Annotated in this window: 50 protein-coding genes and 1 tRNA gene (2 of these 51 running past the window's edge); 18 read left to right on the top strand and 33 right to left on the bottom strand. The window is 64.5% G+C overall.

All coding sequences use genetic code 11. The features are described 5' to 3' along the window. The 3 genes from DBO85_RS09460 to DBO85_RS09450 all read left to right on the top strand — a co-directional run. On the top strand, positions 1–351 hold the end of the coding sequence (locus DBO85_RS09460; RefSeq protein ID WP_108107017.1) for a thiazole synthase. 444 nt of this gene lie to the left of the window's left edge; only the last 351 of its 795 coding nucleotides appear in the window; the start codon falls outside the window, past its left edge; its stop codon occupies positions 349–351. A 62-nt stretch (positions 352–413) separates the two neighbouring features. Beyond that, entirely contained in the window at positions 414–1,127 is a 714-nt protein-coding gene (trmB, locus tag DBO85_RS09455) for a tRNA (guanosine(46)-N7)-methyltransferase TrmB (protein WP_108107016.1), read from the top strand. A 151-nt stretch (positions 1,128–1,278) separates the two neighbouring features. Beyond that, positions 1,279–2,619, top strand: a complete 1,341-nt coding sequence (locus DBO85_RS09450) for a DUF1329 domain-containing protein (RefSeq protein ID WP_108107015.1) — start codon at positions 1,279–1,281, stop codon at positions 2,617–2,619. Positions 2,620–2,734: 115 nt separating this feature from the next. Here the strand turns inward: DBO85_RS09450 and DBO85_RS09445 are convergent, their stop codons facing one another. From DBO85_RS09445 to DBO85_RS09395, 11 genes are all read right to left on the bottom strand, one after another. Then, a complete protein-coding gene (locus DBO85_RS09445; protein ID WP_108107014.1) occupies positions 2,735–3,058 on the bottom strand; it encodes a DUF3392 domain-containing protein in 324 nt (107 codons plus the stop codon). Positions 3,059–3,076: 18 nt separating this feature from the next. Beyond that, a complete protein-coding gene (hemW, locus tag DBO85_RS09440) occupies positions 3,077–4,234 on the bottom strand; it encodes a radical SAM family heme chaperone HemW (RefSeq protein WP_233356585.1) in 1,158 nt (385 codons plus the stop codon). 33 nt (positions 4,235–4,267) lie between these two features. Continuing rightward, positions 4,268–4,870: an RdgB/HAM1 family non-canonical purine NTP pyrophosphatase gene (rdgB, locus tag DBO85_RS09435; RefSeq protein WP_108107012.1), complete on the bottom strand. Its 603-nt coding sequence runs from the start codon at positions 4,868–4,870 to the stop codon at positions 4,268–4,270. Then, positions 4,867–5,286 (bottom strand): DUF4426 domain-containing protein, encoded by a 420-nt coding sequence (locus DBO85_RS09430; RefSeq protein ID WP_108107011.1) that lies wholly within the window; start codon positions 5,284–5,286, stop codon positions 4,867–4,869. The genes rdgB and DBO85_RS09430 overlap by 4 nt, the downstream gene beginning before the upstream one ends. Before the next feature lie 26 nt (positions 5,287–5,312). Further along, positions 5,313–5,915: a methionine biosynthesis protein MetW gene (gene metW, locus DBO85_RS09425; protein WP_108107010.1), complete on the bottom strand. Its 603-nt coding sequence runs from the start codon at positions 5,913–5,915 to the stop codon at positions 5,313–5,315. A 7-nt stretch (positions 5,916–5,922) separates the two neighbouring features. Further along, a complete protein-coding gene (gene metX, locus DBO85_RS09420; protein ID WP_108107009.1) occupies positions 5,923–7,062 on the bottom strand; it encodes a homoserine O-succinyltransferase MetX in 1,140 nt (379 codons plus the stop codon). 122 nt (positions 7,063–7,184) lie between these two features. Further along, on the bottom strand, positions 7,185–9,170 hold the full coding sequence (locus DBO85_RS09415; protein WP_108107008.1) for a dynamin-like GTPase family protein: 1,986 nt from the start codon (positions 9,168–9,170) through the stop codon (positions 7,185–7,187). 335 nt (positions 9,171–9,505) lie between these two features. Then, positions 9,506–9,820 carry a DUF167 family protein gene (locus tag DBO85_RS09410; RefSeq protein WP_108107007.1) on the bottom strand — a complete coding sequence of 105 codons (315 nt, stop codon included), beginning with the start codon at positions 9,818–9,820 and terminating at the stop codon, positions 9,506–9,508. Further along, complete coding sequence (locus DBO85_RS09405) at positions 9,817–10,410, bottom strand: YggT family protein (protein WP_108107006.1); 594 nt, start codon at positions 10,408–10,410, stop codon at positions 9,817–9,819. Before DBO85_RS09405 ends, DBO85_RS09410 begins: the two co-directional genes overlap by 4 nt. Before the next feature lie 9 nt (positions 10,411–10,419). Then, entirely contained in the window at positions 10,420–11,238 is an 819-nt protein-coding gene (proC, locus tag DBO85_RS09400) for a pyrroline-5-carboxylate reductase (protein ID WP_108107005.1), read from the bottom strand. 2 nt (positions 11,239–11,240) lie between these two features. After that, positions 11,241–11,948, bottom strand: coding sequence for a YggS family pyridoxal phosphate-dependent enzyme (locus DBO85_RS09395; RefSeq protein ID WP_108107004.1), 708 nt, complete (start codon positions 11,946–11,948; stop codon positions 11,241–11,243). 62 nt (positions 11,949–12,010) lie between these two features. Here DBO85_RS09395 and DBO85_RS09390 point away from each other — a divergent pair, with 62 nt between their 5' ends. Beyond that, positions 12,011–13,045: a type IV pilus twitching motility protein PilT gene (locus DBO85_RS09390; protein ID WP_108107003.1), complete on the top strand. Its 1,035-nt coding sequence runs from the start codon at positions 12,011–12,013 to the stop codon at positions 13,043–13,045. Positions 13,046–13,143: 98 nt separating this feature from the next. Continuing rightward, on the top strand, positions 13,144–14,289 hold the full coding sequence (locus DBO85_RS09385) for a PilT/PilU family type 4a pilus ATPase (RefSeq protein WP_108107002.1): 1,146 nt from the start codon (positions 13,144–13,146) through the stop codon (positions 14,287–14,289). Positions 14,290–14,362: 73 nt separating this feature from the next. Here the strand turns inward: DBO85_RS09385 and DBO85_RS09380 are convergent, their stop codons facing one another. The 8 genes from DBO85_RS09380 to gshB all read right to left on the bottom strand — a co-directional run bounded on the left by DBO85_RS09380 (position 14,363) and on the right by gshB (position 20,722). Continuing rightward, entirely contained in the window at positions 14,363–14,863 is a 501-nt protein-coding gene (locus DBO85_RS09380; RefSeq protein WP_108107001.1) for a DUF4190 domain-containing protein, read from the bottom strand. Positions 14,864–14,904: 41 nt separating this feature from the next. Next, on the bottom strand, positions 14,905–16,176 hold the full coding sequence (locus tag DBO85_RS09375) for a dihydroorotase (protein WP_108107000.1): 1,272 nt from the start codon (positions 16,174–16,176) through the stop codon (positions 14,905–14,907). Next, positions 16,176–17,180, bottom strand: coding sequence for an aspartate carbamoyltransferase catalytic subunit (locus DBO85_RS09370; RefSeq protein WP_407681459.1), 1,005 nt, complete (start codon positions 17,178–17,180; stop codon positions 16,176–16,178). Before DBO85_RS09370 ends, DBO85_RS09375 begins: the two co-directional genes overlap by 1 nt. A 10-nt stretch (positions 17,181–17,190) precedes the next feature. Next, complete coding sequence (pyrR, locus tag DBO85_RS09365; protein WP_108106998.1) at positions 17,191–17,700, bottom strand: bifunctional pyr operon transcriptional regulator/uracil phosphoribosyltransferase PyrR; 510 nt, start codon at positions 17,698–17,700, stop codon at positions 17,191–17,193. A 2-nt stretch (positions 17,701–17,702) separates the two neighbouring features. After that, a complete protein-coding gene (gene ruvX / locus DBO85_RS09360; protein ID WP_177429757.1) occupies positions 17,703–18,131 on the bottom strand; it encodes a Holliday junction resolvase RuvX in 429 nt (142 codons plus the stop codon). Then, on the bottom strand, positions 18,131–18,697 hold the full coding sequence (locus tag DBO85_RS09355) for a YqgE/AlgH family protein (protein WP_108106996.1): 567 nt from the start codon (positions 18,695–18,697) through the stop codon (positions 18,131–18,133). Before DBO85_RS09355 ends, ruvX begins: the two co-directional genes overlap by 1 nt. Before the next feature lie 72 nt (positions 18,698–18,769). Further along, a complete protein-coding gene (locus DBO85_RS09350; RefSeq protein ID WP_108106995.1) occupies positions 18,770–19,663 on the bottom strand; it encodes an energy transducer TonB in 894 nt (297 codons plus the stop codon). An 87-nt stretch (positions 19,664–19,750) separates the two neighbouring features. After that, positions 19,751–20,722: a glutathione synthase gene (gshB, locus tag DBO85_RS09345; protein WP_108106994.1), complete on the bottom strand. Its 972-nt coding sequence runs from the start codon at positions 20,720–20,722 to the stop codon at positions 19,751–19,753. A 242-nt stretch (positions 20,723–20,964) separates the two neighbouring features. On the opposite strand from gshB, the gene pilG reads away from it, so the two are divergent. The 8 genes from pilG (at position 20,965) to DBO85_RS09305 (ending at position 34,332) form a co-directional block, all read left to right on the top strand. Further along, positions 20,965–21,372 (top strand): twitching motility response regulator PilG, encoded by a 408-nt coding sequence (gene pilG / locus DBO85_RS09340; RefSeq protein ID WP_084335792.1) that lies wholly within the window; start codon positions 20,965–20,967, stop codon positions 21,370–21,372. Positions 21,373–21,415: 43 nt separating this feature from the next. Beyond that, positions 21,416–21,781: a twitching motility response regulator PilH gene (gene pilH, locus DBO85_RS09335; protein ID WP_084335791.1), complete on the top strand. Its 366-nt coding sequence runs from the start codon at positions 21,416–21,418 to the stop codon at positions 21,779–21,781. Between the two features lie 37 nt (positions 21,782–21,818). After that, positions 21,819–22,355: a chemotaxis protein CheW gene (locus DBO85_RS09330; RefSeq protein ID WP_108106993.1), complete on the top strand. Its 537-nt coding sequence runs from the start codon at positions 21,819–21,821 to the stop codon at positions 22,353–22,355. Positions 22,356–22,439: 84 nt separating this feature from the next. Beyond that, positions 22,440–24,482: a methyl-accepting chemotaxis protein gene (locus DBO85_RS09325; RefSeq protein ID WP_108106992.1), complete on the top strand. Its 2,043-nt coding sequence runs from the start codon at positions 22,440–22,442 to the stop codon at positions 24,480–24,482. 59 nt (positions 24,483–24,541) lie between these two features. After that, positions 24,542–25,411: a CheR family methyltransferase gene (locus DBO85_RS09320; protein ID WP_108107296.1), complete on the top strand. Its 870-nt coding sequence runs from the start codon at positions 24,542–24,544 to the stop codon at positions 25,409–25,411. A gap of 11 nt (positions 25,412–25,422) precedes the next feature. Next, positions 25,423–32,817: an Hpt domain-containing protein gene (locus tag DBO85_RS09315; RefSeq protein WP_108106991.1), complete on the top strand. Its 7,395-nt coding sequence runs from the start codon at positions 25,423–25,425 to the stop codon at positions 32,815–32,817. After that, positions 32,814–33,833: a chemotaxis protein CheB gene (locus tag DBO85_RS09310; RefSeq protein ID WP_108106990.1), complete on the top strand. Its 1,020-nt coding sequence runs from the start codon at positions 32,814–32,816 to the stop codon at positions 33,831–33,833. Before DBO85_RS09315 ends, DBO85_RS09310 begins: the two co-directional genes overlap by 4 nt. A 22-nt stretch (positions 33,834–33,855) precedes the next feature. Next, positions 33,856–34,332 carry a chemotaxis protein CheW gene (locus DBO85_RS09305; RefSeq protein ID WP_108106989.1) on the top strand — a complete coding sequence of 159 codons (477 nt, stop codon included), beginning with the start codon at positions 33,856–33,858 and terminating at the stop codon, positions 34,330–34,332. Between the two features lie 46 nt (positions 34,333–34,378). Here the strand turns inward: DBO85_RS09305 and yrfG are convergent, their stop codons facing one another. Continuing rightward, positions 34,379–35,053, bottom strand: coding sequence for a GMP/IMP nucleotidase (gene yrfG, locus DBO85_RS09300; RefSeq protein ID WP_108106988.1), 675 nt, complete (start codon positions 35,051–35,053; stop codon positions 34,379–34,381). 95 nt (positions 35,054–35,148) lie between these two features. Between yrfG and nudE the strand changes: the two genes are divergently transcribed. Continuing rightward, positions 35,149–35,715 (top strand): ADP compounds hydrolase NudE, encoded by a 567-nt coding sequence (gene nudE / locus DBO85_RS09295; RefSeq protein WP_108106987.1) that lies wholly within the window; start codon positions 35,149–35,151, stop codon positions 35,713–35,715. Then, positions 35,712–36,533: a 3'(2'),5'-bisphosphate nucleotidase CysQ gene (cysQ, locus tag DBO85_RS09290; protein ID WP_108106986.1), complete on the top strand. Its 822-nt coding sequence runs from the start codon at positions 35,712–35,714 to the stop codon at positions 36,531–36,533. The genes nudE and cysQ overlap by 4 nt, the downstream gene beginning before the upstream one ends. 4 nt (positions 36,534–36,537) lie before the next feature. On the opposite strand, the gene DBO85_RS09285 is transcribed toward cysQ, so the two are convergent. From DBO85_RS09285 to DBO85_RS09260, 6 genes are all read right to left on the bottom strand, one after another. Then, a complete protein-coding gene (locus DBO85_RS09285; RefSeq protein WP_108106985.1) occupies positions 36,538–38,436 on the bottom strand; it encodes a beta-ketoacyl synthase in 1,899 nt (632 codons plus the stop codon). A gap of 139 nt (positions 38,437–38,575) precedes the next feature. After that, positions 38,576–39,499 (bottom strand): dTDP-4-dehydrorhamnose reductase, encoded by a 924-nt coding sequence (gene rfbD, locus DBO85_RS09280; protein ID WP_108106984.1) that lies wholly within the window; start codon positions 39,497–39,499, stop codon positions 38,576–38,578. Next, positions 39,496–40,041 (bottom strand): dTDP-4-dehydrorhamnose 3,5-epimerase, encoded by a 546-nt coding sequence (gene rfbC / locus DBO85_RS09275; protein ID WP_108106983.1) that lies wholly within the window; start codon positions 40,039–40,041, stop codon positions 39,496–39,498. The genes rfbD and rfbC overlap by 4 nt, the downstream gene beginning before the upstream one ends. Beyond that, entirely contained in the window at positions 40,038–40,910 is an 873-nt protein-coding gene (gene rfbA, locus DBO85_RS09270) for a glucose-1-phosphate thymidylyltransferase RfbA (RefSeq protein ID WP_108106982.1), read from the bottom strand. Before rfbA ends, rfbC begins: the two co-directional genes overlap by 4 nt. After that, a complete protein-coding gene (rfbB, locus tag DBO85_RS09265; RefSeq protein ID WP_108106981.1) occupies positions 40,907–41,971 on the bottom strand; it encodes a dTDP-glucose 4,6-dehydratase in 1,065 nt (354 codons plus the stop codon). The genes rfbA and rfbB overlap by 4 nt, the downstream gene beginning before the upstream one ends. 430 nt (positions 41,972–42,401) lie before the next feature. Then, positions 42,402–43,106 carry an endonuclease gene (locus DBO85_RS09260; protein ID WP_108106980.1) on the bottom strand — a complete coding sequence of 235 codons (705 nt, stop codon included), beginning with the start codon at positions 43,104–43,106 and terminating at the stop codon, positions 42,402–42,404. Positions 43,107–43,486: 380 nt separating this feature from the next. Here DBO85_RS09260 and DBO85_RS09255 point away from each other — a divergent pair, with 380 nt between their 5' ends. The 3 genes from DBO85_RS09255 to DBO85_RS09245 are packed head-to-tail and all read left to right on the top strand — an operon-like array spanning position 43,487 to position 49,490. After that, positions 43,487–45,049 (top strand): efflux transporter outer membrane subunit, encoded by a 1,563-nt coding sequence (locus tag DBO85_RS09255; RefSeq protein ID WP_146168196.1) that lies wholly within the window; start codon positions 43,487–43,489, stop codon positions 45,047–45,049. Then, positions 45,046–46,266: an efflux RND transporter periplasmic adaptor subunit gene (locus DBO85_RS09250; RefSeq protein WP_108106978.1), complete on the top strand. Its 1,221-nt coding sequence runs from the start codon at positions 45,046–45,048 to the stop codon at positions 46,264–46,266. The genes DBO85_RS09255 and DBO85_RS09250 overlap by 4 nt, the downstream gene beginning before the upstream one ends. Further along, positions 46,263–49,490 carry an efflux RND transporter permease subunit gene (locus DBO85_RS09245; protein ID WP_108106977.1) on the top strand — a complete coding sequence of 1,076 codons (3,228 nt, stop codon included), beginning with the start codon at positions 46,263–46,265 and terminating at the stop codon, positions 49,488–49,490. The genes DBO85_RS09250 and DBO85_RS09245 overlap by 4 nt, the downstream gene beginning before the upstream one ends. 68 nt (positions 49,491–49,558) lie before the next feature. Here DBO85_RS09245 and DBO85_RS09240 read toward each other — a convergent pair. From DBO85_RS09240 to DBO85_RS09210, 7 genes are all read right to left on the bottom strand, one after another. Next, positions 49,559–49,634 (bottom strand) — tRNA-Thr (locus DBO85_RS09240). A 254-nt stretch (positions 49,635–49,888) separates the two neighbouring features. Continuing rightward, a complete protein-coding gene (locus tag DBO85_RS09235; protein ID WP_108106976.1) occupies positions 49,889–51,109 on the bottom strand; it encodes a methyltransferase in 1,221 nt (406 codons plus the stop codon). Between the two features lie 2 nt (positions 51,110–51,111). Next, entirely contained in the window at positions 51,112–51,867 is a 756-nt protein-coding gene (locus DBO85_RS09230; protein WP_108107295.1) for an ABC transporter permease, read from the bottom strand. Positions 51,868–51,947: 80 nt separating this feature from the next. Further along, positions 51,948–52,643 carry an ABC transporter permease gene (locus DBO85_RS09225; protein ID WP_108106975.1) on the bottom strand — a complete coding sequence of 232 codons (696 nt, stop codon included), beginning with the start codon at positions 52,641–52,643 and terminating at the stop codon, positions 51,948–51,950. Positions 52,644–52,690: 47 nt separating this feature from the next. Next, positions 52,691–53,443, bottom strand: a complete 753-nt coding sequence (locus DBO85_RS09220) for an ABC transporter substrate-binding protein (protein ID WP_108106974.1) — start codon at positions 53,441–53,443, stop codon at positions 52,691–52,693. 14 nt (positions 53,444–53,457) lie between these two features. Then, a complete protein-coding gene (locus DBO85_RS09215) occupies positions 53,458–54,231 on the bottom strand; it encodes an ABC transporter ATP-binding protein (RefSeq protein ID WP_108106973.1) in 774 nt (257 codons plus the stop codon). A 108-nt stretch (positions 54,232–54,339) separates the two neighbouring features. Beyond that, positions 54,340–56,316, bottom strand: the 3' portion of a protein-coding gene (locus tag DBO85_RS09210; protein ID WP_108106972.1) for a BCCT family transporter. Its footprint extends 78 nt past the window's final position; only the last 1,977 of its 2,055 coding nucleotides appear in the window; the start codon falls outside the window, past its right edge; it ends in the stop codon at positions 54,340–54,342.

The following is a 56,316-nucleotide window of genomic DNA, read 5'->3' as shown; positions in this document are numbered from 1 at the left end:
CGCCAGTTGGCGGACATGGGATGTATCGCCGTCATGCCGCTGGCCGGCCTGATCGGGACCGGGCTGGGCATCTGCAACCCATACAATCTGCGCATCATTCTCGAAGAGGCCAAGGTGCCGGTGCTGGTCGACGCCGGCGTGGGCACCGCCTCGGACGCGACTATCGCCATGGAGCTGGGCTGCGAAGCAGTGCTGATGAACAGCGCCATCGCCCACGCCCAGCAGCCGCTGCTGATGGCCCGTGCGATGAAACATGCGATCGAGGCAGGGCGCCTGGCCTATCTGGCCGGGCGCATGCCTAAGAAACTCTATGCCAGCGCATCCTCTCCGCTCGACGGACTGATTCGCTGATTCAAGGCCTTACCGGTGATGCGTCGCCGCATCGCGAAGATAGCGAACTAACCAGGGTGAGCATGAGCGAGATAGACACGGCTGGGCAGACTGACGCTCCCCGCCTTCGCACCATCAAGAGCTTCGTCATGCGCGCGGGACGGATGACCGAAGGTCAGCAGCGGGGCCTGGACAAGGGCTGGCCGCGTTTTGGCCTGACACTGGAAGCCGGTCCGCAGGACCTCGACGGACTGTTCGGCCGCAGTGCGCCGCGCACGCTGGAAATCGGTTTCGGCATGGGACAGTCGTTGCTGGAAATGGCGGCGGCGGCGCCGCAGGAGGATTTCATCGGCATCGAGGTCCATCGCCCGGGCGTCGGTGCGCTGCTATCCGGCCTGCTTGCACAGGATTTGTCCAACGTTCGCGTCTATGCTTGTGATGCCCTTGAGGTGCTCCGCCAATGCATCGCAGACGCTAGCCTGGATCGGGTCCTGCTGTTCTTTCCCGATCCCTGGCACAAGGCCAGGCATAACAAGCGGCGGATCGTCCAGCCGGCGTTTGCCGAGCTGGTGCGCAGCAAGCTCAAGCCGGGTGGCGTTCTGCACATGGCCACTGATTGGCAGCCATACGCGGAGCATATGCTCGAGGTAATGGATGTGGCGCCGGGGTACCTTAATCTGGCAGGCGACGAGCGTTTCGTTGCACGTCCCCCAGAGCGGCCGGTAACCAAGTTCGAGCGCCGCGGCGAGCGCTTGGGGCATGGCGTCTGGGATCTCAAGTTTCAGCGCGTGGACTGAGAGGTCTGCGCGCCACGGATGAATCGACAAGACCGGCGAACCGGCACAGGGATAGCGCTTCACCTCACACGCAGAACGTTTTTTCATGGCCCAGCGAGGCCTGCAGGTATCAACGGTGCGACGGACAATCAGACGTCGCAAGGAGAAAGCTGTGTTGAGAAAGTTTGGAATTCTGGCAATCGCGTTCTGTGCTCTGGAAGCACAGGCCAAGGTCGATGCGGTTCAGGCCGCGCGCCTGGGCAATGACCTTACTCCACTGGGTGCCGAGCGCGCCGGCAATGCGGACGGCACCATCCCTGCGTGGACCGGCGGTGTCACGCCACCGGCCGAATACCAGCGCGGCATGCATCACCCCGACCCCTACAAGGGCGATCAGGTCAGTTTCGTCATCGACGGCAACAACGTGGCGCAGTATGCAGATCGCCTGCCGGTTGCCCTCAAGGCGCTGGTCGAGCGCACGCCGGGCTACCAGATGCGCGTCTTCCCGACCCGCCGCAGTGCCGCTGCACCACAGCGTATCTACGATGCGACCAAGGAAAACGCCACCCGTGCGACCCTGATCTCCGGCGGTAACGGCATCGAGGGTGCCCACTCCGGCATCCCCTTCCCGATCCCCCAGGAAGGCCTTGAGGTGATCTGGAACCACATCATGCATTACAAGGGTGATCAGGTTCATATCCTCAACAATCAGGCGGTGGTGCTGGCCAACGGCTCCTTCAACCTGATCAAGCGTGATCGCTACATCTACTACTTCTACAACCGCGAGGGCATGACGCTCAAGGATCTGGACAACACCCTGCTGTACTACAAGTACAAGGTGCTGTCGCCGGCCAAGCTGGCCGGCAACGCCCTGGTGGTGCAGGACACCCTCGACCAGATCCTCTCCACCCGCCGGGTCTGGCGCTACAACCGCGCCGACCGCCGCGTCCGTCGCCTGCCGTCGCTGGCGTATGACTCGCTGCAGCCGGATACCAACGGTCTGGCTACCGCCGACGTGGTCGATACCTACAACGGCGCGCCGGATCGCTACGAATGGAAGATGATCGGCAAGAAGGAAATGCTGGTTCCGTACAACAGCTACGCCGTGCATCAGCAGGGCATTCCTTACGACAACATCGTCGGACCCAAGGCGCTCAATTCCGACCTACTGCGTTACGAGCTGCACCGTGTCTGGGTAGTAGAGGCGGAGTTGCGTCCGAGCTTCAACCATCCCTATGCCAAGCGTCGTTTCTATGTCGACGAGGACAGCTGGCAGATTCTCGCGGTGGACCTCTACGACAAGAAGGGCGACCTGGTCGGCCTGCAGGAAAGCCACCCGATCAGCTACTACGAGATGCCGCTGTTCTCCAGCACCCTGGAGACGGTCTACGACTTCAAGGGCAGCCGCTACTTCGTCGACGGCCTGGACAACAACGAGCCGATGTACGACTACGACATCAAGCTCAGCCCACGCGACTTCTCGCCGCAGGCGCTGCGCCGCGACGGCAACTGAGTTTGCCCTGCTGAAAGAAAAAAGGCCGCGAAAGCGGCCTTTTTCGTGTCTGGCTTCGGACTGCCGCGCGCTGCCCGGTTGATCCGACGCAGATCGGACAGCGAGGAGCTCAGCGCTAGTTGCGGTCGGCGATGACTCCGATCAGGAAGAACAGCAGAAGCAGTACCGGGGCCAGGGTGTAGTTGTTGAAGTAGCCCAGGCCCTGGGCCAGCAGTGGCGTCAGGAAGACGATGGCGAGGCCGTAACCAACCGCGCAGACCAGTACGAAGATCAGGGTGCGGAAGAAGAAATTGAGGCCGCTGATGGACTTCTGCACCCAGGCGTTGAGCGCAGGGCCAAACAGCACGAACAGGGTCGCCATGATTGCCAGGGATATATCGTAGAGATGACTGCGGCTCCAGCGCGAGAGGGTGGCGATCAGGTCGAGTAGCAGATCCATGGCGGGTCCTTGTACGTCTCAGGGAAGAAAGTACTGCAGCAGATCGTTGAGGAACAACTGACCGCGAGGCGTGGCCTGCAGGCGTTGCGGATCGGCTTCCAGCAGCCCGCGGGCCTCGGCCGCCGCGCGCGCCTCGGCCAGCGTGTCCAGTGCCAGTCCGGTGCGCTCGCTGAAGCTGGGCGCGGACACCCCAGCGGTCAGCCGTAGTGCGTTCATCAGGAACTCGAACGGCAGTTCCTCGCGACTCAACTCGCGTTCGCCAGCACGGAAGGGCTTGTCGGGGTTGAGGTAGTCACGTGGGGTGCGGGTTTTCCACAGGCGCTGGATGCGCCCGTCGCGGCTGCTGAGTTTGGCGTGGGCGCCGGCGCCGATGCCGAGGAAGTCGCCGAAGGTCCAGTAGTTCAGGTTGTGCCTGGCCCTGCGCCCCGGCTGGGCGTAGGCGCTGGTCTCGTACTGGGCGAAGCCTGCTCCGGCGAGCAGAGCCTGTCCGGCCTGCTGGATCGCCCAGAGCGCTTCGTCGTCCGGCAGCGTCGGTGGCTGGTTCCAGAACTGGGTATTCGGCTCCATGGTCAGCTGGTACCAGGACAGATGCGTCGGCGCCAGCGCGATGGCGCATTCGAGATCGTGCAGGGCGTCATCCAGCGTTTGCTCGGGAAGGCCATGCATGAGATCGAGGTTGAAGTTGTCGAAGCCGGCCTGGCGCGCCATTTCCGCAGCGCGTTGTGCATCGCCGGCATCGTGGATTCGCCCCAGGGCCTTGAGCTTGGCATCCTGGAAGCTCTGCACGCCGATAGACAGGCGATTGATCCCCAGAGCGCGGTAGTCGCGGAACTTGACCTGTTCGAAGGTGCCGGGGTTGGCTTCCAGGGTGATCTCGATGTCGTCGGTGAACTTCAGGCGCCGCTGCACACCCTGCAGCAGGCGATCGAGGGCCTGTGCCGAGAATAGGCTGGGGGTGCCGCCGCCGAAGAAGATCGATACCAAAGGACGGTTCTCGGCCAGATGCAGGTCGAGATCCAGGTCGGCGAGCAACGCGTCGACGTAGGCTTCTTCCGGCAGTTCGGGGCCGGCGGCGTGGGAGTTGAAGTCGCAGTACGGGCATTTGCGTACACACCAGGGGATGTGTACGTAGAGCGCCAGGGGCGGCAGCGCGAGGACCGGGGCGGCATGTGGCATCAGCGCGGCAGCCATCGAGCGCGGGTGAGCGGATCAGACATCCGCCAGACCCAGCCGCGCGCGCAGCACTGCCATGGCTCGAGCACGGTGGCTGAGACGGTTCTTCTGTTCCGCGTCCAGTTCAGCGCTGGAGCAGTCGTGCTCGGGCAGCCAGAACAACGGGTCGTAGCCGAAACCGTTACTGCCGCGGGGAGCGTGCAGGATCTGCCCTTGCCAGAGCCCTTCACAGATGATCGGCAGCGGGTCCTCGGCATGTCGCACCAGTGCCAGGGCGCAGACGAACTGGGCGCCGCGCTCGGCATCGGGCACCGCGCGCAGGGCCTCGAGCAGCTTGGCGTTGTTCGCTGCATCACCGCCGCCACCGGCATAGCGTGCCGAGTGAATGCCCGGCGCACCACCGAGGGCGTCCACCGCCAGACCCGAGTCGTCGGCCAGCGCTGGCAGACCGGAAACCCGCGCGGCATGCCGGGCCTTGATCAGCGCGTTCTCGATGAAGGAAAGACCGTTCTCCTCCGGCTCGACGCTGGAAAACTCGCCGATCGAGCGGACCTTTACGGCATCACCGAGCATCGCCTGGAGTTCCTTGAGCTTGCCGGCGTTGTGGCTGGCCAGTACCAGTTCGTTCACGTGCATCATTCCTCGGGAAACACTTCCTGGGTCACTTTGAAGCTATGTTCCGGGCCGCCGCTGGCCTGCACCTTGAAGTCGAAATGCAAGATCTCGCGGCTGTCGAAGGGGAACTGCGCGATGTAGTAGATGGCCTCGCCTTCACGTATCTGCTTGAACTCCAGCGCGCGACTCTGGCCGAGCAGGTTGCGCACGCTGCCGGTCACGCGGGCCTCGCGGGCCTTGCCGGCATCGAGCAGCGCGATATTCACCACGCCCTGCTTGGGCCCGCGGACCAGGCCGTTGGCGGCGGCAACCTGCGGCTGCAGGAAGCTTGAATTGAAGATGCTGTAGTGGACATCCAGCGAGCCGAAGCTCTGCTTGCGTTCGGCCGCGGCGGGCAGGGCCAGGCAGAGGGTCAGAATGAACAGGGCCAGGTGGCGCATGGGGCAATCCTCGTGTCGATGACGAATCAGGTGGCGTCGGGTCGGCTGACCCGGTAGATACCGATCTCACCCAGCAGGTTAGGCCACAGACGGCTGCTCAGGCTGTCGCGATGCTGGTGGTCTACCGCCAGCCGGTCGAGCACGCGCAGGTGCTGCTCGCGGCACAGCGCTTCGAAGTCCTTGAAGGTGCAGAAGTGGATGTTCGGCGTGTTGTACCAGGTGTACGGCAGAAATTCGGAAACCGGCATGCGGCCATGACGGATCAGGTGCCAGCGGCAGCGCCAGTGCCCGAAGTTGGGGAAGGTGATGATGCACTGGCGACCGATGCGCAGCATCTCGCGCAGTACCTCGTCCGGCCGGTCGACCGCCTGCAGTGCCTGGGTCATCAGCACCACGTCGAAGCTGTCGCTGGCGAAATTGCCCAGGCCCTTGTCCAGATCCTGTTCGATCACGTTGATGCCGCGCTCGATGCAGCGGGCGATGTTGTCCGGATCGATCTCCAGGCCGTAACCGCTGACCTGCTTGTTGTCGCGCAGCCAGGCGAGCAGCTCGCCGTCGCCGCAACCCAGGTCGAGTACCCGACTGCCTGCGGGAATCCATTCTTGGATGATGTCCAGATCGGCTCTCATGGCGGGGTCAGATCTCGATTCGATTCATGTAGCTGCGGAAGGCGTGCAGGTAGCGCGGGATCGGAATCAGGAAGGCGTCATGGCCCTGCGCCGCTTCCACTTCCAGGTAGCTGACGTTCTTGCCTGCGGCGACCAGGGCATCGACGATCTCCCGCGAGCGAGCCGGTGAGAAACGCCAGTCGGTGGTGAAGGAGATCACGCAGAAGTCTGCCTTGGCGTTCTCCAGCGTGCGGACCAGATCACCGTCATGGGCGGCGGCCGGGTCGAAGTAATCCAGCGCCTTGGTCATCAGCAGATAGGTGTTGGCGTCGAAGCGTCCGGAGAACTCTTCACCCTGATAGCGCAGGTAGCTTTCCACCTGGAACTCGACGCTGTGGAAATCGTAGTTGAGCTTTTCGCTCTTCAGCCCGCGGCCGAATTTCTGGCCCATGGCGTCGTCGGACAGATAGGTGATATGGCCGACCATGCGCGCCAGCATCAGGCCGCGTTTGGGGATCACGCCCTGCTCGCGGAAATGCCCGCCGTGAAACTCGGGGTCGGAGAGGATCGCCTGGCGGGCGACCTCGTTGAAGGCGATGTTCTGCGCCGACAGCTTGGGCGCGGAGGCGATGGCGACGCAGTGCGCCACGCGCTCCGGATAGCTGATGCTCCACTGCAGCGCCTGCATGCCGCCGAGGCTGCCGCCGACCACCGCCGCCCAGCGCTGGATGCCGAGCGCGTCGGCCAGGCGCGCCTGGCTGTTGACCCAGTCCTCCACCGTGACCACCGGAAAGTCGGCGCCAAAGGGTTTTCCGGTCGCCGGATTGATGCTGGCCGGTCCGGTGGAGCCGTTGCAGCCGCCAAGATTGTTCAGGCTGACGACGAAGAAGCGATTGGTATCGATTGCCTTGCCCGGGCCGATGCAGCTGTCCCACCAGCCGGGCTTGCGATCATCCTCGCTGTGGAAGCCGGCGGCATGGTGATTGCCGGAAAGCGCGTGACAGATGAGCACGGCGTTGCTGCGCGCCGCGTTCAGTTCGCCATAGGTTTCATAGACGAGTTGGTAATCGACCAGATCGCGTCCGCAAGCCAGCGTCAGCGGCTCGCCGAAATGCCAGGTCAGTGGCGTGACCAGGCCAACGGAATCGGTGGGGAAAACGCTGGGCATCGACCCTGCTCTCGCTGAAAGGAGGCGTCAGTCTAAAGAGCGCAGGGGGGCAGGACAAGGAAAGCCGAGTGGCTTGTTTGCAGGGAATGGGAGCTCCCGGCGGAGCCCCCGCTCAAGGGCCTTCAGGCGTCGCTGGTGCTGTGGCCGCGCGCCGCGCCTGGCAGGTTGACCACCTTGCCCTGGCGCTGCAGCGGTGCCGGCCTGCGCAGTGCACGGAGAATATCCGCAGCCTGGGCCAGCTGCTGTTCGAGCGTTTCGATGTAGCGCGCCAGCAGTTCGCCGCGCTGACGTGCCTTTTGGGTCTCTTGGGTCAGCGACTTCAGGCGCAGCATGTGCGTTTCCAGCAACTGCTTGTGTTCGAGGGTGTGTTGCATCAACGGCAGCAAGGTGTCGTTGCTCCACTGTTCGGCCTCCTGGCGCAGCCGTTGCATCATGCCGATGACTTCCTGCACCAGGGTTGCGAAGAAGCGCCGACCCAGCGCGCGCTGCTCGGTGAACAGGGTCCGCGGATGCAGGCGGAACTGGTCGCCCTTGGCCTGCAGCTTGGCCAGCTCGCGAATGTAGCGCTGGATGTTGAACTGCGGCGCATCTATGCCGTGCAACGGGTTCTCCTCGTTGTGCCGGCGATAGATGGCGGCAACCATCTTGTTGGCCATGTCAGCCTCGTGCTCGAGGATGCTCAGGTCGTTGCTGACGCTGGCGAAGAACTCGACGATGGCCTGGTTGATGCCGACGGTAGTCAGGCTGCTGTTGAGCTCCTTGCGCACCTTGTCCAGATAGCTCTGCAGGCGTTCCGGGCGGGTGTTGACCCGCAGCGGCTCGGCGAGTCTGCTGAGAAGTCGCTGGTTGGTCTTCAGACCAAGCAGGCGCTTGTGATGCTGGCTGTGGTCTTCCTTGGTGCGGGTGGTCAGCTCGAACAGGGTCTGGCTGTTGTCTTCCTGATTGTGTTGCAGCAGTGCCTGCTGCTCACGTGCCTTCTCCAGGCGTACGGTCAGCAGATGCTGGCTGTTCTGCAGCATCGCCATGACCTGGCCGACGATGCGCTCGGCGATCAGGTGCTCCTTCTGCGCGACGATGCGCTCGCAGAGCAGATCTTCCAGAGTGCCGAGCTGGCTGCGCTCGAGCAGCGCTTCGTCCTTGCGAATTTTTGCCAGCAGTGCCTGCTTGGCGCTCAGTGGTAGTACGTCTTCATGGTCGATGCCCAGTTGGCGTGCGGTCATCGCCTGCATCTCGAGGATCGAACGCTGCACCGCGACATCACCGGCGAGGTCGTCCCAGAGTACGTCGATCTTGTTCAGTACGGCGAACAGGCTGGTCTGGGTGTTGTCGTCGAGCTGACGGATGTACTGCTGCCAGATCTCCATGTCGCTGGCGGTCACGCCGCTGTCGGCGGACAGCATGAAGATGATCGCCTGGGCGCTGGGCAGCATCGACAGGGTCAGTTCCGGCTCGCTGCCGAGGGCGTTCAGGCCGGGGGTATCGAGAATCCGCAAGCCCTTGCGCAGCAGCGGATGATCGAAATTGACCATCGCATGGCGCCAGGCCGGTACCAGTACCTGGCCCGGCATGCCGGTGGGTTCGAGCATGTCGGGATGGAAGCCGAGCTGGATCGCTTCCTCGATCTTCATCGGCTTGGTCTTGGCCACCTGGGCAAAGGCCTGCGCCATGTTCTGCGGATCGCTGGCGTCCAGGGGGATGTTCACCCAGTGCTTGGGGATGCGCTTGAACTGGGCGACGCTGGCATCGGCCATGCGCGTCTCGATCGGCAGCAGGCGAATGTAGGCGCGCTCGGAGCGCGGGTCGAAGAACAGTTCGGTCGGGCACATGGTGGTGCGGCCGGCCTGGGAAGGCAGCATGCGCTGGCCGAAGGAGGAGAAGAACAGGCTGTTGATCAGCTCGGTCTTGCCGCGCGAGAACTCGCCGACGAAGGCCAGGGTGATGTGGTCGGTACGCAGCAGGCGCAGGGCCCGCTCAAGCTTGGCATCGACAGCATCGGTGATCAGACGGTTGCCGGCCAGCCAGCTGCGGTAGCGGGTGATCTCGCGAACCAGCTCGCGCTTCCAGTCGACGTAGGCATCGACCTGTTGACTGAGACGTTCCATGCTCATGCCGGTTTCCTCTCGCTAGCGCGGCCACTGGCCGGGTTGGGGTCTGATGCCTGTCGAGTTGCCTACTGCCTTGAAAGCCTCTGAAAAACGACTGCGCTCGGTCTGGCGTTGCGAAGATCAATGCCGGGCTGTTCACCTGTCGCAGGTAGACACAGCCACTTCGCTGGATTGCTTCGCTTGGGCGTTCCGGTCTGCTCCTCGTGGGTCTCCGGGGGAGGTGCGCGGGAAAACCGGGGGTCGCTCGCAGACTGAAGAAAAAGTGCCCGGCATTATGCGGCCTGGTCGAGGTGGCACATCAGCGCTGGGTCACAATTTCCGTGAACGGTCGCTCGCGGTTACCGGGCGGTAATCCCGAGGTGGTTCGGCAGGCATTGCGGATGACGGATACGTACCCGCTTCAGCCTGCTCGATTCGCCGCTTTCGATTTCTACATTGCGTCTGGCCACGCCGAAGGCCTTGGCCAGTAGCACCAGCAATTGCGCATTGGCCTTGCCGTCTACCGGCGGTGCGCAGAGACGGATCTTCAGGCGGGCGCCCTGCAGGCCGGCAAACTCGTCGCGACTGGCTCTGGGCTGCAGGTGGCAGTCGAGCAGCAGATCGTCGCCGTCCCAGCGCCAATAGGGCCCATCAGTGTCCTGCGTGGCGCTCACATGAAGGGCGCGAGAATTCGCGGCATGTCGGTCATCACCGCCAGATTGCGCAGCACGAAGCGATCGATCAGGTTGATCGCGATGAAAGCGAAGATCGGCGAAATATCCAGCCCGCCCAGGCTGGGCAGCACTTTGCGCAACGGCGTCAGCAGCGGCTCGACGATCTGGTTGATCAGCAGTGCGCCGGGGTTGTGATTGCCCGGTGCGATCCAGGACAGGATGACGCTGGCGATCAGGGCGAAGAACAGCACCTTGAGCAGCAGCGAGGAAATGCCGAGCAGCGACCAGACCAGCAGTTGCGGTAGCAGGCCCAACGGGTTGAGTCCGATCAGGGCGACCACCACCGCCATCAGCAGCAGTTGTAGCAGCAGCGCCAGCATCAGCGAAGCGAGGTCGACACCGCCGAAGCCGGGAATGATCCGTCTTAGCGGCCGCAGCAGTGGCTGGGTGGCGCGGACGATGAACTGGCTCAGCGGGTTGTAGAAGTCGGCCCGCACCAGTTGCAGGATGAAACGCAGAAGCACTACCAGCAGGTACAGGCTGCCAAGGGTCTGGATGATGTAGATGATGGCTTCGAGAAGTCCGGACATGTGCTGCTCCTATCGACCCAGTTGGTCGGCCAGCTCGGCCGAGCGGTGTGCGGCGGCGGCGAGCGCCTGATCCACCAGCGCCTCGAAGCCGCCAGCCTGGAAGGTTTTTATCGCCGCCTCGGTGGTGCCGGCTGGCGAGGTGACCCGACGGCGCAGTTCGGCGGCGTCGACGTCGCTCTCGATCGCCATGCGCGCAGCGCCCAGGGCAGTTTGTTGGGTCAGGCGCTCTGCGACCTCGCGTGGCAGGCCGAGTTTTTCTCCTGCGCGGGTCATGGCCTCTATAAGTAGAAAGAAATAGGCCGGGCCGCTGCCCGAGACGGCGGTTACCGCGTCGATCTGCGCTTCCTCGTCCAGCCACAGGGCCAGGCCCACCGCCGACAGCAGCTGCTCGGCCTGACTGCGCTGCTCGTTGCTGACTCCGCCGTTGGCATACAGCCCGCTAACGCCCTGACGCAGCAGCGACGGCGTGTTCGGCATGCAGCGCACCAGCGCGCGCGGCCCGAGCCACTGTTCGAGGCTGGCGCAGCTGATGCCGGCGGCGATGGAAACGACCAACTGGCTGGCGGCAAGATGCGGAGCGAGCGCCTGGCATACCGCCTTCATGCTCTGCGGCTTGACCGCCAGCACGACCACGTCTGCGCCCTCCACCGCAGCTGCATTGTCTTCGAAGGTGGCAATCCCCAGTTCGCGGGTAATGCGCTGACGCTGCTGCTCATTGGGGTCGCTGGCGCGCAATACGGATTTGTCCACGCCCTGGGCGCACAGGCCGCCAATCAGGCTTGCCGCCATGTTGCCGGCGCCGATGAAGGTAATGCGGATATCGTTCATTGCTACGGGGTTCCCTGTTCGGTATCGGGGCTGGCGTAGTCGCGCGCACCAAAGATGGCGGTGCCGATGCGCAGCCAGGTAGAGCCTTCGGTTACGGCGGCCTCCAGATCTGCGCTCATGCCCATGGAGAGAGTGTCGAGATCAAGCCCGAGATTCTGTTGCAGTTCGCGCAGCGAGGCGAGCACCGCGCGTTGGCAGGCGGGATCGTCACTGGCCTGCGGAATCGCCATCAGGCCACGCAGGCGCAGTCGCGGCAAGGCCGAAACGGCCAGGGCCAGGGCGGAAAGCTCTTGCGGCGCGCAACCGGACTTGCTGTCCTCGCCACTGATGTTCACCTGCAGACAGATGTTCAGGGGGCCAAGATGGTCGGGGCGTTGCTCGGACAGGCGCTGGGCAATCTTCAGGCGGTCCACGGAATGCACCCAGCTGAAGTGCTCGGCGATGGCGCGGGTCTTGTTCGACTGGATGGGGCCGATGAAATGCCATGTGAGCGGCAGATCGCTCAGCTGCTGCTGCTTGTCGAGGGCTTCCTGCAGATAGTTTTCGCCGAAATCACGCTGGCCGGCGGCGAAGGCGACGCGGATTGCGTCGGCAGACTGGGTCTTGCTCACCGCCAATAGCCCGATTGCGGACGGATCGCGGTTCGAGGCTTGCGCCGCCTCACGGATGCGCGCTCCGACCTTTGCAATATTCTTTGCTATCGTGGACATTACCTGCGCCCGCCGCCTTGTCTGCGGCAATTCTACCTGTTTGTCTGTAATCGGGGAGTCCCATGGATATCACTGAGCTGCTTGCCTTCAGCGCCAAGCAAGGCGCCTCGGACCTGCATCTCTCGGCCGGTCTGCCGCCCATGATTCGCGTCGACGGTGACGTGCGGCGGATCAACCTGCCGGCGATGGAGCACAAGCAGGTGCATGCGCTCATCTACGACATCATGAACGACAAGCAGCGCAAGGATTTCGAGGAGTTCCTCGAGACCGACTTCTCCTTCGAAGTGCCCGGTGTGGCCCGTTTCCGTGTCAACGCGTTCAACCAGAACCGCGGCGCCGGTGCGGTATTCCGTACCATTCCCTCCAAGGTGCTGACGATGGAAGACCTTGGCATGGGCGAGGTGTTCCGCAAGATCACCGACGTACCACGCGGCCTGGTGCTGGTCACCGGGCCGACCGGTTCGGGCAAGTCGACCACCCTGGCGGCGATGCTCGACTACCTGAACAGCACCAAGTACCAGCACATCCTCACCATCGAAGACCCGATCGAATTCGTTCACGAGTCCAAGAAGTGCCTGGTCAACCAGCGTGAAGTGCACCGCGACACCCATGGCTTCGCAGAAGCGTTGCGTTCGGCACTGCGTGAAGACCCGGACATCATCCTGGTCGGCGAGATGCGGGACCTTGAGACCATCCGCCTGGCGCTGACCGCCGCGGAAACCGGTCACCTGGTGTTCGGCACCCTGCACACCACCTCCGCGGCCAAAACCATCGACCGGGTGGTCGACGTATTCCCGGCCGAGGAAAAATCCATGGTCCGCTCGATGCTTTCCGAATCGCTGCAGTCGGTCATTTCCCAGACCCTGCTGAAGAAGATCGGTGGTGGCCGGGTGGCGGCGCACGAGATCATGATCGGTACCCCGGCAATTCGAAATCTGATCCGCGAGGACAAGGTCGCGCAGATGTACTCGGCGATCCAGACCGGCGGCGCGCTGGGCATGCAAACGCTGGATGCGTGCCTGAAAAATCTGGTGGCCAAGGGACTGGTCAGTCGCGACGCCGCACGTGAAAAATCCAAGACCCCGGAAAACTTCTGACGGTCGGCGCAGGGCAGTCGGCTGCGGTCCACGCCTCGCAGTCGCCGGCCACGGAGAGTTCTCCGCAAGATTGACGAGGCGTGCTAGGCGAGAACGACATGGAATTTGAAAAGCTGCTGCGCCTGATGGTCGAAAAGGGCGGTTCCGACCTCTTCATCACCGCCGGGGTACCGCCATCGATGAAGGTCAACGGCAAGATCATGCCGGTCACCAAGAATCCGATGTCGCCGGAGCAGACCCGCGAGACGGTGCATTCGGTGATGAACGAGCAGCAGCGCCGCGAGTTCGCCGAAAACCACGAATGCAACTTCGCGATCAGTGCCCGTGGCGTCGGCCGCTTCCGCGTCAGTGCCTTCTATCAGCGTAATCTGGCCGGTATGGTCCTGCGCCGGATCGAGACCAACATCCCGACCATCGAAGATCTCAAGCTTCCGGAAATTCTCAAGAAACTGGCGATGACCAAGCGTGGTCTGGTGCTGTTCGTCGGCGCCACCGGTACCGGCAAGTCCACCTCGCTGGCGTCGATGATCGGCTACCGCAACAAGAACTCCAGTGGCCACATCATCTCGATCGAAGACCCGATCGAGTACATTCACCAGCATCAGAACTGCATCGTCACCCAGCGCGAAGTCGGCATCGATACCGAATCCTTCGACATCGCCCTGAAGAACACCCTGCGACAGGCGCCGGACGTTATTCTGATCGGTGAAATTCGTACCCGTGAAACCATGGACTACGCGGTCGCCTTCGCCGAAACCGGCCACCTGTGTCTGGCAACCCTGCACGCCAACAACGCCAACCAGGCGCTCGACCGGATCATCAACTTCTTCCCGGCCGACCGTCAGAATCAGGTCTGGATGGATCTGTCTCTCAACCTCAAGGCGATTGTCGCGCAGCAGCTGGTGCCGACGCCGGATGGTAAGGGCCGCCGTGCGGTGATCGAGGTGCTGATCAACACGCCGCTGGCGGCGGACCTGATCCGCAAGGGCGAAGTCCATGAGCTCAAGCCCTTGATGAAACGCTCCACCGAGCAGGGTATGCAGACCTTCGACCAGGCGCTGTACAGCCTCTACTCCCAGGGTGAGATCACCTACGAGGACGCGTTGCTGCACGCCGACTCGGCAAACGATTTGCGTCTGATGATCAAGCTGGGTTCGGAAACCGATGGCGACCACCTGAGCAGTGTGGCCCAGGGGCTTTCTCTGGAGATAAGCGAAGACGACGTTGGGCGTCGTTTCCGTTAGGGCATGAGGGGCTGCAGGCGCGGCCAGGCCCAGAGACAAAGCCCCGTGACGAAAGTCGCGGGGCTTTTTTCTTTCAGAGCGTTGAGCCGGCGATACCGGCGATCATCATCACCAGGAAGAACAGTACTGTCAGGCCGAGACCGAGGTAGCCGAGGATCAGGCCTGCCAGAGCCATGCCGTCGCCGGTCAGGGCGCCGCGGCTGTCGCGGATGTTCGAGCGGGCAATGTGGCCGCAGATAACCGCGATCAGCGAACCGAAGATCAGCAGACCGAGGATGCCGGCAATCAGACTGATGATTGCCAGCACCGACGGAGTCGGCACTTGCGCCGGCGCTGCCGCCGGTGGCGCGAACGGAGAGGCTGCCTGAGGCTGCGCGGCTGCCGGTGCCTGGGACTGCACGCGATAGAGGTTGCCCGCCTGTTCGCCGTTGGGTACGAAATCGACCCGCTCGCCTGGTTTGGGCAGATCGCTGCTTTTCCACTCCTCGATCGTGAAGTTGTAGCGCGTGCCTTGATTGCAGCGCACTACGCCGGTGCTGCTGTCGAGATTGAAATCCAGAATGACGCCTTCCATGTATGGCTCCCCGCCAGTGTGTTGTGTGCTTCGTGTGGCTGTCAGGTCGTGTAGCTCAAGCGACCGTCGCAGATGGTGTAGCGAACCCGGCCGGGCAGGCAGTGGCCCAGAAACGGACAGTTGCGCCCTTTGGAGAGCCACTGTTCGCCAGCCAGGGTCTGGCCGGCGGGGTCGAAGATCAGCAGGTCCGCCGGGGCGCCGAGCTGTATCCCGGCGCTGGGCAGTCGTAGTGCGGTCGCCGGGCCGCTGCTCAGGCGTCGAATCAACTCAGGAAGCTCGAGCAGCCCGTCTTCGACCAGCGTCAGGGACAGGGGCAGCAGCAGTTCGACACTGCTGATGCCGGGCTCGGTGGCGCCGAAAGGCGCCTGCTTGGCATCGTCCTCATGCGGTTGATGGTGACTGGCGATGGCGCCAATCACGCCGCTGCGCACGGCTTCACGCAATGCGTCCCGATCCCTGCGCGAGCGCAGAGGCGGCTGGACATGATAGAGACTGGAGAAGTCCGCGAGGGCTTCGTCCGTCAGGATCAACTGATAGAGCGCTACGTCTGCGGTCACCGGCAGGCCGCGGGCTTGAGCGGTGGCGAGCATTTCCACTGCGCGAGCGCTGCTGAGCTGGCTGAAATGCGCGCGCACGCCGCTCTGCTCGACCAGCAAGAGATCACGGGCCAGTGCCACCGTCTCGGCGCTCTCCGGAATGCCGGGCAGGCCAAGGAAGCTGGCTGTCGGCCCTTCATGCGCCAGCCCGCCCTCAGCCAGGTCGTGATCCTGCGGCTGGAAGATGATAGTAAGGTCGAAGGTCGCGGCGTACTCGAGTGCACGGCGCAGGGTGCGACTGTTGTGCAGGCCGCCGATGCCGTTGCCGAAGGCGACACAGCCGGCGTCGCGCAGTGCTACCAGTTCGGCCAGTTGTTCGCCCTGCAGGTCCCTGGTAAGTGCGCCGATCGGGAAAACCTTGGCATGCCCGGCAACCGTGGCGCGATCCAGGATCAGCTCGGCCACGGCAGTGGTGTCGAGAACCGGGCGGGTGTTGGGCGGGCAGCACAGGCTGGTCACGCCGCCTGCCGCAGCTGCCTGGGTTTCGCTGGCGATGCTGCCCTTGCGCGTCTGACCGGGCTCGCGCAGCGATACGCTCAGGTCGACCAGACCGGGCGTCATCACCAGGCCCTCGCCGGCGATCTGGCGCAGCGCTTCGAAGCCGACTGGCGCTGTGCCTATGCCAACGATGCGGCCCTGATCCAGATGAACGTCATCGACCCGATCCAGGTCGTTCGCGGGGTCCAGAAGGCGCGCGCCGAGGATGGAGATGGACATCAGGCTTGCTCCTCGGATTCGCTGTTGGTCTGGCGCTGTGCGGTTTGTCCGCTCATGGCCATCGACAGTACTGCCATGCGGATGGCGATGCCGTAGGTGACCTGGTTGAGGATCACTGACTGGCTGCCGTCGGCGACGGCGGAGTCGATTTCCACGCCGCGGTTGATCGGGCCGGGGTGCATGACGATGGCCTCGGGATGGGCCAGTGCCAGGCGCTGGGGAGTCAGGCCGTAGAGGCGGAAGAACTCGCCCTCGCTTGGCAGCAGGCCGCCCTGCATGCGCTCGCGCTGTAGCCGCAGCATGATCACCACGTCGACGCCGGCCAGACCCTGGTCCATGTCGGTGAAGACCTGTACGCCGTACTGCTCGAGTCCTACCGGCAACAGTGTGCGCGGGCCGATGACGCGGATGTCCGGGCAGCCGAGGGTCTTCAGTGCGAGCATGTTCGAGCGCGCGACTCGCGAGTGCAGGATGTCGCCGACGATCGCCACCGACAGCTTGTCGAAATCGCCCTTGTGACGGCGGATGGTCAGCATGTCGAGCATGCCCTGGGTCGGGTGCGCGTGGCGGCCGTCGCCCCCGTTGATGATCGCGACGCCTGGGCAGACATGCTCGGCGATGAAGTGTGCCGCGCCGGAGTCGCCGTGACGCACCACGAACATGTCGGCGGCCATGGCTTCCAGGTTGCGCAGGGTATCGGTGAGGGTCTCGCCCTTGCTGGTCGATGACGTGGAAACATTCAGCGTGATGACGTCGGCAGACAGCCGTTTGGCGGCCAACTCGAAGGTTGTGCGGGTGCGCGTGGAGTTCTCGAAGAACACGTTGCAGACCGTCTTGCCGCGCAGCAGGGGTACTTTCTTCACCGCCCGCGCGCCCACCTCAAGAAAGGAGTCGGCGGTGTCGAGGATCTCGTTGAGCAGGTCGCGAGACAGGCCGTCGAGTGAGAGAAAATGGCGCAGCTGACCCTGGTCGTTCAGTTGCAGCGGAGGTTTGGCGGCGGTCATCGGCAGGGTCTCAGTGAGCGGCGAGTGTCTGGCGTTCGAGGGCTAGGGGCGCGGGGCCGAGCAATTTTACGCGCTCGCCAGGCTCCAGCGACAGCGTCGCACCGACCACGTCGGGACGTATCGGCAGTTCACGCGCATCCAGATCGAGCAGGCAGACCAGGCTGATGCTGGCGGGGCGGCCGTAGTCGAACAGCTCGTTCATCGCCGCGCGCACGGTGCGTCCGCTCATGAGTACGTCGTCGATCAGCACCAGGTGGCGGTCCTCGATCTCGAACGGCAGCTCTGAAGGCTGCACCTGCGGGTGCAGGCCGTTGCGGGTGAAGTCGTCGCGGTAGAAGGACACGTCCAGTACGCCTAGCGCCGAGCTCTCGGCCATGTGTTCAAGCAGGGCCTGGGCAACCCACACGCCGCCGGTGCGGATACCGATGAACTGCGGCTCATCGATGCCATGTCGAGCCAGATGCTGGCTCAGTGCGTCGGCCATCTGCGGAATCAGAAGCGCTGGGTCGGGAAGAGTCATCGTCAGGTCTCGTTGCAGTGGGTTTCCAGCCAGCCTTCCAGCAGCAGAGCCGCGGCCAGGGCATCGACCGGATTATCCCGGTAGTTGCCACTGTGGCCCTGGCGCATGCGTTGGCCCTTGGCCTCGAAGGTGGTCAGGCGTTCGTCGTGGGTGTGTACCGGAAGGCTGAAGCGGCCATGTAGCCGGCGGGCGAACTTCTCCGCGCGGGCGCTCATCTCGCTGGCGCTGCCATCCATGTTCAGGGGCAGGCCGACCACCAGGGCGTCGGGCTGCCACTCGCGCAGCAGTGCTTCGACCTGCTGCCAGTCCGGTACGCCGTTCTGCGCGCGCAGGACGCAAAGCTCGCGAGCCTGGCCGGTGATGACCTGGCCAACCGCTACGCCGATCTGGCGCGTGCCGTAGTCGAAGCCGAGTAGCAGACGCAGCGCCATCAGGCGTGCCCGGCTTGGCTGGTCAGCAGATTCAGGTCCACGCCCAGCAGCGCTGCAGCTGAGTCCAGGCGCTGTTCAGGCGGAGTATCGAAAAGAATGCGTTGCTCCGAAGGGCTGCTCAGCCAGGCGTTGGCTGCCAGCTCCGCTTCGAGCTGGCCCGCTTCCCAGCCGGCGTAGCCGAGGCAGACAAAATAGGCGTCCGGCCCCTGACCGTCGGCGATGGCAAAAAGCACGTCCTGGGAGGTGGTCAGCGCCAGCGCGCCCAGTTGCAGGGTCGCCTGGAACGGTTGTCCGGCCGGATGAAGGACGAAGCCTCGATCGGTCTGTACCGGGCCGCCGGTGAAAATCTGCAGATCGCCGCGGCTGTCGATGCAGGGCGTGGTTGGTCGCAGCTGTTCGATCACATCGGCTAGGGTCAGCTCGCCGGGACGATTGACCACCAGCCCCATCGCGCCCTGTTCGTTGTGCTCCACCAGATAGATGAGTGTGCGCGCAAAATTGGGGTCGGCCATGTGCGGCATGGCGATCAGGAAGTGGTTCTTGAGGTAGCTGACGGTGCTCTTCATCGGCCTAGTTTCGGGGTTCCGGAGGCGGGCATCAAGCCGCGTCGGCCGAAGTTGCCGGGAGGCAAGTCGGCACTACTGGCTCATCAGGCGATCGCCGCGCTCGAAACGCCAGGTGCGGATGATCTCCAACCGGTCGAACTCGGCCAGGTCCCCACTGAAGGGGGCATAGGGGGCGGCTAGGCGAACGATGCGCAGGGCGGCCTGGTCGAGCACGTCCTGGCCGGAAGATTCGAGAATCTGCACTTCGTAGAGGGTGCCGTCACGGTTGATCGTCACCAGCAGGCGCAGGCTGCCGTAGATGCGCTGGCGACGGGCTTCGTCCGGGTAGTTCTGGTTGCCGACCCGCTCGACCTTCTTGCGCCAGTCGTCCTTGTACCAGGCGCCCTTGTCGCGCATGGTCGAGGCGGCATTGAGGCGATGCACGCGTGGCCGCTTTGCATACTCCTGCACTTCCCGAGCGAGGTCCGCCTCCAGGCTGGCGATCTCTGCGGACAGCTGCTCGCGGTCGAAATGCACCTGCGGCTGCTGCGGGGCGGGCTTTTCTTCCTCGCGCTTGATCGGCGTCTGCTGCTGCTGCGGCGAGCGAGTCGCCAGCGCTGCCTTGGGTGCTTCCTCACGGGATGGGGGTGGAATCGGCGTGCTTGGCGGGGTGACCTTACGCAGCTCGTTGTCCTGGAAGATTGCCTTTTCGGTCGTGGTGGGCGTTGCCTCATGCTCCAGGCTGCCGCTGCCCTGCTGGTTGTCCTGGGCGAGGAAGTCGGCCTGCTTGGGCTTTTCATCGCTCTTGAAGGTGGACAGGGTTACCTCGAGCGACTTGCTGATCTGGCTCGGCTCGCTCAGGCCGAAGCCGAGCCCGAGTATCAGGGCGACGTGCACCAAAGCAGCGACGAACAGAGTGAAACCCAGCCGATCCGCGGGGCGCACGCTGCTGTTGGTGAGGTCGCTGGGATGGGTGGCTGCGTTCATTGCGGATCAGGCCGTTACGAATAGTCGCGCAGTCTGCCGGCAACCGCCGGCAGGCTTCAAGCCCAAAGCCCAAAGCTGTTAGCTGGATCAAGCTTGTGCGGGCTTTCCGGCAGCGGCGAGCTTGAGCTCGATACAGTCCATCAGGTGCGCACCGATCTGCGTATCGAAGGCGTAGTCGATTTCACGGATGCAGGTCGGGCTGGTGACGTTGATCTCGGTCAGGTAGTCGCCGATCACGTCCAGGCCGACGAACAGCAAGCCTTTTTCACGCAGCGCTGGGCCGACCTGGGTCGCGATCCAACGGTCTCTCTCGCTCAGGGGGCGGGCCTCGCCGCTGCCGCCGGCGGCGAGATTGCCACGGGTCTCGCCGACGGCCGGAACCCGCGCCAGGCAGTAGGGTACCGGTTCGCCATCGATCATCAGAATGCGCTTGTCGCCCTGGAGGATCTCCGGAATGTAGCGTTGCGCCATGATCTGCTGGGTGCCGTGGGCGGTCAGTGTCTCGATGATCACCGAGAGATTCGGGTCACCTTCGCGGTGGCGGTAGATCGAGGCGCCACCCATGCCGTCCAGGGGTTTGAGAATGATGTCACGATGCTCTGCGGCGAACTCGCGCAGAATGTCCTTGCGCCGGCTGACCAGGGTGGGCGGCGTGCAGTGTGGAAACTGGGTGGCGAACAGCTTTTCGTTGCAGTCACGCAAGCTCTGCGGATTGTTCACCACCAGAGTGCCGGCTTGCTGCGCCTGTTCCAGCAGATAGGTCGAGTAGACATATTCGTTATCGAACGGCGGGTCCTTGCGCATCAGGATGACGTCAAGTTCGCTTAGTGCCTCGTCCTGCTCCGTGCCCAGTTCGAACCAGTGGGCGGGGTCCTCGAACACGGTCAGGGCGCGCATGCGTGCGCGGCTTTCACCCTGTCTGCTGTAGAGGCCCTGTTGTTCCATGTAGAACAGGGTCCAGCCGCGGGCCTGGGCGGCCAGCAACATGGCCAGGGAGCTGTCCTTCTTGTAGGAGATGCTCGCAATGGGGTCCATGACGATCCCGAGGCGTACGCTCATGGGGAGAAATTCCTCATCGTGATAAAGCGGCAGCGGAGGGCTGGCGCGACTAGACTGGCGTACTTCAGGGTGGCGCCAGCATCATCCCGAGGTCAAGGTTTCCTTGGCTTTCCGGGGCTTATAGATTGCATCTAGAGAGTGTGCTAAAAAGGCCGCACGATTGCGTCGGAACCTGTCGAAGTCGGGCCTCAAGCGCACTGGATGCAAAAATAACGATTTACCAAGGCGATGGTAGGGCAAACATGGAACAGCATTCTGAAGGTTTGAGAGTCATGGTCATCGACGATTCGAAAACGATTCGTCGTACTGCCGAGACGCTCCTGAAAAAAGTCGGGTGCGACGTCATAACGGCAGTGGATGGCTTTGATGCCCTGGCCAAGATCGCCGATACCCACCCCAGCATCATTTTCGTCGACATCATGATGCCGCGTCTGGATGGTTATCAGACCTGCGCCCTGATCAAGAACAACAGTGCCTTCAAGTCCACGCCGGTGATCATGCTGTCCTCCAAGGACGGCCTGTTCGACAAGGCGAAGGGGCGCATCGTCGGTTCCGACCAATATCTCACCAAACCTTTCAGCAAAGAGGAGCTGCTCGGCGCCATCAAGGCCCACGTGCCTGATTTCACGCCGGTGGAGCAAGCATCCTGAAGTCCGGCGAAAGCCGTAGAAGCCTCACCGAATGGGAAAAAACATGGCTCGTATTCTGATTGTTGATGACTCGCCGACCGAGATGTACAAGCTGACCGCCATGCTCGAGAAGCATGGTCATCAGGTACTCAAGGCGGAAAATGGCGCCGACGGCGTGGCTCTGGCGCGTCAGGAAAAGCCGGACGCCGTGCTGATGGATATCGTGATGCCAGGCCTCAACGGCTTTCAGGCTACCCGTCAGTTGACCAAGGATGCCGACACCAGTCACATCCCGGTGATCATCGTGACCACCAAGGATCAGGAGACCGACAAGGTCTGGGGCAAGCGCCAGGGCGCACGCGACTACCTGACCAAGCCGGTCGACGAAGATACGCTGCTGAAAACCCTGAATGCCGTTCTGGCAGGCTGAGTCCAGGTCCTAACCATCCAAGAAGGCTCGGCCCGGCATGTCGGACGCGAAGACTCCTTTCAAGCTTCTGCAGGAAATCGATCAGCGCTGTCGCCAGCTCGCGGCAGGCCTGCCGTCGCAGCAGGAGGTCGTGCAGACCTGGAGCGGTATCGGCTTCCGCATGGGCGAGCGGCACTTCGTCGCGCCCATGGGTGAGGTCGGTGAGGTGCTTCACGAGCAACGCTACACGATGCTTCCCGGAGTAAAGGATTGGGTCAAGGGCGTTGCCAACGTGCGCGGACGCCTGCTCCCGGTCATGGATCTCTGCGGTTTTTTCGGTAGCGAGCTGTCGCCGCTGCGCAAGAAGCGTCGTCTGCTGGTGGTGGATCACCAGGAAGTGTTTGCGGGCCTGACCGTAGACGAGGTTTACGGGATGCAGCATTTTCCGGTCGACTCCTTTTCCGACCAGTTGCCACCGCTGGAGTCCAGTATCCGGCCGTTCGTGCATGGTGTGTTCCAGCGCGAACAGCCATGGCTGGTATTCAGTCCTCATTCGCTGGCGAAAGACCCGGGGTTTCTTGATGTTGCACTTTGACGAATTTTCGGTTGGGTCGGCTTCGCCGACCTTTTGGCGTTACATGGAAACCGTGGTGCGGTCGGTCCAGGCGGGGGCCAGATAATGAAGAAAATCCAAGCAGGAAATCTGTTGGCAAGCATGCGCAGCAGCACATTGATCACCGGACTATTCGTGGTCCTGATCGTGTCCATCGTGCTGTTGTTCGCGAACTTCGCCTACCTCAATACCCAGTCGAACTACGACACCGAGTACATCAGTCACTCCGGTGAGCTGCGCGTACTCTCCCAGCGTATCGCGAAGAACGCCACCGAGGCGGCGGCGGGCAAGCCCGAAGCGTTCGGCCTGTTGAAGGAGGCACGCGACGACTTCGAGGGTCGCTGGGGCATCCTGACCAAGGGCAACCCGGAAACCGGTCTTCCTTCCGCGCCGGATGCGGTGCAGCCGCAGATGGCGCTGGTGCAGCAGGACTGGAACAGCCTGCGCGAGAACACCGACGCCATTCTGGCCAGTGAGCAGACCGTACTGTCGCTGCACCAGGTAGCGGCGACGCTCGCGGAAACCATTCCGCAGCTGCAGGTGGAGTACGAAGAGGTCGTCGACATCCTGCTGGAAAGCGGGGCGCCGGCGGCCCAGGTATCGGTTGCCCAGCGTCAGTCGCTGCTGGCCGAGCGTATTCTCGGCTCGGTGAACAAGGTGCTCGCGGGTGACCAGGACTCCGTCCAGGCCGCCGACATGTTTGGTCGCGACGCCAGTCTGTTCGGTCGCGTACTGCTGGCGATGCTCGAAGGCAACGAGGCGATGCAAATCTCCCAGGTGACCAACGAGGATGCTCGCGAGCGTCTGGCAGAGATTTCCGAGCTGTTCGAATTCGTTTCCGGTTCGGTGGACGAGATTCTCGAAACCTCTCCTGAGCTGTTCCAGGTCCGCGAATCGGCAAACACCATCTTCACCGTTTCCCAGACCCTGCTGGACAAGGCTTCCACCCTTGCCGAAGGTCTCGAGCAACTGGCCGGCGGCCGCTACCTGAATACCATCGCCGGCTACGTTCTGGGCCTGCTGGCCCTGGCATCTATCATCCTCATCGCACTGGTCATGGTTCAGACCACTCGCCGTCGTCTTGCCGAAACCGCCGAGAAGAACGAGCGGAACCAGGCGGCGATTCTGCGACTGCTTGATGAGATCGCCGACCTCGCGGATGGTGACCTCACGGTGGCAGCGACGGTAACCGAGGACTTCACCGGTGCCATCGCCGACTCCATCAACTACTCGATCGACCAACTGCGCGATCTGGTACTGACGATCAACCAGACCGCGGTTCAGGTGGCGGCAGCCGCCCAGGAAACCCAGGCGACAGCGATGCATCTGGCCGAAGCTTCCGAGCACCAGGCGCAGGAAATTGCCGGCGCCTCCGCGGCGATCAACGAGATGGCGGTGTCGATTGACCAGGTATCGGCGAACGCCTCGGAATCCTCCGCGGTAGCAGAACGTTCCGTAGCCATCGCCAACAAGGGTAACGAGGTGGTGCACAACACCATCACCGGCATGGACAACATCCGTGAGCAGATCCAGGACACCTCGAAGCGGATCAAGCGCCTCGGTGAATCGTCCCAGGAGATCGGTGACATCGTCAGCCTGATCAACGACATTGCCGACCAGACCAACATCCTCGCACTGAACGCTGCGATCCAGGCGTCCATGGCTGGTGATGCCGGTCGAGGCTTCGCGGTGGTTGCGGACGAAGTACAGCGACTGGCGGAACGTTCCTCGGCAGCGACCAAGCAGATCGAGGCACTGGTCAAGACCATTCAGACCGACACCAACGAGGCGGTCATCTCGATGGAGCAGACCACTTCGGAGGTGGTCCGTGGTGCGCGCTTGGCGCAGGACGCGGGTGTGGCGCTGGAAGAGATCGAGAAGGTTTCCAAGACCCTCGCGGCCCTCATCCAGAACATTTCCAACGCTGCACGCCAGCAGGCTTCCTCGGCCGGCCACATCTCCAACACGATGAACGTCATTCAGGAGATCACCTCGCAGACGTCCTCCGGTACCACCGCTACGGCCAAGAGCATTGGTAACCTGGCCAAGATGGCGAGTGAGATGCGTAAGTCGGTATCCGACTTCACCCTGCCTGACGCCCAGGCCTGAATGGAGATGGATGGCGGCCGCCAGGTCGTCATCCGACGGCCATGAGCGAGAGGCAAGGCATGCAATCGAGCGAGGGAGTCTGGGCCTTCAGGCCCGTGGCGGACATGACCGCTGCGGAGTTCAACGAATGGCGAGCGTTGCTCGAGGAGCGTACCGGCGTCGTGGTCAGCGATCAGCGCCGGACCTTTCTGCAGACCAATCTGACCGCTCGGATGCGCGAGATTGGGGTATCCGATTACGCAAGTTACTACTGCCAGGTCACCGACGGCCCGAGGGGCGCAGTCGAATGGTCCGCGCTGCTGGATCGTCTCACCGTGCAGGAGACGCGTTTCTTCAGGCACCCGCCTTCGTTCGCCCTTTTGCGTCGTCATCTGACGGAAAAGCTCGAGCGTGAAGGGATCGAGCGACCCTGGAGTCTCTGGAGCGTAGGTTGTTCGAGCGGGGAAGAGCTTTATTCCCTAGCGATCACCGCCGCGGAGACGCTCAAGGAAAGCTCCCATCCTGGCTACTTTGGCGTCACCGGAACGGATATCAGCCTGAATGCGCTTTCCAAGGCACGTCAGGGAGTTTATGACCCGAGGCGGCTGGAAAGCGTCGAGGGTGCTTATGTCGACGCGTATTTTCAGCGTCGAGAGGACGGACGTTTCTGTGTCAGCCCGAGTCTGGTCGAGCGGGCCTGCTGTGCGCGACTCAATGTGCTGGAGCTGGCCAAGGCGCCCCTCTCCGGCATGGACGTAATTTTCTGTCAGAACCTGCTGATCTATTTTCGCCGCTGGCGGCGCCGCGAGATCCTCAATCGCCTGGCCGAGCGGCTGGCGCCGGGAGGCTTGCTGGTCGTCGGAGTGGGAGAAGTGGTCGGTTGGCAGCACCCGGACCTGCAACCGGTGGCTGATGAGGAAGTTCTGGCATTTACCCGGAAAAGTTTATGAGCGGAGTCGGTATGGGTGATCGGCATGACTATGTCGCCCTGGAATGGGTAAAGGGTGAGATCGCCGAGACGCTGAAGCAGGCGCGCCAGTCGCTCGAAGCGTATGTCGAGAACCCCCAGGACTCGACGCGCATGCGTTTCTGCCAGACCTACGTGCATCAGGTGCTCGGCACCTTGCAGATGGTCGAGTTCTACGGCGCTGCGCTGCTTGCCGAAGAGATGGAGCAGCTGGCCGAGGCGCTGGTCGTCGGCCGGGTCACCAACCAGGGTGAAGCGCTGGAAGTGCTGATGCAGGCGATTCTGCAGCTGCCTGCGTACCTGGACCGAATCCAGGCGGCCCGCCGTGACCTGCCGATGGTCGTGTTGCCGCTGCTGAACGATCTGCGCGCCGCGCGTGGCGAGAAACTGCTTTCCGAAACCAGTCTGTTCAAACCGCACATGGCGCAGGAAGCTGCCGCGCTCTCGCTTGAGAGCCTGGCTACCCTGCGTACTGCCGAGCTGCCTGTTCTGCTACGCAAGCTGCGCCAGATGTTGCAGATGGCATTGGTTGGCGTGATCCGCAATCAGGACCTGGGAACCAACCTGGGTTACATGGCGCGGGTATTCGCGCGTCTGGAAACCCTGTGCAAGGAGTCTCCTCTCGGGCCCTTGTGGCGCATAGCTTCCGGCCTGGTCGAAGGCATGGCGACCGGCAGTGTGGTGAATGGCACCTCTGTCAGGACCCTGCTGCGTCAGGTCGACAAGGAGCTCAAGCGCCTGGTCGACGAAGGCGCCGATGCGATCAATCAACCAGCGCCGGACGATCTGCTGAAGAACCTGCTGTTCTATGTGGCCAAGGCTCCGGCGCAGTCCCCGCGTATCCGCGCGTTGAAGGACGAGTATCGTCTGGACGAGGCGTTGCTTGCCGACGACCAGGTCGACGAGGAGCGCGCGCGCCTGGCCGGGCCCGACCGCGATGCAATGCGTTCGGTGGTTGCTGCGCTTTGCGAAGAGCTGGTGCGGGTCAAGGACAGCCTCGATCTGTTCGTTCGTAGCGACCGGCAGAAGGTCATCGAGCTGGACGCGCTGCTGGCCCCGCTCAAGCAGATCGCCGACACCCTGGCGGTCCTCGGCTTCGGCCAGCCGCGCAAGGTCATCCTCGACCAGATCGATGTGGTTCACGCGCTGACGCTCGGCCATCGTGAGCCGAGCGATGCGGTGCTGATGGATGTAGCCGGTGCCCTGCTGTATGTGGAAGCGACGCTCGCCGGAATGGTCGGTCCGTCCGAGGACGGTCGTCAGGAAGAGAGCCACCTGCCCACTACCGATGTGGCGCAGATTCATCAGCTGGTGATCAAGGAAGCGCGCAACGGACTGGAACAGTCCAAGGACGCGATCATCGAATTCATCGCTTCGCAGTGGAATCACGATCACCTGGCCCGTGTACCGGAACTGTTGACCCAGGTCCGCGGTGGCCTGGCGATGATCCCGCTGGCGCGTGCCGCGGCCCTGCTGGATGCTTGCAACAAGTACATTCAGGAACAGCTGCTGGCGCGCAAGGCCGTACCGAACTGGCAGAATCTGGATACCCTCGCCGACGCCATCACCAGTGTCGAGTACTACCTGGAACGTCTCGCCGAAGACCATGCGACCCAGGGTGACATCATTCTCGATGTGGCCGAGGAGAGCCTGGAAGCCCTTGGTTATCCGCTCAAGCCGCGCCCGTCGATCTTGGATCGTGAAGAGCCGGAGCAGAGCGCGGCGCTGGAACAGCCCGCTCCGCTGGTCGATCCGCTGGATGACATCGAAGTCTTCAGCAACCAGCAGGCGCACGAAGAGCCGGTTGAGCCGGAGTTCGGAGTGGCCGAGCTGGCCGTCAGCGAGCTGGACTTTGATCTCGGCGCTGCCGACGACCTCGATCTGGGCGCAAGTGAAACCCAGTTTGGCGACCTTGATCCGGCGTTTGCCTCGCTCGACGAGCCCGATGCGCTGGCCACCGAATCGGCTTTCGAGCTGAGCCTCGATCTGCCCCCGGCGCAGCAACCGACCGAAGAAGAAGCGCCCGGCGAGTTTTCCGCGGAACTCGACTCTTCTCTCGAGCAGCTTGAGCTGGAAGCAGGCCCTGCCGTCTGGAGCGAGGCCGAGATGGCCGAGCTGGACCTGCCAGAGGTCGAGATGCCCGCCATGCAGGTGCAACCGCCTGCCATGGAGCAACCCGCAGAGCCGACCATGGCGGAAGTCATGGCTGCGCCTGTCGAGGCGATCAATCCGCCTGCTCGCGACGTTCCACCGAGTCTGCTGCCACCGCCTGCGGATGAAGAACCGGTCGATGAAGATTTGCGCGAGGTGTTCATCGAAGAGGCCGGCGAAGTGCTGGAGACCATCGGTGAGTACCTGCCGGTCTGGCAGGGCAACGTTGAAGATCGTGATGCGCTGGTGGAAGTACGCCGCGCGTTCCATACGCTCAAGGGCAGTGGCCGCATGGTTCGTGCCCTGGTCATCGGCGAGCTGGCCTGGTCGGTAGAGAATCTGCTGAACCGTGTTCTTGATCGCAGCGTCGCCGCTGATGCACCGCTGTTCCAGGTCATCAACGAGATCGTCGCGCTGATGCCTTCACTGGTTGACGAATATGCCGCCAGCGCCCAGCGCCAGCGTGATGACGTCGACCTGCTGGCCGCCCAGGCCCATGCGCTGGCAAAGGGCGAGCCGTTGCCGGTTGCTAGCCAGCAGGCTCCTGAAGCGGAGCAGCCGGAGCCGATCACAGAGCAAGCGCTCGAAGCGGAAGAAGTCGACGTAGGCCCTGAGGAAATTGCGCCGGCGAATGTGGCCGACAGTGCCGAAGAAGTGCTTGATCCCCAGCTGCTGGAGATCTTCCGTAATGAGGCCGAGTCCCACCTGGAAACCCTGGGCGCATTTCTCGCGCGTTGCCAGGACGAGTTGCCCCAGCCGGTAACCGATGATCTGCAGCGTGCGCTGCACACACTCAAGGGCAGTGCGTTCATGGCGGGCATTCTGCCGATCGCCGAGATTGCCGCGCCCCTGGAGAAGCTGGCCAAGGAGTTCAAGGCCAACCTGATCCAGGTGGACATGGCCGAACGCGACCTGCTCGGCAAGGCCCAGGTTCTGTTCACGCTTGGCGTCGAACAGCTGGAAACCGACCCGCTGCGTCCGATCGACGGTACCGCCGAGTTGCTGGAAGAAATCCAGCAGCTGCACAGCGAACGCCTCGACGCCGCAGAAAACGCTCGCCAGAGCGAGCAGGGGGAGGTGCGCGATCCGCAGTTGATCAGCATCTTCCTGGCCGAGGGGATGGACATCCTGCTCGACGCCGAAGAGTTGCTGAAGCGCTGGCGCCAGCATCCCTCCGAACGCCAGGAGCTGAGTGCGTTGCTCGATGAGCTGACGACGCTTGCTCGTGGCGCCGACATGGCCGAACTTCCGCAGATCAGTCAGCTGTGCAATGCGCTGCTCGATCTCTACGGCGCTGTGGGCGAAGGGCGTCTTGCCGTGAGCGAGCGCTTCTTCGGCGAGGCCGAGAAGGCCCATGAGGTCCTGATCGGGATGATGGACCAGGTTGCTGCCGGACTTCAGGTCAGTGCACAGCCGGCGATCGTCGATGGATTGCGTGCGCTGCTCGACGAAGCCTTCGATCCGACCACGCTGGCTCTGCTCGAGCCGGGCGCCATCGATGGCCTGGAAGTCATCGAGATGGATGTTGCGCCGGTCGACGAACCGAGCAACGAGGAGCCGGCTACTGAGGCAACGACCGACGATGCCTGGGCCCCGGTCGAAGACCTGCCGCTGGCCGCTCCGCAGGGCGAGCCGGCGGAGTCGCCAGAATCTCTTCCGCTCGCCACCAGCGAGGCGGAACAGCCCGCGGCCGTGGAGCAGGTTTTCCCGCTCGAGGCTCTGGATGAGGAGATGGTCGAGATCTTCCTCGAGGAAGCCGTCGATATTCTCGAAAGCGCCGGTCAGGCCCTGGAGCGCTGGCTGGCAGAGCCGGACAACCAGCACGTTCTCTCCTCCCTGCAGCGTGATCTGCATACGCTCAAGGGCGGCGCGCGGATGGCCGAGATCACCCCCATCGGTGACCTGGCTCACGAGCTGGAGTCGCTTTACGAAGGATTGGTTGATCGCCGCTACAGTCACTCGCCGCGCCTTGAGGATCTGCTGCAGCGTAGCCATGACCGCCTGGCGCTGCTGCTCGATCAGCTGCAGGCGCGCACCCCGATGCAGAGCCCGGCTGATCTGGTACAGGCGATCCGGCAGTTTCGCCAGGGTGGTGGGGCGGGCGACCTGCCCGTGGCCGTCGAGGAGCCCGAGCCTGCTGGAGGAGCGACTCAGCTGAGTGTCGGCGACGAATGGTCGTCGACTGCTGAACCGTTGGCAGAAGCTCCCGCCGAACTTGAGGCTGAGGCTGAGGCTGAGGCTGAGGCTGAGGCTGAGGCTGAGGCTGAGGCTGAGGCTGAGGTCGAGGAGATCGCTTTCGAACTGCCGGTCGCCGCTGACGAGCCGGAGCAGTTGGCACCCGAGTCCGTCGAGGAGCCTGCCGATGCCTGGGCACCGCTTGCCCAGGTAGAGCAGCCTGAGCCGCAGGCTACGCGTGCCGTTGCAGACGATCGTGATCCGGAACTGGTCGAGATCTTCCTCGAAGAGGGGTTCGACATCATCGAAAGCTCCGGTGCCGCCTTGCAGCGCTGGATGGACGAGACCGACAACACCCTCGAGGTCGAGTCGCTGCAGCGCGATCTGCATACCCTCAAGGGTGGCGCGCGGATGGCGGAAATCCGCGAGATCGGCGATCTGGCGCACGAGCTCGAGTTTCTCTATGAGGATCTGGGCGAAGGCCGGCTGCGCGCCAGCCCGGAACTCTTCACCCTGCTACAGACCTGTCACGACCGTCTGGCGCAGATGCTTGAGGCGGTGCGGGACCACCAGCCGCTGCCGGACGGCCAGGCACTGATCGACACCATCAAGCGTTTTCGCAGCAACCCGGAAGAGCAACTGAGCATTCCTGCCAGCGTGCATCTGAAGGCTGCTGTCGATGATCGGCACAACGACACTGAGTCGGACATCCTCGACATCTTCCTCGAGGAAGGTGATGACCTGCTCGAGGCGCTTGAAGCGGCTATCGGCAAGTGGGAGCAGCCGGGGAGCGAAAGTGCGGCACTGGATGAGATGCTGCGGGTCCTGCACACCCTCAAGGGCGGTGCGCGGCTGGCCGGTCAGCGCTCGCTAGGCGACATGAGCCATGATCTGGAGCAGGTGCTGACCGAGGCGCAGCAGCGTGGGGCGCCCTGGCCGCAGAGTCTGACGCTGGACATCCAGTCAGGCTTCGAAGGCCTGCAGAAGGAGCTCGACGAACTGCGCCAGCGGCTGAGCAACAGCCACGCGGCGGACCTGGCCGACGAGGCAACCCCGGAACTCACCGCAGAGGCTCCGGCCACCCCGGTGGCTCAGGTTTCCCTGGCGGCCCCCATTGTGGCTGCCAGCAGCAGCGAGCGTGGCCTGGCGCCGAACAAGGTGCTGCCTTTCGTCCAGCGTGCCGAGCAGGCGGCGCAGGAAGCTGCATCCCGTCGCGCTCCGCAGGAACTGGTCAAGGTTCCTGCCGACCTGCTCGAGGGCCTGGTCAACCTCGCTGGTGAAACCTCTATCTTCCGTGGTCGGGTCGAACAGCAGGTCAGTGACTTCAGCTTCACGCTCAGCGAGATGGAAGCCACCATTGATCGTGTACGCGATCAGCTGCGCCGGCTGGACACCGAAACCCAGGCGCAGATTCTCAGCCGCTTCCAGGCCGAGGCCGAGCGTGTCGGTTATGAAGATTTCGACCCGCTGGAAATGGACCGTCACTCGCAGCTGCAGCAGCTGTCACGGGCGCTGTTCGAGTCCGCCTCCGACCTTCTCGATCTCAAGGAAACCCTGGCGGCGCGCAACCGTGATGCCGAAACCCTGCTCCTGCAGCAGGCCCGGGTGAACACCGAACTGCAGGAAGGGCTGATGCGCACGCGCATGGTGCCCTTCGATCGCCTGGTGCCGCGTCTGCGGCGCATCGTTCGGCAGATCGCCGGCGAGCTGGGCAAGCAGGTCGAGTTCGTCGTCGGCAACGCCGACGGGGAAATGGACCGCACCGTACTGGAACGCATAGTCGCGCCGCTGGAGCACATGCTGCGCAACGCGGTCGACCACGGCATCGAGTCCGCTGATGCGCGCCTTGCCGCCGGCAAGCCGGCCGCCGGAACGATTCGTCTGAACCTTGGCCGTGAGGGTGGTGACATCGTCCTGACCCTGGCCGACGACGGTGGCGGCATTCGCCTGGAAGCGGTGCGGCGCAAGGCCATCGAGCGCGGTCTGATGGACGCGGACGCCGAGCTCAGCGATCACGAAGTGCTGCAGTTCATCCTCGAAGCCGGCTTCTCCACCGCCGAGAAGGTTACCCAGATCTCCGGGCGCGGCGTCGGGATGGACGTGGTCCACTCCGAGGTGAAGCAGCTCGGCGGCAGCATGAGCATCGACTCGACTGCAGGCGTGGGCACGCGCTTCACCATCCGCCTGCCGTTCACCGTATCGGTGAACCGCGCGCTGATGGTTCTTTCCGGCGAAGACCTTTACGCCATTCCGCTGAATACCATTGAAGGCATCGTGCGCGTCTCGCCCTACGAGCTGGAGGCCTATTACGGCCCCGATGCTCCGCGTTTCGAATACGCCGGGCAGAATTACGAGCTCAAGTATCTGGGTGACATGCTGAAGAACGGCCAGCATCCGAAGCTGGTCGGGCAGAGCCTGCCGTTGCCGGTGATCCTGGTGCGCTCCAACGAGCATGCGGTCGCGGTTCAGGTCGACAGCCTGGCCGGCTCACGCGAGATCGTGGTGAAGAGCCTGGGCCTGCAGTTCGCTGCCGTCCACGGCATTTCCGGCGCCACCATTCTCGGTGACGGTCGGGTGGTAGTGATTCTCGATCTGATGGCCACCATCCGTACCCAGTACGCCCTGCAGCAGGGGCCGAGCCAGCCGCGCCTGGCGGCGACCGCCAGCGAACTGGAAGAAGCCGAGCGCGATCGCCCGACTCTGGTAATGGTGGTGGACGACTCGGTCACGGTACGCAAGGTCACCAGCCGTCTGCTCGAACGCAACGGCATGAACGTGCTGACTGCCAAGGACGGGGTCGACGCCATTGCCCAGTTGCAGGAGCACAAGCCTGATCTCATGTTGCTGGATATCGAGATGCCACGCATGGATGGCTTCGAAGTCGCCACCCTGGTGCGCCACGACGAGCATCTCAAGGACCTGCCGATCATCATGATCACCTCGCGAACCGGCGACAAACACCGCGAGCGGGCCATGGCGATCGGCGTCAACCAGTACCTCGGCAAGCCGTATCAGGAATCGTTACTGCTTGAATCCATCCAGCAACTGGTCAAGAAGAAATGAGCGAGAAAGCCGCCGCACGCATCGCCGTGATCGCCGATACCTCGCTGCAGCGTCACGTGCTGCAGCAGGCGCTGACCGCCAGTGGCTATCAGGTCGTGCTCAACAGCGACCCGCAACGTCTCGACGAGGAAGCCCTGTCCGCCTGCGAGGCCGACCTCTGGCTGGTCGACCTGGCGCAGTCGGAAGATTCGCCGCTGGTCGACAACCTGCTCGAACGTGCCTCCGCGCCGGTGTTGTTCGGCGAGGGGCAGGCGCCGGAGCGCCACTCGGAGAACTATCCGCGCTGGGAGCGCCGTCTGTTCGGCAAACTCAAGCGCCTGGTAGGCGACCCTTCCGGTGCGGTAGGCCCGAGCCTGGAAGCACTGCTTGCCGAGGGGCAACGGCCGTCGCGCCTGGAACTGCCGCCGATGCTGGCGGAGACGCCGCTGGTGGCGGGCGAGCCGGCACGCCAGGTCTGGCTGCTCGCTGCGTCGTTGGGCGGTCCGGCGGCGGTGAAGGCGTTTCTCGATGCCCTTCCCGGTGGTTTGCCGGTCGGCTTCGTCTATGCCCAGCACATCGATCCGGGCTTCGAGTCGGTGCTACCGCAGGCGGTCGGGCGACACAGCCAGTGGAAGGTCAATGGCGCTCGCCATGGCGACGCGTTGCGCTGCGGTGAGGTGGTCGTGGCGCCGATCAGCAACGAGCTGGGTTTTTCCGATGACGGCCTGATGCAGATTCAGGCGCATGGCTGGCCGGAGCCCTACAGCCCGTCGATCGATCAGATGATGCTCAACCTGGCGCAGAGCTACGGCAGTCGCTGTGGCGTGATCGCCTTTTCCGGGATGGGTAGCGACGGCAGTGCCGCAGCGGCCTACGTCCGTCGCCAGGGTGCCGAGATCTGGACCCAGCGCGCGGACAGTTGTGCCTGCCCGAGCATGCCGGACAGCCTGCGCGAGGGTGGCTACAGCGTACACAGTGGCGATCCGCGCGAGCTGGCCGAGCTGCTGGTCAATCATCTCGCCGCGCAGTGCGCCTGAGCTTTCGAGGAAGTAGTCAAACATGAGCCAAGCACCTGCCACCACCAGCAACGCCAGCAGCGGTCTGACCGCGCTCATGCTGCCGCTGGCCGACCGCAACCTGTTGCTGCCCAACGTTGCGCTGGCGGAACTGATTCCGTACCGCAACGTCCAGGCGACGCCAGGACTGCCCGACTGGTTTCTCGGCCAGATCGGCTGGCGCGACCTGAGCCTGCCGCTGCTGTCGTTCGAACTGGCGTCCGGCAGCCGCCAGGCGTCAGCCGGCAACATGCCGCGCGTTGCGGTGCTCAACGCCCTGGGCGGTCGGCCCAAGGTCAAGTTCATCGCCCTGCTGGTGCAGGGTATTCCGCGCTCGTTCAAGGTCGACGGCGAACTGCCGCGGGCCGACGTCGAACTGGCCTCGTTGGAGCTGGACGCGGTGAGCCTGGGCAGCGACGTGGCGCGCATTCCCGATCTGATCGCCCTCGAGCAGAAGCTGGCCGACGCCGGCCTGATCTGATCAGCCTGTCGCGACTGGTGATCGACGCCGGTCGCGGCCTCGGCCTTCAGGCGCTCGGGGCCAGCTCCTCGATCAGCCGCCGATAATCCGTTACCGCAACGAACTCCGCCGTGTCTTTGGCAGGCTGGCGGCTGTCCGGCTGACTGATCGCGCGCAACTGGCTAATGCCGAACTGCTGTGCACTGCGCAGGATCGGCAGACTGTCGTCGATGAACAGCGCGCGTTGCGGATCGAAGCCGACGTCCTGCTGCAGGGCGAACCAGAACTGCTGGTCTTCCTTGGGGAACCCGTAGTCGTGGGAGCTGATCAGCCGCTCGAACCAGGGCGCCAGCTCGACGCGCTCGAGCTTCAGCGAAAGTGAATCACGGTGCGCGTTGGTGATCAGCACCACGCGCTTGCCGGCACTGCGCAGAGCCGCAAGAAAGCTGTCGGCGTCCGGTCGCAGGGCGATCAGATGGGCGACCTCGCGCTTGAGGGCGGTGATCGACAGCTTCAGCTCCGCGCTCCAGAAGTCCAGGCAGTACCAGGTCAGTTTGCCGGCATGCTCCTGGAACAACGGCAGTAGCTCGGCATCCGCCTGGGCCCTGGAAATGCCGTGATGCTGCGCATATCTGCTGGGCAGATGCTCGAGCCAGAAGTGATTGTCGAAGTGCAGATCGAGCAGGGTACCGTCCATGTCGAGAAGCACGGTATCGATCTGGTTCCAGGGTAGCGGCGGCATGCGGTGGGATGATCTCGGCAGGATGAAAGGTGGGCCCGCGCAGGGACAATCGGCGCAGCCCGGTTATGATAGCCGGATGAACGAGGAGAGTGCCCATGCGTGAGAAACCCACCGTGCTGGCTCGCGAGATTGTCGCGAACAGCCGTCTGTTCCGTGTCGAAGAACTGCAGTTGCGCTTCAGCAATGGCGTCGAGCGCACCTACGAGCGGCTGGTGGGGAAGGGCAGCGGCTACGGGGCGGTGATGATAGTCGCGCTGGCCGACGAGCAGCATGCGCTGCTGGTCGAGGAGTATTGCGGCGGCACCGACGACTACCAGCTGTCGCTGCCCAAGGGGCTGATCGAGCCCGGCGAGGACGTGCTGCTGGCGGCCAATCGCGAGCTCAAAGAGGAGGCCGGTTTTGGCGCCCAGCGGCTCGAGTTGCTGGCGGAGCTGTCGCTGTCGCCGGGCTATATGAGCCAGAAGATCCAGGTGGTGCTGGCGCGCGACCTGTACCCGGAAAGTCTGCCGGGAGACGAGCCGGAGCCGATGCGGGTCGACCGGGTCAGCCTGCACGAGCTGTCGGCGCTGGTGCAGCACCCGCAGTTCAGCGAAGGTCGAGCCCTGGCGGCGCTCTATCTGGTGCGTGACCTGTTGCAGCAGCGTGGGGAGCTGGCGCGATGAACACGCCGCTGCTCAATGAGGTCATCGAGCTGGTCCGCGTCGCGGGCGCGGCGATTCTGCCCTACTGGCGCCAGGGCGTGGCGGTGCGGGAAAAACAGGACGCCTCGCCAGTCACCGCTGCCGACATGGCTGCCCATGAGGTCCTGGCGCGCGGGCTGAGCGCGCTTGATCCGCAGATTCCGGTGCTGTCCGAAGAGGATGCCGAGATCCGTCTCGGCGAGCGCAGCGGCTGGCAGCGCTGGTGGCTGGTCGATCCGCTGGACGGAACCAAGGAGTTCATCGCCGACAGCGAGGAATTCACCGTCAACGTCGCGCTGATCGAGCAGGGTCGGGTGATCTTCGGTGTGGTCGGCGTGCCGGCGCGCGATCTGTGCTTCTACGGCGGGGCTGGACTGGGTGCCTGGCGCAGTGCAGGCAGTGGCGAGGCAACCAGACTGGTGGTGCGCGAAGCGCCACCGGCAGCGCTGACCGTGGTCGCCAGTCGCCGCCATTCCAGCCCAGCGCAGGAGAGGCTGCTTGCGCAACTGGCCGGGCGTTTTGGTGATCTGCAATTGGCCAGCGTCGGTAGTTCGCTGAAGTTCTGCCTGCTGGCCGAAGGTGCAGCAGACTTCTACCCGCGTCTGGCGCCGACCTCGCAGTGGGATACTGCCGCGGCCCAGGGCGTACTCGAAGGCGCCGGCGGCGTGGTCCTCGATCTGCAGGGCGCGCCGCTGCGCTATGAAGCGCGTGAAAGCTACCTGAATCCCTCGTTCATGGCCTTGCCAGCCGCCGCCGACTGGCGCGCCGAGCTACTGCAGCTGGCGCGCGAGCTGGCCTAGCGACTCAGTCGAGCATGTCCTGGTAGCGCTCATCGCGACGGTAGATGAGCGGCTGCTCGAAACCAGGCACACGAATCTGCTGCTGATCGATGGCAATCGCCGTGTCGTCGATCAGGTCATGGCCGAAGTTATAGATGATCCCCAGCTCGCCCAGCAGAGCTTTGCGGTCGTACTCGCTGGCGCGCGCGCGGGTCTGCTCGCGACGGGCGCAGTAGTCGGCATAGACCCGCTCGCCGTGACGCTTGCGCAGCATGCGCTCGACCACATGCGGCGCCAGCACGTAGGCGCTGGCGTTGTTGCCGCCGAATCCCTTGGAATTGAGGAAGCACAGGTCCAGGCTCTCGCGCGGCTGGTCCTGGGTGGAAATGCGCAGGTGTTGCTGATGGACATCATCGGCGACCTTGTCGATGGTCTTGATGCCCGGGATCAGGCCATAGCGGAACGAGCCAAGCGCCGAGATCAGCTGGTCGCCACTGGCGGGTGCCAGTGAGTGACCGACATAGGCCTTGACCGCAGCGACCGGCCAGTCGGCGATATCGAAGGCTTCGGCGACGCGGTCGAGCAGCTGTGATTCGGTCACGCGGTTGGCCGGCGTGCTGGAGCCGTGGGCATGCACGAAGCTGCGCTGGCGCACGGCGTCGATCCCGACCAACTGGGCGGCGGCAGCGACTGCCTTGGCCATGGTCAGGTAGTTGCCGGGGCCGGGGGCCGAGATCGACTTCTTGAAGCCATCGGCATTGATGAACACGTCGGGCACCGAACCATGGATATCCGCGCCCAGCTCGATGGCCAGGGCATCGTCCATCAGCACCACGAACTGACTGGACTCGGCCAGGGTGAAGCCGCAGTTGTTGCCGAACGGGCGGCTGGCCCGGCGGAAGTCGACCTCTTCGCGCCCTTCCACCAGGCGCAAGCCTTCTTCGGTCGCCAGGGCACCCATGGTGCCGTAGCCATCGATGCATTCCAGGGTAATCGGTGCCTCGCTGTTGCCGACGATCACCACCCGTGCCTGGCCGCTGCCGATGGCCTCGATGCCGCGCTGCAGGTTGTAGAGGAAGGTGGCGCAGGCGCCGGTGACACTGCCGGTGCTGCCGACACTGCCAAGCACGTAGGCATTGATGAAGTCGGCAGGCATGGTGTTCAGGCCCAGCGCCAGTTGCTTGGCGGTGACACGGCCGCCCTTGAGACGCGACTGCATCAGCCCGCCGAAGCCGTTTTCGTCGAGCTGGCTCATTACGCTGCCGGCGTAGACCGCCACTTCATCGGGGGCGACATGGGCGACGATCTGCTGCCAGTCGATGCCAACCGAGCGCAGCGCATCGGTGACGCCGACGATGGTCATCTGCAGGCCGCGGGGATGGAAGCGCGAGCTGTACAGCTCGCCGGGCTCGAAGCCGGTCGGCAGCTGGCCAGCGGATTTGACCGGCAGCGAACGGTAGCTGTCGACGCGGACCTCGCAGCTGTCATGCAGGGTGACGCGGACCTGGCCGTCGTCCAGTGGCGTCACCTGCCAGTTGCCAGGCACCGGTTCCGGCAACTGCTTGGCACTGGTGACGAAGCTCAGCTCGCCGTCCTGGCCGGCCAGCGACATGCTCTTCTGCCAGTGCGAGGCATCCACGTCCAGATGCTGCTTCTCGATCCGGCGGACCAGGGTCGAGGCGAGGATCTGCTCGCCATAGCGTGCCTCGATGGCCGCGGCATCCAGCTTCAGGCCGTCGGTGCTGTAGTGCTCGCCGTTCTCCACTTTGACCAGCTTCATCATCACTGCCAGGCCGGCGAGGGTTTCCTGGCGCGCCTGGGCATCGAGGGAGTCGATCACGGTGCGGCGGAAGCCATGATGGAAGGAGCTTCGGCCCGCCGAGTTGTAACCACCGAAACCGACAATGACTGGCAGGCGCGACATCACGTTTGAAAACTCCTCGAAGTGGATGGGCCGGCGCTGGCGTGGTCAGCCCTGGAGGGGCGACGGCACAGCGAGTGCGCGGCTGCTCGTCGGCGGCGCCGAACGGGTGCGTAGGCAGACGAGAACTGTGACTATCAAGTCACGAATTGTTGCAAGGGTCGCCGATTCCAGGCGCTGCTGTCGAGACTCTTGCGGGTGGCAGTTGATCCAGACACGCCTGCAGCGCCAGCTGCCAGGGTGGCAGCTCAACCCCCCAATCCTGGCACAAGCGACTGCAGTCGAGACGCGAATTGGCCGGGCGTCTTGCCGGTGTCGGGTAGTCGCTGGAGGGGATCGGGATCAGCCGCGCGCAGGGCAGGCGCTGCGTCTTCAGATGCTGGGCGATGGCGCTGGCAAAGCCGTACCAGGAGGTCTCGCCCTGCGCAGTCATGTGATACAGCCCCCAGGGCCCGGCGGTCCCAGTCTGCCAGGCGCGGATCAGTTGCAGGCAGGCCTTTGCAATGCTCCAGGTCCAGGTCGGCGCACCTATCTGGTCGGCCACCACGCGCAACTCGTCGCGCTCCTGCAGCAGCCGCAGCATGCTCAGCAGGAAGTTACTGCCGTGCTGCGAGTAGACCCAGCTGGTACGCAGGATCAGATGTTGTCCGCCCACCGCGCTGAGCGCCTGCTCGCCGGCCAGTTTGCTGCGTCCGTAGGCGTTCAGCGGAGCGGTGGGATCGTCCTCCAGATAGGCGCCGGGTTTGCTGCCATCGAACACGTAGTCGGTGGAAAAGTGGATCAGCGGCACACCCAAGGCGCCGGCTTCCTCGGCGAGCACGCCGGGGCCTTCGGCGTTGATCCGCCAGGCCAGCTCGGCCTCGCTCTCGGCGCGATCGACCGCGGTGTAGGCGCCGGCGTTGATGATCAGGTCTGGCCGCAACTCGCGCACCTGGCGACGGATCTGCGCGCTGTCTGCCAGGTCGAGCTGCGCGCGTGGACGGGCCAGCACTTCACCCACGGCGGCCAGGCCCTGCTGCAGCGTCAGCCCCAGCTGGCCACTGCTACCGGTCAGCAGGATCCTCACACGAAGCGCTCGCAGTCAGTCAAAAGTGGCGCGGCGGCGTCCTTCGCGGACAGCAGCGGCGGACCCTGCAGTGGCCAGTCGATGGCCAGTTGCGGATCATCCCAGCGCAGGCTGCGTTCGTGCTCCGGAGCGTAGAAATCGGTGGTCTTGTAGAGCACCTCGGCTTCCTCGCTGAGCGTCAGGAAACCATGGGCAAAGCCCTCGGGTATCCACATCTGCTGGCGGTTCTCGGCGGACAGTCGCGCCGCCGTCCAGCGACCGAAGCTTGCCGAGCCCTGGCGCAGGTCGACAGCGACATCGAAGATCTCGCCGCGCAACACACGCACCAGCTTGCCCTGGGGTTGCTGCAGCTGGAAATGCAGGCCTCGCAGCACACCACGCCGGGACAGCGAATGGTTGTCCTGAACGAAGGGGCTGTCGCGGCCGGTGGCGGCGGCGAAGGCGCGTTGATTGAAACTCTCGAAGAACAAGCCGCGGTCGTCCTCGAATACGCGCGGCTCAAGGATGAGCACGCCCTCCAGGGATGTTGGCTGCACCTTCATGTCGGCGCGTCCGCCAGACCGTGCAGGTACTGGCCGTAGCCGGTCTTCTCGAAGCGGCGGGCCTGGACCAGCAATTGCTCGCGGTCTATCCAGCCCTGCTGGTAGGCGATCTCCTCGAGACAGGCGACCTTCAGCCCCTGGCGATGCTCGATGGTCTGCACGTATTGCGAGGCATCCAGCAGGCTGTCGTGGGTGCCGGTGTCGAGCCAGGCGAAGCCGCGGCCGAACAGCTCCACGCGCAGATCACCACGCGCCAGATAGGCATTGTTGACGTCGGTGATTTCCAGCTCGCCGCGCGTCGAGGGGCGGATGGCGCGGGCGATGGAAATGACGTCGTTGTCGTAGAAATACAGCCCGGTCACTGCGTAGCTGGACTTGGGCTTCAGCGGCTTTTCCTCGATCGACACCGCCTTGCCGCTGGCATCGAACTCGACCACGCCGAAGCGCTGCGGATCCTTGACCCAGTAACCGAAAACGGTGGCGCCCCTGTCGGCCGCGGCGGCGCGCAGCAGCTTCTCGGTGAAGTGCTGGCCGTGGAAGATGTTGTCGCCCAGGATCAGGCACACCGAGTCGTTACCGATGAACTCTTCGCCGATCAGAAAAGCCTGCGCCAGCCCGTCCGGCGACGGCTGCTCGGCGTAGCTGAGCTGAATGCCGAACTGGCTGCCGTCGCCGAGCATCTTCTGGAAATTGGGCAGATCCTCGGGGGTGGAAATCAGCAGGATCTCGCGAATGCCGGCGAGCATCAGCACCGACAACGGGTAGTAGATCATCGGCTTGTCATAGATCGGCAGCAGCTGCTTGGACACCCCAAGCGTGATCGGGTGCAGGCGCGTGCCGCTGCCGCCCGCCAGTACGATGCCCTTCATGCGTTCACTCCCAGGCGTTGGCGCTGGTAGCTGCCGTCCTGCACGTGGCGGCACCAGTCGAGGTTGTCCAGATACCAGCGCACCGTCTTGCGCAGACCGCTGGCAAAGCTTTCCTGCGGCGTCCAGCCGAGCTCGCGCTCGATCTTGCCGGCGTCGATGGCGTAGCGCAGATCGTGGCCGGGGCGATCGCTGACGAAGCGGATCAGCTCTTCATAGCGCGCGACGCCTGCGGGTTTGTCCGGCGCCAGCTCCTCGAGCAGGGCGCAGATCGCGCGGACCACCTCGATGTTCTTCTGCTCGTTGTGGCCGCCGATGTTGTAGGTCTCGCCGACCTTGCCTGCACTCACTACCTGCAGCAAGGCGCGGGCGTGGTCCTCGACATACAGCCAGTCGCGCACCTGGGCCCCGTCGCCGTAGACCGGCAGCGGCTTGCCTTCCAGCGCATTGAGGATCACCAGCGGGATGAGCTTCTCGGGGAAGTGATAGGGGCCGTAGTTGTTCGAGCAGTTGGTGATCAGTACCGGCAGGCCGTAGGTGCGGTGCCAGGCGCGCACCAGGTGGTCGGAGGCGGCCTTGCTCGCGGAGTAGGGCGAGCTGGGCGCGTAAGGGGTGTCTTCGCGAAACAGGTCGTCGGCGCCGTGCAGGTCGCCGTAGACCTCGTCGGTGGAGATGTGATGGAAGCGGAACGCCTCGCGTCGCGGCTGATCCAGCCCAAGCCAGTAGGCTCGCACGGCTTCCAGCAGCACGTAGGTGCCGACGATGTTGGTCTGGATGAAGGCCGCCGGACCGTCGATGGAACGGTCGACGTGTGATTCGGCGGCCAGGTGCATCACGGCGTCGGGCTGGAACTGCGCCAGGGCTTCGGCCACGGCTGCCGCATCGGCGATGTCCGCCTGCAGGAAGCGATGGCGCGGGTTGTCCTGGATGCTGGCGAGGGATTCGAGATTGCCGGCGTAGGTGAGCTTGTCGAGATTGAGGACCTCATGCGCGCTGTGCTGCATGAGGTGGCGAATCAGTGCCGAACCGATGAAGCCGGCCCCGCCAGTGACCAGAATGCGCATGCTTGTCCTTGTTCGTTGAGCCGTTCTGCACCGGCCGCCGCCGGGTCGATTGGGCAAGCATACCCGAATGCTCCGCTGCTGCACTGCAGGGTTCGCCCGGACGTCGGGCGGCCTCGGAGCACCTCGCCATGGCGTGCGCACAGAAGCAAAGATTCACCGGGGGCTGGCGCCATGCGTTGCGCCCGTCACCGAGCGCGGGGGAAGTGGTTTCGGACCTGCACGCTTTGTTTACAGGCCAAAAGTTGACAGATCGACCGCTGCATCAAGGCTGTCTAGCTTCGGCATGGATCAACTCTTCGAGGTGCTGAGCCATGCTGCTTGCCGAGGTTCTTCTCAACTATCCGGCCCCTTGCCTGTTGGCTGTCGTGGCGCTCGTGCTGCTGGCGCGCATCGCCTACGGCAACCCCGAAACCTAGAGTCCCGGCGCTTCTCAGCGCGTCGCCAGCGGGTTGCAGCTGGCCAGATCGACCTCGCCGACGAAGCTGTTGGCGTGGCCCTGGACACAGGCGATGCGCCGATTGCGCCAGATTTCCCATTCGCTGACCGGGTATTGCCGGCTCCAGGCGTCGTACAGGCGCCGGTCCTGTTTCGACAGGCGCAGGCCGTAGCGCTGGCTCATGTACAGATAGATCCGGGCGATGGCGCCACGGGTATGTTCCGGCGGCATTGCGGTGCGCTGGCGAAAGTCCACCACGAACGGGCAGGCGCCGTACTGGTGCGGCTTCTGCGGCAACATGCCGAAACCGTAGTTGCTGCGATCGCCATTCACCTCACCGACCACCGGCACCAGGTTGTGCAGGTCGGCTTCGGCCTTGCGGAATACCGGATCGCTGCGCTCGCAAGCCTTGCGCCCGCCCTCCTTCCAGCATTGGCGCTGGTGGCCGATGACCCAGGCCGGCACCACGTGTTCCCACTCCACCCGTTCGGCGCGCTTGGGCTGCTTGCGCGGCTCGTAACCGCAGCTGGCCAGATCGATGCGGTTGCCCTCAAAGCGACAGCCGCAATAGAAGTCCACGGGACGCTCGGCATAGAGGGCCCAGGCGATCTTCTTCGCCTCGCGAAAGCTGCGCGGCGGTTCGGCATGCAGGGGGGAGATGGTGAGCAGGAGCAGCAGGACAACGGCGATGCGCAACATGAAGAGACTCGACGACCCGTGACGAGCGCCTCCCTGCGCGGCCGGCATCCTACCTGCGAGCGCAGACAAAGTCCCGCCTGATCGCCCGGCGCCGGAGGTCCCTGGCGCGGTATTCCCGCCCTGTAGGAAAGTCGCCTGCAGGCTACCCGGCGGCGCCCCTGAACCGCGTGCAGCGGCGCCGCGCAGTGCTTGCGCTGGTGGGCAGTGCCGCCGGGTTTGCGACCTTTCTGGGGAATCCTTGGAGCGAATGGCGCCTTCTTGTGGTCCATGCCTGTGTAACCGAAGCGGCATGGCCTGCTTCGGCGCACTGTCGGCGGCAGCCGTCGCCGGCAGGGTGGAAGCAGTACGTCGATTGAGCATCGGACGTTAAGGGAGCAGTTGTGGCTTTTTTCCCCCTGGATCAGCCAGCCCAACCAGAACAGGACAGCGCCTCGTCGCGTGGCGTACCGGCTGGCGTACGTGCCGGGCGGATGCCTCGGTTGCGGGCACAGGCTTTCGCTCTAGGTGCCGCCGCGCTGCTGCTGAGCGCCTGTGCCACGGTCGAGCCCGAACCTGCGCAGCTGTCCTTCGCTCTGCCGGCCGAGTTTGCTGCGCATCCGGGCGAGGCGTTCGCCGGGTCGGAGCACTGGTGGCAAGGCTTTGGCGATGCGCGCCTGGACCAGTTCGTCACGACCGCGCTGCAGAGCAATCCGGCGCTCGCCCAGGCCCTGGCGCGGGTGCGCATCGCCGAGGCGCAGGCGCGGGTGAGCCGCGCCGATCGCTGGCCACAGATCAGCCTGGGTTCGACCCATGCGCGCCAGCGGCAGAACCTCGAAGGCATGCTTCCAGGGCTGGAAGGCTCGCTGTTGAGCAACAACCACGACCTGACGCTGGATGTCAGCTGGGAGCTGGACCTGTGGGGGCGGCTGGCGGCGATGTCGGCGGCATCGCGCACGGATTTCCTGGCCAGCGCCGAGCGCTTGCGCGGCATGCGCCAGTCGGTGGCGGCGCAGGTCGCCCAGCTGTACTTCGAGATCGTCCATGCCCGCGCCCAGGTCGACCTGTCGACGCGCACGGTCGAGGTGCTGCAGGAGATGGCGCGGCAGATCGACAACCGCGTGGCGGTGGGCATCGCTTCGCCGGCCGACGCCATGCTCGCCAATGCCAACCTGGAGTCCGCCCGCGCAGGGCTTGAGCAGCGCAGCGAGGCGCTGCAGCGCAGCCTGCGCCAGCTCGAAGTGCAGCTGGGTGGCTATCCACTCGGCACGCTGCAGACCAGCCAGCAGCTGCCGCCGATTCCTGCGCCGCCCGCGACCGGTGTACCCGCCGAGCTGCTGGCGCGGCGGCCGGATGTCCGCGCGGCCGAACTGGCAGTGCGCAGCGCCGGCTATCAGCTGGGTGCAGCCGAGCGATCGCTGTTGCCCTCGATTGCGCTGAGCGGCTCGGGCGGCTTTTCCAGCAGCGAGCTGTCCGATCTGTTCGGCAGCGACACGCTGATCTGGTCGATTGCCGGGCGGATTCTGCAGCCGGTATTCCAGGGCGGCCGGCTGGTTGCCCAGGTGGACATTGCCGGCGGTCAGCGCGAAGAGGCCCTGCACGCCTATGGCGAGACGGCGCTGACGGCCCTGGCGGAAGTCGAAAGCGCGCTGGTGGTGGAGAAGCTGCTGGCACGTCGCGAGCGCGCGCTGGAGGCCTCCGCCAGCGCCGCGGAGCAGGCGGTGACGGTGTCGTTCAACCGTTATCTGCAAGGCATCGACCCCTTCCTCAACGTGCTCGAGAGCCAGCAGCGTGCGCTGGATGGGCGCAGCGCCCAGATCAGCGCTCATCACGCGCAGCTGGAAAACCGCATCGCGCTGCATCTGGCCCTCGGCGGCGGCTTTGACGGCGCCGCGGTGAACACCCGCGCGACTTCCACTCCTCCGGCCGCGACTGATGCCGGCCCCGACCCGGTCTCCAACCCATGACCCACCTGATCGAACGTCTGCGCACGCTTTCCTTCGCCCTGCTGCTGTTGAGCCTCGCCGCCTGTGGCAATGGCGACAGCCCCGACCCGCAGGAGGCGAACAGGGAAGCCGGCACCCCGCAGGAGCTGGTCGAGGGATCGCCGAGCATCAGTGTCAGCGTCACGCCGGTGGTGCGTCGCCAACTGCAGGCCTGGGTCTACAGCCAGGGCACGGCGCGCTCGCGCCAGCGCGAATTTCTCACCTTCACCCAGCAGGGCATGGTCGCGCACGTCGACCCGCAGTTGCGCGTCGGCAGCCCGGTGAAGGCTGGCCAGGTCATCGCCTACCAGGCCCCGGAGCGGGTCCGCGCCGAGCTGCAGGCGGCCAGGGCAGCGCAGGCCGAGGCCGAGGCGAACCTGGCGCTGGCCAAGGTGACCCAGCGCCGCTATGAAACCCTGATCGCGCAGCGTTCGGCGTCGCAGCAGGAACTCGACGAAGCCAGGGTGCGGGTCGAGCAGGCGGTGGCTGCGCGCGACAGTGCCCGCGCCCAGGTGGCGCAGGCGCAGGTCGGTGTCGACGAATCGCGCCTGGTCTCGCCGATCGATGGCGTGCTGGCCCGGCTGAACATCGAGAAGGGCCGCTACTTCATGCCCAGCACGGTGCAGACCAACACCGAGCAGAGCGCGCTGCGCACCGTGCCGGCTCTGGTGATCGATCCGCATCGCTTCGAGGTCAGCGTCGATCTGCCGGCCTATGAATTCCGCCGCATCCGCAGCGGCGCGCGCGCGGTGATCGGCGGCTCGGCGCCGGTGGGCGGCGACGATGCCGACCCGCTGGCGCTGCGCGACGGCATTGCCGGCCAGGTCTATGCAATCAGCCCGTCGATCGATCCGGACACCCGCACCTTCCAGGTGCTGGTGCATACCGAGGGTAGCAATCCCGGCCTGCAGGACGGCGAGTTCGTCGCCGTCTGGATCGCCGAACCGGCGCTGGAGAATGCTCTTGCGGTGCCGGCCGAGGCGATCCGCTATCGCGCCGATCAGGCCTTCGTGTTCGTCGTCGATCCGGCCAGCGGGCGGGTCAGCGAGCGACGCCTGGAGCTGGGCCAGCAGGCGGACAACTACCGCGCGGTGATCGAGGGCGTCGAGGAAGGCGAGCGGGTGGTCACCGATGGCCGCGCGGCGTTGCACGACGGCCAGCGCGTGCGCGTGCTGCAGACGGCGGGAGGTGCGCGGTGAATCCGTCCGGCGAAGAACCCGCGAGCGCGGCGGAAAGCGCGGAAGTCCGCAACGCCCACCCGCTGGCGCGATTCTTCTTCCTGCAGCCGATCTTCGGCACCCTGCTGGTCGCCACCCTGTTGCTCGGTGGCCTGATGGCCTATCTGCAGCTGGTCAAGGAATCGCTGCCGGATCTGGACATTCCCCAGGCCACCATCACCACCACCTGGCCCGGTGCCGACCCGCAGACCATGGAGGAGCAGGTCACCGACCTGATCGAGGACGAGGTCACCACGCTGCAGGGCGTGCGCAAGGTCAACAGTGCCTCGTTCGACTCCTTCTCGATCATCTCGGTCGAGTTCGACGCTTCGGCTGAAACCCTCGACGCCATGACCCGGCTACGCGCCGCGGTGGCCGACGCCGAAGCCGAGCTGCCCGCCGACGTGGAGCGGCCGACCATCAAGCAGGCGTCGGTCGACGACCGACCGATCTTCACCTTCACCCTGCACGGCGCCAGCGGCTCGGCGCTGATGAACCAGCAGGCGCGGCGGATTCGTGATGCGCTGGAGCGTATCCCCGGCGTCGACGAGGTAGACATCGGTGGCGAGCGCGAGGAGATCGTGCAGATCCTGCTGCGCCCGGAGCGGCTGCTGGCGCTGGGACTGTCGCCCTCGGCGGTGCGCAATGCGGTGCAGCAGGCCAACATCGAGCAGCCGTTTGGCGAAATCCGTAGCGATGACATCGGCGCGGTGGTGCGTCTGGAAGGCCGCTTCCGCGATGTGAAGGATCTGCGCGCGCTGCCGATCGCGCGCTTCGGCAGCGCCGGCGCCAGCCGCGCGGTGCGCCTGGACGAGGTGGCGTCGGTGCGGCGCATGCAGGAAACCGAAACCACTCGCGCCTTCTTCAGCGACCGTGGCGAGGCCTTCGAGCCGTCGCTGGAGCTGTCGGTGCGCAAGATGCCCGGCGCCGACACCGTGAAGCTGGTCGAGGCGTTGCGCCAGGCGCTGGCGCAGATGACCGAGGCGGGCGCCTGGCCCGCGGGCCTGGAGTACACCGTGACCCAGGACGAAGCGGCGCAGATCTGGGAGTCGTTGGAGGATGTGTTCATCAGCGCCCTGCAGACCATGGTCATCGTCTTCATCATTCTGCTGCTGACCATCGCCTGGCGCGAGGCCATCGTCGCCGGGCTGTCGGTACCCGTCACCTTCGCCGGCGTGCTGCTGGTGATCCTGCTGATGGGCTATTCGCTCAACGAACTGGTGGTGATCGGCATGGTGATCGCCCTGGTGATGATCGTCGACGTCTTCATCATCCTGATGGAAGGCCTGCACGACGAGATCTACAACCGCGGCCTGAGCTTCGGCCAGGGCGTGTTGGCGACCGTGCGACGCTATGCCGTGCCGGCCTTTGCAGCGCAGCTGACGACCATCCTCGCGCTGGTGCCGCTGATGTCGATCAGCGGCACCGTGGGCGAATTCATCCGCGTGCTGCCGACCACCACCGTGGTCTGCCTGGTGCTGTCGTTCATCGTCGCGATGCTCTGTTCGCTGCCGCTGTCGCGGCTGCTGCTCGGCCGCCAGCGCAAGCTCGACGGCGCGCGCAAAGCGGGACTGTCCGACCGGGTATCGAACTGGGCGGTGGAGCGGCTGGAAGGCTGGAATACCCGCTGGGTGGTGCGCAGTCGCGGGCAGGCGTGGCTCTGGCTGTTCGCCGCCCTGGCGTTGTTCATGGTGTCGATGCTGGCCTTCTCCCAGGCGCGGGTCGAGCTGTTCCCACCCACCGACGGCGAGCGCCTGGGGATCAACATCGAGCTGCCGCCTACCGCGCAACTGGCCTATGCCCAGGAGGTGGCGGACGAAGTCGGCGCACTGCTCAAGGACAAGCCCTACTTCGAAAGCGTGGTCAAGCTGGTCGGCCTGAAGAGCCCGTTTGCAGGCGGCTCGGTGGCCGCCGCGCTGCAGCCCAGCGAGGCGGAGAACTTCGTCGGCTTTTCAGCCATCTTTCGCCCGCGCGACCAGCGCGATGCCGAGTCCCACGAGCTGGCCGAGGCGCTGCGCCGCGAGCTGTCGGAATACCTGCAGGGGCGGGTGCCCGCCGCGCAGTTGCTGGTAGTACCCGAAAACAGCGGGCCCTCTACCGGCGACCCGATCGAGATCCAGCTGATCGGCAGCGACATGGACCAGTTGCAGGCACTGTCGCGCCAGGTCCAGGGCCTGCTGATGCGCACGCCAGGCACGGTCGACGTACGCGACAACATCGGCATGCTCAAGCCGCAGCTGGCACTGCGCCCGGACCGCGAGGCAGCGGACTACTTCGGCATCGGCCATGGCGATCTCGCCTCGCAGCTGCGTATCGCCTTCAGCTCGGACGAGGTCGGCACCTTCGTCACCGAGAGCGGCACCGACAACATCGACATCCGCCTCGGCACCGAGTGGCCCAGCCGCCCCGGCGAAGCCGGCGGGCCGCGCAACACCGACGAGCTGGCGCGGGTGCGCGCCTTCAGCGAGGACGGCCGCTCCTTCGCCCTCGGCCAGTTGCTCAAACCGGTGCAGTCGGAGGCGGCCATCGCTATCTCCCACGTCGACGGCGAGCGCGCGCTGACGGTGATGGCGAAGAACGAGGGCCGCACGGTCACCGAGATCGTCGCCGACATCGCCCCGGAGCTCGAGGCCATGCAGGCGCAATGGCCGAGCGGCTATCGCGCGGTAATCGGCGGCGAGTCGGCCGACACCACCGAAACCTTCTTCTCGGCGCTGGTGGCGCTGGTGATCGCGGTGGTGCTGGTGGTCGGCGTGCTGGTGCTGGTGTTCAGCAGCTTCCGCCAGGCGATCATCATCTTCGTCACCATGCCGCTGGCGGTGATAGGCGCGGCGCTGGGCTTCTGGGCCTTCGACATCACCTTCTCGTTCTTCGCCATGATCGGCCTGGTCTCGCTGATCGGCATCGCCATCAACAACGGCATCATCATGGTCGACACCATGAACGGCTACATACAGGAAGGCATGAGCATCGCCGAGGCAGCGGCGGCAGGCGCGGCCCGACGCTTGCGCCCGCTACTGACCACCGCCATCACCACCATCGTCGGCCTCGCCCCGCTGGCGATCAGCAGCGCCTACTACCGACCGCTGACGCTGGTGATCATCTTCGGCCTGATCTCGGTCTCGGTGCTGGCGCTGTTCGTAGTGCCGGCGCTGTTCCTGCTGCTGACGCCGGCCGACGCGGGGCAGCCGAAGTCGCTGGATTGAGGGGCTAGCAGAGGACGATTCAGAACGCTGAAAACGAAGAAGCCCCGCATCGCGGGGCTTCTTTTATATGGTGCCGGCACCAGGAGTCGAACCCGGGACCTACTGATTACAAGTCAGTTGCTCTACCAGCTGAGCTATACCGGCGGCTTTCGCAAGCGCGCCATTATAGCGATCTCGATTCTGCTGTAAACCACGGCGCGTGCGAGCGTCTGGCGCGGGCTTATGCACAATTGCAGTGATGGCGCCGGGAAATTGCCTGGTTTTTGTGCGCTTGCGCACGGCGAAACGCAAGTTGCTGTTTCTATTGCTTTTTCTACAAATATCGAAACAACGCTTGCGCGCCTGGAAGCCAGAGCCGGCAAGGCTTGCGGCAATCTGCCCAGATTCTTTCAACAGAGTTATCCACAGGCTGGCCGCTGCGCCAGTAGCAGAAGGTTGCGCGGACTCAGGCGGTATTCGCAGAAGCGACCCAGGCGCACCTCATAGCCGCGCTCCTGCAGGTACAGGGCGCGGTCGAGCAACAGCCAGATCTCCAGCGGGCGGCGGAACAGGCCGCGCAGCAGTTCCAGGTTGCGTACCTGGGCCAGGCGTTGCCAGCCGGCGGCTTCGTACTGCGCCCAGGGTTGTTCGCCGGTCAGCGCTAGCTGTTTGAGCGCCGCCAGGTGCCGGCAGTACTCGGCGAAAGGGCGGCCCAACCAGGCCACTTCTAGCGAGGGAGTCGGCAGGTAGTCGTCGCTACCGCGCAGTTGCCGCTGCAGCAGATCGAAGCCGAGCCGCCAGGCCATCGACTGGTCGCGCTGGCGACGGGTGCGGGCGCCGGCGGTGACGGTTTCGCTCAATGGCAGGGCCAGGTCATCTCGATCCAGGCGCAGGCTGGATTCGTTCGCCGGTTGCGATAGCGCCTGGTACCGGGCGTCGCGGGTGCGGTTGTAGCAGCAGGGCGCGACGGCGAGCTGCGGGCTGCCGGCGGCGCTGGCGACCTGCAGCAGGCGTACGTGCAGATCACCGCAGGCGTGCAGGGCCACCGCAGTGGTGGCGTCGTTGAGGTGTTGCTGCACGTCGGCAGCCATCACGTCCTGCTGCGCATGGACGGCGCAATGACCGTGGCGTTGGCTCAGCGACTCACCGGCACTGCACAGCGCGGCATCCCACTCCAGGCAGGTCAGCGTCGCACCGTCCTGGGCCAGCCAGCGACCGAGATGCCCCTTGCCGGCGCACCAGTCGAGCCAGTGCCGGGGCGCTCGGTCGAAGTCGAGGGCCGCGGCAAAGGCCTGGATCTGTTCCAGCTTGCGCCCGGGTACATCGACTGCCAGACGCGGATTACGCGCGGCGACTACCTGCTGCGGCAGTTCGCCGACCGCGCTCAGACGGGCACTGATCTGCGCCAGCTGCGGAAATGGTGCGGGAGCATCCAGGCATTCGGGCGAGTTATGCGCCTGCTCGGCCTGCGTCAGGCTGCGGGCGCGCAACCAGTCGGCAAGCTCCCGATGCCCGGCTTCCCACGGCAGCTGCAGGTGATGAAACGGCCTGGGCCGCCAGAGTTGCTGGTGCTCCACGAGGAAGGCGTCGAGCGCCCGGAAGCGCTCGGCCAGCTGCTCGCCGGCGAGTACCGCGGCCATGCTCAGCGGCCCTGCAGCGCGTCCACCCGCAGCCAGCGTTCGAGCAGGCGGAAGGCCTGTACCAGGACGAAGGAGATCAGCAGGTAGAACAGGCCGGCGGCGAAGTAGATCTCGGTCGACAGGTAGTTGCGCGAGATGATCGTCTGCGCCATGCCGGTCAGCTCCATCAGGGTGATGGTGCTGGCCAGGGCGCTGGCCTTGAGCATCAGGATCACTTCGTTGCTGTAGGCCGGCAGGCCGATCCGCGCCGCGCGCGGCAGGATGATGTGGCGCATCGACTGGGCATAGGACATGCCCAGGGCACGTGCTGCCTCGATTTCGCCCTGGGGCACCGCGCGAATGGCACCGCGGATGATTTCGGCGATATAGGCGGCGGTGTGCAGGGTCATGGTGACCACCGCGCAAACGAAGGGCTCGCGCAGGCCGGGGATGGTGAAGTCCAGCGCCCAGCGGTGGAAGCCCAGGTCGAGGGTGGTCTGCACGTGGCTGCCGGCCCAGATCGCACTCTCGCGCACGGAGTCGAACTGCGACAGCCCGTAGTAGAGCAGGAACAGCTGCACCAGTAGCGGCGTGCCGCGGAAGAAGAAGATGTAGACGTAGGGCAGTGCGCCGATCCAGATGTTGCCGGAGGCCCGGGCGATGCCCAGCGGCAGGGCGAGAATTAGCCCGACGACCACCGAGATGCCGACCAGCTCCAGGGTCAGCAGCGCACCCTCGAACAGGCGCGGCAGGCTCTTGTAGACCGCATCCCAGCGCACGTCGGCGGTGACGCCGTAGAGAATCGCGGCGATCAGGCCGAAGAACAGCAGCCAGGGCCAGATGGCCTTGAGTACACGGGTCATCGCGCGGCCCTCGTGAAGCCACGGCCGGCACGTTTTTCCAGGAAGTGCATGACCAGCATCGAGGCCACCGTGAGGCTCAGGTAGAGCCCCGCGGCTGCCAGGTAGAAGGTGAACGGCTGCTTGGTGAAGGACACCGCGATCTGCGCCTGACGCATGATTTCGGTGAGACCGATGACCGACACCAGGGCAGTGTCCTTCATCAGGATCATGAACAGGTTGCCCAGGCCGGGCAGCGCCATGCGCCACATCTGCGGCAGGATCAGTCGCCAGAAGATCCGCGGCGAAGACATGCCCAGCGCCAGCCCGGCCTCGCGATGGCCGCGCGGCACCGCCAGCAGCGCGCCGCGAAAGACCTCGGTGGCATAGGCGCCGAAACACAGACCAAGCGCCAGGGTGCCGGCGGCGAAGGCGCTGATCGCCAGGTTAGGCCGGCCGATCAGCTGGCCGATCTGCAACAGCAGACTGCTGGTGCCCAGGTAGATCAGCAGTACCCAGATCAGCTCCGGTACGCCGCGAACGATGGTCGAGTAGCCGCCGCCGATCCAGCGCAGCGGCAACGAGGAAGAAGTCTTGGCCAGTGCGCCGGCCAGGCCGAGCACCAGGCCCAGCGCCAGCGAGGAAAGCGCCAGCGCAATGGTCATGAGCATGCCGGCGAGGAGTACGCCGCCGAAGCCGTTGAGATCGAAGGTCATGGGGGCCTGTCAGCCGGCGCGACCACTGGGGTCGCGCCGGCACACGGTCAGTAGATGTCGAAGGGGAAGTACTTGTCGTTGATCTTCTTGTAGGTGCCGTCGGCGACGATTTCCTTCAGCGCCGTGTTCAGCTTCTCGAGCAGCGGGTCGCCCTTGCGTACGGCGATGCCGATCTTGTCGTTGTCGAACACCGGTTCACCCTTGAATTCGAAGTCCTTGCCGGCGTCGCTCTTGAGCCATTCCCAGTTGACGAACTTGTCTGCCAGCACCGCTTCGACGCGGCCGGAGGCGAGGTCCAGGTAGGCGTTCTCGTTGGTGTCGTAGAGCTTCACCTCGACGGTGTCGCCGAGGTTTTCCTCGAGCCAGGTGCCGGCGATGGTGGCGCGCTGCGCACCCACGACCTTGCCTTTGAGGGCAGACTTGTCGGTGCTGAAGTCCTGGCCCTTGCGGGCGACGAACTGCAGGCCATTGGTGTAGTAGGGGTCGGTGAAGTCGACGGCTTCCTTGCGCTCGTCGGTAATCGACATCGAGGCGGCGAGGAAGTCGAACTTGCGCGCGTTGAGCGCAGGAATGATGCCGTCCCAGCTGGAGGTGACCACCTCGCACTCGACCTGCATCTTCTCGCACAGGGCCAGGGCGATGTCGACGTCGAAGCCGGTGACCTTGCCATCCTTCTCGATCATGTTGAACGGGGGATAGGCGCCCTCGGTGCCGATGCGGACCTTGTCGCCGCCTTCGTCCGAGCAGCCGGCGAGTGCGAGAACCGCGGCAACCAGCAGGGTCTTGAATTGAGCTTTCATTGAGTGGTGCTCCGTCAGAAATTGCTGGACATGAACTGTTTGCAACGTGCCGACGCAGGATTGCCGAACACCTGCTCGGGCGTGCCCTGCTCTTCCACCAGACCCTGGTGAAGGAACACCACCTGGCTGGAAACCTGGCGGGCGAAATTCATTTCGTGGGTGACCAGCAGCATAGTCCGGCCCTCGTCGGCCAGCGCGCGGATGACGTTAAGCACTTCCTGTACCATTTCCGGGTCGAGCGCCGAGGTCGGCTCGTCGAACAGGATGACCCGCGGCTGCATGGCCAGGGTGCGGGCAATCGCCGCGCGCTGCTGCTGGCCGCCGGAGAGCTGGTTGGGATAGACGTGACGCTTGTCGCCGATGCCGACCTTGGCCAACAGCGCTTCGGCCACTTCGATGGCTTCGGCCTTGCTCTGGCCCAGTACCCGGCGTGGCGCTTCGATGATGTTGTCGAGCACGGTCATGTGCGGCCAGAGGTTGAAACTCTGGAAGACGAAGCCGACCTGGCTGCGCAGGCGGTTGATCTGGCGGTTGTCCGCGGCGATCAGTTCGCCGTTGCCCGAGGGTTTCAGCTTGAGTGCCTCACCGGCCACCAGAATCTCGCCCTGGTGCGGGTTCTCCAGCAGGTTGATGCAGCGCAGCAGGGTCGACTTGCCGGAGCCTGACGAACCGAGGATCGAGATGACGTCACCGTCCTGGGCGCTGAGCGAGATGCCCTTGAGCACCTCCAGCTCGCCATAGCGCTTGTGCAGGTTGCGAATTTCCAGTGCCGGCGTGGCCTCGGCCATCGGTGCTTCTCCAGGTTTTCGGGTTACATCCGTGCTTGCAAAAAAGGGGCCCTACCTGGCAAGCGCGCAAAACTAGCACGCTCGCGCAGGGGCGCCAAGCCGTTGCGCTCAGTCCTTCGACACCTCGCCGGGTGGCTCGCTGGAGAGCATTTCATCGTGTTCCTCCATGCGCCAGGGCAGGCTGCCGGGCGAGATGTGCAGGAAGTGCAGGTACTTCTCGAACTGGTCGAGGATGTCGCTGATCACGTCCTGCCCGTCGTAGCCAAAGATGTCGTAGGACTGGCCGCCGCGGCGCAGGAACACCTCGGCACGATAGTAGTGTTCGTCGCCTTCGGCACTGCGCGGCTGGGCAAAGGCCGGCATGGCGTAGGCAATCAGGCGAATCTCATAGATGAAGTCCAACTGGTCGTCCTTGATCACTTCCAGATAGACCCGGTTGTTGGCGGCATCGTCGTGCACTTCGGCAGGCCAGCCCTCCTCGCGCAGGGCGCGCTTGACCCGTTGCATGCTGCGCTGCACCGGGCCGTTGATGAAGGCCTCCACTTCGCTGCGCTCGGGAAAGCGCACCAGCCCGGCCAGGCGCTTCTTCCACAGCCCGGGACCTGCGTTGCTGGCCAGGCGGCTGCCCTGCATCTGCTGACGCAGGCTCACCTGGTTGTGCCCTTCGATGACCAGCGCCCGCCACATGCCGACCGCCGCCAGCATCATGATCAGGGCAAAGGGCAGGGCGCTGGCGATGGTCATGGTCTGCAGCGCGTCCAGCCCGCCGGCGAGCAGCAGCGTGGCCGCCACCGCGCCTTCGGTGGTGGCCCAGAACACCCGTTGCCACACCGGGGTATAGCTGGCGCCGCCGGCCGCCAGCGAGTCGATCACCAGGGAGCCCGAGTCCGAGGATGTCACGAAGAAGGTGATGATCAGCAGCACCGCGATGAAGGAGGTGATCGAGCTCAGCGGCAGCCGTTCGAAGAGCTGGAACAGCGCGACCGCATGGTTCGCCTGGACCTCGCCGATCAGCGAGCTGTAGCCCTCGACCATGATCAGGTGCAGGGCGGTGTCGCCGAAGATCGAGAACCACATGAAGGTGAAGGTGGTCGGTACCAGCATCACGCCGAAGACGAACTGGCGGATGGTCCGGCCGCGGCTGATCTTGGCGATGAACAGCCCGACGAAGGGTGACCAGGCGATGGTCCAGCCGAAGATGAACAGTGTCCAGTTGCCGATCCAGTCGCTGCGCGTGTAGGCCTGCAAATTGAAGGTGCGCTCGATGATGTTGTTCAGGTAGGCGCCGGTGTTCTGCAGGAAGGTTTCGAGGATGAAGATGCTCGGGCCGACGAGGAACACGAACGTCATCAGCGCGATCGCCAGCAGCATGTTCAGCAGCGACAGGTTCTTCACTCCGCGATCCAGGCCGGCAGCGACCGAGGCGATGGCCAGCCCGGTGATCACCACGATGGCGACGACCTGCACCTGCGCGTTGATCGGTATCTGCGGCCAGAGGTAGTTCAGCCCGGTGTTGATCTGCGTGACCGACAGACCGAGGGTGGTGGCGATGCCGAACAGGGTGCCGAGGATGGCGAAGACGTCGACCAGATGGCCGATCGGGCCATAGATACGCTCGCCAATCAGGGGGTAGAGCGCCGAGCGCATCGACAGGGGCAGGCCGTGGCGGAATGAGAAGTACGCCAGCACCAGGCCGACCAGTCCGTAGATCGCCCAGATGTGGAAGCCCCAGTGGAAGAAGGCGATCTGCATCGCCTGCTTGGCGGCGTCCACCGTCTCTGGTGCGCCAGCCGGTGGTGTGGCGTAGTGCAGCACCGGTTCGGCAACGCCGAAGAACAGCAGGGCGATACCGTAGCCGGCGGAGAACAGCATGGCGAACCAGGCGGGAAAGCTGTACTGCGGTTCGGCATGGTCCGGGCCGAGCTTGATCCGGCCCCAGCGAGTGCAGGCGATGCCGACGGTGAAGACCAGGAAGAACGCGACCGCCAGCATGTAGAACCAGCCGAAGGTGCGGGTGATGAACGCCAGGGTCTGTTCGAAGAACAGTTTCGCCAACTCGGGATTGCTGGCGGTGCCGATCACCAG

The sequence above is a fragment of the Pseudomonas mangrovi genome, assembly GCF_003052585.1.
GTDB classification, from domain to species: domain Bacteria; phylum Pseudomonadota; class Gammaproteobacteria; order Pseudomonadales; family Pseudomonadaceae; genus Aquipseudomonas; species Aquipseudomonas mangrovi.
This window is presented reverse-complemented; position numbering and strand designations above follow the sequence as displayed.

What these genes read in the sequence shown, in the direction of transcription:
- trmB (WP_108107016.1), top strand. Translation starts at nt 414, where the DNA reads ATGAGCGAGATAGACACGGCTGGGCAGACTGACGCTCCCCGCCTTCGC.
- DBO85_RS09445 (WP_108107014.1), bottom strand. Translation starts at nt 3,058, where the DNA reads ATGGATCTGCTACTCGACCTGATCGCCACCCTCTCGCGCTGGAGCCGC.
- hemW (WP_233356585.1), bottom strand. Translation starts at nt 4,234, where the DNA reads ATGCCACATGCCGCCCCGGTCCTCGCGCTGCCGCCCCTGGCGCTCTAC.
- rdgB (WP_108107012.1), bottom strand. Translation starts at nt 4,870, where the DNA reads ATGATGCACGTGAACGAACTGGTACTGGCCAGCCACAACGCCGGCAAG.
- DBO85_RS09430 (WP_108107011.1), bottom strand. Translation starts at nt 5,286, where the DNA reads ATGCGCCACCTGGCCCTGTTCATTCTGACCCTCTGCCTGGCCCTGCCC.
- metW (WP_108107010.1), bottom strand. Translation starts at nt 5,915, where the DNA reads ATGAGAGCCGATCTGGACATCATCCAAGAATGGATTCCCGCAGGCAGT.
- metX (WP_108107009.1), bottom strand. Translation starts at nt 7,062, where the DNA reads ATGCCCAGCGTTTTCCCCACCGATTCCGTTGGCCTGGTCACGCCACTG.
- DBO85_RS09415 (WP_108107008.1), bottom strand. Translation starts at nt 9,170, where the DNA reads ATGAGCATGGAACGTCTCAGTCAACAGGTCGATGCCTACGTCGACTGG.
- DBO85_RS09405 (WP_108107006.1), bottom strand. Translation starts at nt 10,410, where the DNA reads ATGTCCGGACTTCTCGAAGCCATCATCTACATCATCCAGACCCTTGGC.
- proC (WP_108107005.1), bottom strand. Translation starts at nt 11,238, where the DNA reads ATGAACGATATCCGCATTACCTTCATCGGCGCCGGCAACATGGCGGCA.
- DBO85_RS09395 (WP_108107004.1), bottom strand. Translation starts at nt 11,948, where the DNA reads ATGTCCACGATAGCAAAGAATATTGCAAAGGTCGGAGCGCGCATCCGT.
- DBO85_RS09390 (WP_108107003.1), top strand. Translation starts at nt 12,011, where the DNA reads ATGGATATCACTGAGCTGCTTGCCTTCAGCGCCAAGCAAGGCGCCTCG.
- DBO85_RS09385 (WP_108107002.1), top strand. Translation starts at nt 13,144, where the DNA reads ATGGAATTTGAAAAGCTGCTGCGCCTGATGGTCGAAAAGGGCGGTTCC.
- DBO85_RS09380 (WP_108107001.1), bottom strand. Translation starts at nt 14,863, where the DNA reads ATGGAAGGCGTCATTCTGGATTTCAATCTCGACAGCAGCACCGGCGTA.
- DBO85_RS09375 (WP_108107000.1), bottom strand. Translation starts at nt 16,176, where the DNA reads ATGTCCATCTCCATCCTCGGCGCGCGCCTTCTGGACCCCGCGAACGAC.
- DBO85_RS09370 (WP_407681459.1), bottom strand. Translation starts at nt 17,180, where the DNA reads ATGACCGCCGCCAAACCTCCGCTGCAACTGAACGACCAGGGTCAGCTG.
- pyrR (WP_108106998.1), bottom strand. Translation starts at nt 17,700, where the DNA reads ATGACTCTTCCCGACCCAGCGCTTCTGATTCCGCAGATGGCCGACGCA.
- ruvX (WP_177429757.1), bottom strand. Translation starts at nt 18,131, where the DNA reads ATGGCGCTGCGTCTGCTACTCGGCTTCGACTACGGCACGCGCCAGATC.
- DBO85_RS09355 (WP_108106996.1), bottom strand. Translation starts at nt 18,697, where the DNA reads ATGAAGAGCACCGTCAGCTACCTCAAGAACCACTTCCTGATCGCCATG.
- DBO85_RS09350 (WP_108106995.1), bottom strand. Translation starts at nt 19,663, where the DNA reads ATGAACGCAGCCACCCATCCCAGCGACCTCACCAACAGCAGCGTGCGC.
- gshB (WP_108106994.1), bottom strand. Translation starts at nt 20,722, where the DNA reads ATGAGCGTACGCCTCGGGATCGTCATGGACCCCATTGCGAGCATCTCC.
- pilG (WP_084335792.1), top strand. Translation starts at nt 20,965, where the DNA reads ATGGAACAGCATTCTGAAGGTTTGAGAGTCATGGTCATCGACGATTCG.
- pilH (WP_084335791.1), top strand. Translation starts at nt 21,416, where the DNA reads ATGGCTCGTATTCTGATTGTTGATGACTCGCCGACCGAGATGTACAAG.
- DBO85_RS09330 (WP_108106993.1), top strand. Translation starts at nt 21,819, where the DNA reads ATGTCGGACGCGAAGACTCCTTTCAAGCTTCTGCAGGAAATCGATCAG.
- DBO85_RS09325 (WP_108106992.1), top strand. Translation starts at nt 22,440, where the DNA reads ATGAAGAAAATCCAAGCAGGAAATCTGTTGGCAAGCATGCGCAGCAGC.
- DBO85_RS09320 (WP_108107296.1), top strand. Translation starts at nt 24,542, where the DNA reads ATGCAATCGAGCGAGGGAGTCTGGGCCTTCAGGCCCGTGGCGGACATG.
- DBO85_RS09315 (WP_108106991.1), top strand. Translation starts at nt 25,423, where the DNA reads ATGGGTGATCGGCATGACTATGTCGCCCTGGAATGGGTAAAGGGTGAG.
- DBO85_RS09310 (WP_108106990.1), top strand. Translation starts at nt 32,814, where the DNA reads ATGAGCGAGAAAGCCGCCGCACGCATCGCCGTGATCGCCGATACCTCG.
- DBO85_RS09305 (WP_108106989.1), top strand. Translation starts at nt 33,856, where the DNA reads ATGAGCCAAGCACCTGCCACCACCAGCAACGCCAGCAGCGGTCTGACC.
- yrfG (WP_108106988.1), bottom strand. Translation starts at nt 35,053, where the DNA reads ATGCCGCCGCTACCCTGGAACCAGATCGATACCGTGCTTCTCGACATG.
- nudE (WP_108106987.1), top strand. Translation starts at nt 35,149, where the DNA reads ATGCGTGAGAAACCCACCGTGCTGGCTCGCGAGATTGTCGCGAACAGC.
- cysQ (WP_108106986.1), top strand. Translation starts at nt 35,712, where the DNA reads ATGAACACGCCGCTGCTCAATGAGGTCATCGAGCTGGTCCGCGTCGCG.
- DBO85_RS09285 (WP_108106985.1), bottom strand. Translation starts at nt 38,436, where the DNA reads ATGTCGCGCCTGCCAGTCATTGTCGGTTTCGGTGGTTACAACTCGGCG.
- rfbC (WP_108106983.1), bottom strand. Translation starts at nt 40,041, where the DNA reads ATGAAGGTGCAGCCAACATCCCTGGAGGGCGTGCTCATCCTTGAGCCG.
- rfbA (WP_108106982.1), bottom strand. Translation starts at nt 40,910, where the DNA reads ATGAAGGGCATCGTACTGGCGGGCGGCAGCGGCACGCGCCTGCACCCG.
- rfbB (WP_108106981.1), bottom strand. Translation starts at nt 41,971, where the DNA reads ATGCGCATTCTGGTCACTGGCGGGGCCGGCTTCATCGGTTCGGCACTG.
- DBO85_RS09260 (WP_108106980.1), bottom strand. Translation starts at nt 43,106, where the DNA reads ATGTTGCGCATCGCCGTTGTCCTGCTGCTCCTGCTCACCATCTCCCCC.
- DBO85_RS09250 (WP_108106978.1), top strand. Translation starts at nt 45,046, where the DNA reads ATGACCCACCTGATCGAACGTCTGCGCACGCTTTCCTTCGCCCTGCTG.
- DBO85_RS09235 (WP_108106976.1), bottom strand. Translation starts at nt 51,109, where the DNA reads ATGGCCGCGGTACTCGCCGGCGAGCAGCTGGCCGAGCGCTTCCGGGCG.
- DBO85_RS09225 (WP_108106975.1), bottom strand. Translation starts at nt 52,643, where the DNA reads ATGACCTTCGATCTCAACGGCTTCGGCGGCGTACTCCTCGCCGGCATG.
- DBO85_RS09220 (WP_108106974.1), bottom strand. Translation starts at nt 53,443, where the DNA reads ATGAAAGCTCAATTCAAGACCCTGCTGGTTGCCGCGGTTCTCGCACTC.
- DBO85_RS09215 (WP_108106973.1), bottom strand. Translation starts at nt 54,231, where the DNA reads ATGGCCGAGGCCACGCCGGCACTGGAAATTCGCAACCTGCACAAGCGC.